40 protein-coding genes and 1 tRNA gene (1 of these 41 only partly in view) are annotated in these 45,682 nt (G+C 55.1%); 25 read left to right on the forward strand and 16 right to left on the reverse strand.

Features of this window, described 5'->3' with window-relative positions:
• Positions 1–529, forward strand: the final stretch of a protein-coding gene (locus ABLU67_RS00265; RefSeq protein WP_348852098.1) for a DHA2 family efflux MFS transporter permease subunit. It extends 908 nt beyond the left edge of the window; 529 of the gene's 1,437 nt are visible here — the last part of the coding sequence; its start codon lies beyond the left edge, outside the window; its stop codon occupies positions 527–529.
• A 163-nt stretch (positions 530–692) separates the two neighbouring features.
• Here the strand turns inward: ABLU67_RS00265 and ABLU67_RS00270 are convergent, their stop codons facing one another.
• Together ABLU67_RS00270 and ABLU67_RS00275 are read right to left on the reverse strand one after the other, a co-directional pair.
• Positions 693–1,478, reverse strand: coding sequence for an SDR family oxidoreductase (locus ABLU67_RS00270; protein ID WP_014838005.1), 786 nt, complete (start codon positions 1,476–1,478; stop codon positions 693–695).
• Positions 1,479–1,529: 51 nt separating this feature from the next.
• Complete coding sequence (locus tag ABLU67_RS00275; RefSeq protein ID WP_014838004.1) at positions 1,530–2,426, reverse strand: GntR family transcriptional regulator; 897 nt, start codon at positions 2,424–2,426, stop codon at positions 1,530–1,532.
• Positions 2,427–2,617: 191 nt separating this feature from the next.
• Here ABLU67_RS00275 and ABLU67_RS00280 point away from each other — a divergent pair, with 191 nt between their 5' ends.
• Genes ABLU67_RS00280 through ABLU67_RS00310 form a run of 7 tightly spaced genes read left to right on the forward strand, consistent with a single transcriptional unit; the run spans position 2,618 to position 9,297 of the window.
• Entirely contained in the window at positions 2,618–3,430 is an 813-nt protein-coding gene (locus ABLU67_RS00280) for an ABC transporter substrate-binding protein (RefSeq protein WP_009651954.1), read from the forward strand.
• 28 nt (positions 3,431–3,458) lie between these two features.
• Complete coding sequence (locus ABLU67_RS00285) at positions 3,459–4,184, forward strand: amino acid ABC transporter permease (protein WP_025106181.1); 726 nt, start codon at positions 3,459–3,461, stop codon at positions 4,182–4,184.
• Positions 4,181–4,921, forward strand: a complete 741-nt coding sequence (locus ABLU67_RS00290; RefSeq protein WP_004849580.1) for an amino acid ABC transporter ATP-binding protein — start codon at positions 4,181–4,183, stop codon at positions 4,919–4,921. Before ABLU67_RS00285 ends, ABLU67_RS00290 begins: the two co-directional genes overlap by 4 nt.
• Before the next feature lie 13 nt (positions 4,922–4,934).
• Positions 4,935–6,110 carry a M20 family metallopeptidase gene (locus tag ABLU67_RS00295; protein ID WP_032749719.1) on the forward strand — a complete coding sequence of 392 codons (1,176 nt, stop codon included), beginning with the start codon at positions 4,935–4,937 and terminating at the stop codon, positions 6,108–6,110.
• On the forward strand, positions 6,107–7,207 hold the full coding sequence (locus ABLU67_RS00300) for a mandelate racemase/muconate lactonizing enzyme family protein (protein ID WP_109240755.1): 1,101 nt from the start codon (positions 6,107–6,109) through the stop codon (positions 7,205–7,207). The genes ABLU67_RS00295 and ABLU67_RS00300 overlap by 4 nt, the downstream gene beginning before the upstream one ends.
• Positions 7,194–8,363 carry a Xaa-Pro peptidase family protein gene (locus tag ABLU67_RS00305; protein ID WP_143439684.1) on the forward strand — a complete coding sequence of 390 codons (1,170 nt, stop codon included), beginning with the start codon at positions 7,194–7,196 and terminating at the stop codon, positions 8,361–8,363. Before ABLU67_RS00300 ends, ABLU67_RS00305 begins: the two co-directional genes overlap by 14 nt.
• Positions 8,364–8,373: 10 nt before the next feature.
• Positions 8,374–9,297 (forward strand): dihydrodipicolinate synthase family protein, encoded by a 924-nt coding sequence (locus tag ABLU67_RS00310; protein WP_004849574.1) that lies wholly within the window; start codon positions 8,374–8,376, stop codon positions 9,295–9,297.
• Here the strand turns inward: ABLU67_RS00310 and ABLU67_RS00315 are convergent.
• Positions 9,281–10,378, reverse strand: a complete 1,098-nt coding sequence (locus tag ABLU67_RS00315) for a hypothetical protein (RefSeq protein ID WP_014228691.1) — start codon at positions 10,376–10,378, stop codon at positions 9,281–9,283. The two genes, ABLU67_RS00310 and ABLU67_RS00315, sit on opposite strands and share 17 nt — an antisense overlap.
• Positions 10,379–10,446: 68 nt before the next feature.
• On the opposite strand from ABLU67_RS00315, the gene ABLU67_RS00320 reads away from it, so the two are divergent.
• From ABLU67_RS00320 to ABLU67_RS00370, 11 genes are all read left to right on the forward strand, one after another.
• Positions 10,447–11,655, forward strand: a complete 1,209-nt coding sequence (locus ABLU67_RS00320; protein WP_014837999.1) for a pyridoxal phosphate-dependent aminotransferase — start codon at positions 10,447–10,449, stop codon at positions 11,653–11,655.
• Between the two features lie 324 nt (positions 11,656–11,979).
• On the forward strand, positions 11,980–12,711 hold the full coding sequence (locus ABLU67_RS00325) for a GntR family transcriptional regulator (protein ID WP_014837997.1): 732 nt from the start codon (positions 11,980–11,982) through the stop codon (positions 12,709–12,711).
• Entirely contained in the window at positions 12,708–13,145 is a 438-nt protein-coding gene (locus ABLU67_RS00330; RefSeq protein WP_014228688.1) for a PTS fructose transporter subunit IIA, read from the forward strand. Before ABLU67_RS00325 ends, ABLU67_RS00330 begins: the two co-directional genes overlap by 4 nt.
• A gap of 3 nt (positions 13,146–13,148) precedes the next feature.
• Positions 13,149–13,931, forward strand: a complete 783-nt coding sequence (locus ABLU67_RS00335; protein WP_032749726.1) for a PTS sugar transporter subunit IIC — start codon at positions 13,149–13,151, stop codon at positions 13,929–13,931.
• The gene (locus ABLU67_RS00340; RefSeq protein ID WP_014228686.1) at positions 13,924–14,703 is read left to right on the forward strand and encodes a PTS system mannose/fructose/sorbose family transporter subunit IID; all 780 of its coding nucleotides are present in this window, start codon (positions 13,924–13,926) and stop codon (positions 14,701–14,703) included. Before ABLU67_RS00335 ends, ABLU67_RS00340 begins: the two co-directional genes overlap by 8 nt.
• A gap of 27 nt (positions 14,704–14,730) precedes the next feature.
• On the forward strand, positions 14,731–15,222 hold the full coding sequence (locus ABLU67_RS00345; RefSeq protein WP_014837995.1) for a PTS sugar transporter subunit IIB: 492 nt from the start codon (positions 14,731–14,733) through the stop codon (positions 15,220–15,222).
• Between the two features lie 3 nt (positions 15,223–15,225).
• Positions 15,226–15,930: a sugar isomerase domain-containing protein gene (locus ABLU67_RS00350; RefSeq protein ID WP_024359662.1), complete on the forward strand. Its 705-nt coding sequence runs from the start codon at positions 15,226–15,228 to the stop codon at positions 15,928–15,930.
• A gap of 9 nt (positions 15,931–15,939) precedes the next feature.
• Entirely contained in the window at positions 15,940–17,106 is a 1,167-nt protein-coding gene (locus ABLU67_RS00355) for a glycoside hydrolase family 88 protein (protein WP_064405583.1), read from the forward strand.
• The gene (locus ABLU67_RS00360) at positions 17,103–17,861 is read left to right on the forward strand and encodes an SIS domain-containing protein (RefSeq protein WP_348852099.1); all 759 of its coding nucleotides are present in this window, start codon (positions 17,103–17,105) and stop codon (positions 17,859–17,861) included. The genes ABLU67_RS00355 and ABLU67_RS00360 overlap by 4 nt, the downstream gene beginning before the upstream one ends.
• Before the next feature lie 50 nt (positions 17,862–17,911).
• Positions 17,912–19,324, forward strand: coding sequence for an OprD family outer membrane porin (locus tag ABLU67_RS00365; protein WP_064358350.1), 1,413 nt, complete (start codon positions 17,912–17,914; stop codon positions 19,322–19,324).
• Between the two features lie 441 nt (positions 19,325–19,765).
• The gene (locus ABLU67_RS00370; protein ID WP_348852100.1) at positions 19,766–21,058 is read left to right on the forward strand and encodes a haloacid dehalogenase-like hydrolase; all 1,293 of its coding nucleotides are present in this window, start codon (positions 19,766–19,768) and stop codon (positions 21,056–21,058) included.
• Positions 21,059–21,303: 245 nt separating this feature from the next.
• Here ABLU67_RS00370 and ABLU67_RS00375 read toward each other — a convergent pair whose 3' ends face one another.
• From ABLU67_RS00375 to ABLU67_RS00390, 4 genes are all read right to left on the reverse strand, one after another.
• Entirely contained in the window at positions 21,304–21,762 is a 459-nt protein-coding gene (locus ABLU67_RS00375) for a hypothetical protein (RefSeq protein ID WP_148851919.1), read from the reverse strand.
• A 53-nt stretch (positions 21,763–21,815) separates the two neighbouring features.
• Complete coding sequence (locus tag ABLU67_RS00380; RefSeq protein WP_148851918.1) at positions 21,816–22,607, reverse strand: ATP-grasp domain-containing protein; 792 nt, start codon at positions 22,605–22,607, stop codon at positions 21,816–21,818.
• Positions 22,608–22,933: 326 nt separating this feature from the next.
• Positions 22,934–23,021, reverse strand: a tRNA-Ser gene (locus ABLU67_RS00385).
• A gap of 141 nt (positions 23,022–23,162) precedes the next feature.
• Complete coding sequence (locus ABLU67_RS00390; RefSeq protein WP_148851917.1) at positions 23,163–24,791, reverse strand: ABC transporter substrate-binding protein; 1,629 nt, start codon at positions 24,789–24,791, stop codon at positions 23,163–23,165.
• A gap of 267 nt (positions 24,792–25,058) precedes the next feature.
• On the opposite strand from ABLU67_RS00390, the gene yccA reads away from it, so the two are divergent.
• Both yccA and tusE read left to right on the forward strand, forming a co-directional pair.
• Positions 25,059–25,718, forward strand: coding sequence for an FtsH protease modulator YccA (gene yccA, locus ABLU67_RS00395; protein WP_004100829.1), 660 nt, complete (start codon positions 25,059–25,061; stop codon positions 25,716–25,718).
• Positions 25,719–25,806: 88 nt separating this feature from the next.
• Positions 25,807–26,136, forward strand: a complete 330-nt coding sequence (gene tusE, locus ABLU67_RS00400; protein ID WP_004849563.1) for a sulfurtransferase TusE — start codon at positions 25,807–25,809, stop codon at positions 26,134–26,136.
• Here the strand turns inward: tusE and yccX are convergent.
• The 3 genes from yccX to ABLU67_RS00415 are packed head-to-tail and all read right to left on the reverse strand — an operon-like array spanning position 26,133 to position 27,823.
• On the reverse strand, positions 26,133–26,414 hold the full coding sequence (yccX, locus tag ABLU67_RS00405) for an acylphosphatase (RefSeq protein WP_004849561.1): 282 nt from the start codon (positions 26,412–26,414) through the stop codon (positions 26,133–26,135). The two genes, tusE and yccX, sit on opposite strands and share 4 nt — an antisense overlap.
• Before the next feature lie 49 nt (positions 26,415–26,463).
• Entirely contained in the window at positions 26,464–27,252 is a 789-nt protein-coding gene (locus ABLU67_RS00410; RefSeq protein ID WP_014837988.1) for a helix-turn-helix domain-containing protein, read from the reverse strand.
• 16 nt (positions 27,253–27,268) lie between these two features.
• Positions 27,269–27,823: a YbhB/YbcL family Raf kinase inhibitor-like protein gene (locus ABLU67_RS00415; RefSeq protein ID WP_014228676.1), complete on the reverse strand. Its 555-nt coding sequence runs from the start codon at positions 27,821–27,823 to the stop codon at positions 27,269–27,271.
• A 191-nt stretch (positions 27,824–28,014) separates the two neighbouring features.
• Between ABLU67_RS00415 and rlmI the strand changes: the two genes are divergently transcribed.
• From rlmI to ABLU67_RS00430, 3 genes are all read left to right on the forward strand, one after another.
• Complete coding sequence (gene rlmI, locus ABLU67_RS00420; protein ID WP_064358353.1) at positions 28,015–29,217, forward strand: 23S rRNA (cytosine(1962)-C(5))-methyltransferase RlmI; 1,203 nt, start codon at positions 28,015–28,017, stop codon at positions 29,215–29,217.
• A gap of 60 nt (positions 29,218–29,277) precedes the next feature.
• Positions 29,278–29,595: a heat shock protein HspQ gene (gene hspQ / locus ABLU67_RS00425; protein ID WP_009651933.1), complete on the forward strand. Its 318-nt coding sequence runs from the start codon at positions 29,278–29,280 to the stop codon at positions 29,593–29,595.
• Between the two features lie 458 nt (positions 29,596–30,053).
• Entirely contained in the window at positions 30,054–30,755 is a 702-nt protein-coding gene (locus ABLU67_RS00430; RefSeq protein WP_032749730.1) for a helix-turn-helix domain-containing protein, read from the forward strand.
• Positions 30,756–30,768: 13 nt separating this feature from the next.
• On the opposite strand, the gene ABLU67_RS00435 is transcribed toward ABLU67_RS00430, so the two are convergent.
• The 6 genes from ABLU67_RS00435 to ABLU67_RS00460 form a co-directional block, all read right to left on the reverse strand.
• Entirely contained in the window at positions 30,769–31,707 is a 939-nt protein-coding gene (locus tag ABLU67_RS00435; protein WP_148849929.1) for a peptidase, read from the reverse strand.
• A 42-nt stretch (positions 31,708–31,749) separates the two neighbouring features.
• On the reverse strand, positions 31,750–34,893 hold the full coding sequence (locus ABLU67_RS00440) for a glycosyltransferase (protein WP_148849928.1): 3,144 nt from the start codon (positions 34,891–34,893) through the stop codon (positions 31,750–31,752).
• 197 nt (positions 34,894–35,090) lie between these two features.
• Entirely contained in the window at positions 35,091–36,296 is a 1,206-nt protein-coding gene (locus ABLU67_RS00445) for an HlyD family efflux transporter periplasmic adaptor subunit (RefSeq protein ID WP_048263201.1), read from the reverse strand.
• Positions 36,293–38,440: a type I secretion system permease/ATPase gene (locus ABLU67_RS00450; RefSeq protein WP_046877472.1), complete on the reverse strand. Its 2,148-nt coding sequence runs from the start codon at positions 38,438–38,440 to the stop codon at positions 36,293–36,295. The genes ABLU67_RS00445 and ABLU67_RS00450 overlap by 4 nt, the downstream gene beginning before the upstream one ends.
• Positions 38,437–39,873, reverse strand: coding sequence for a TolC family outer membrane protein (locus ABLU67_RS00455; protein ID WP_025106164.1), 1,437 nt, complete (start codon positions 39,871–39,873; stop codon positions 38,437–38,439). Before ABLU67_RS00455 ends, ABLU67_RS00450 begins: the two co-directional genes overlap by 4 nt.
• A gap of 167 nt (positions 39,874–40,040) precedes the next feature.
• A complete protein-coding gene (locus ABLU67_RS00460) occupies positions 40,041–44,330 on the reverse strand; it encodes a type I secretion C-terminal target domain-containing protein (RefSeq protein ID WP_348852101.1) in 4,290 nt (1,429 codons plus the stop codon).
• A gap of 40 nt (positions 44,331–44,370) precedes the next feature.
• Between ABLU67_RS00460 and ABLU67_RS00465 the strand changes: the two genes are divergently transcribed.
• Positions 44,371–45,682, forward strand: a 1,312-nt coding sequence (locus ABLU67_RS00465; RefSeq protein WP_348852102.1) for a hypothetical protein, incomplete at its 3' end; no start/stop codon positions are given.

A 45,682-nucleotide genomic window follows, 5' to 3' on the forward strand; every position in this document is an offset into this window, starting at 1 on the left:
GCTTCCTTTATATTTCCGCGACGTTTGCCATGTAACGCTTGCTGAAGTGGGCCTGCTTCTCACCCCTCAGTTAATCGGCTCGGCGATAGGATTTCCGGTGGCCGGCTACTTCGCTGATAAGCTGGGGCCACGAACGGTGCTTATCATTGGCGGTTTGCTCGCGGCATTTGCCACATTGCCACTGACAATGATTGATGCGGGAAGTCGCTATACGCTTGTGGGGGGCGCAATAGCGGTCAGAGGGTTCGGTTTAGCCCTGGCAACTGTGCCCGCGATGGCTGCGGGCCTGGCTATGGCTGGCAGCCGTCACGTCGCTGATGCCGCACCTGTTCTGAATATCCTCCAGCGCGTTGGGGCGATGGCGGGCGCGGCGCTGGTGACCGCCTGCTACGTCAGATTTGCCCATACCCGGGGGAGCTTAGCCGCGTTTCACCACGCCGGGTGGCTACTTACCGGCGGGGCCTTACTGCTCGCGCTTTGCGCATTATTTATGGTGAACCATTCCACTTTAACAACGCCGGAAGAATAAACCCGTTATACAGAAAATGAATCGCTGTCAGAGCCGATCCCGATGCCGCGGGTTAAATTTGCAGTAATGGATTTCGTTGCCTGCAAAATAAACAATTCGGAGCGGCTGATAGGCAGTCATGCCAGCCCGTTGCGAACCGGCTGGCATGGCGCACTCTCGCTGGCTAAATCGCGCCGATCAATCCCCCATCAACCCGAATCACCGCGCCGGTAATGTAGCTGGCAGGCTGGCTTGCCAGAAACGCAGCGACGGCGCCGTACTCCTGCGGTTCGCCATAGCGCCCGGCCGGAATGCTCTGACGACTCTTTTCGGCGACCGCTTCCGCACTGCTGTTTTCCCGTTGCGCCTTGAGAGCATCCAGCTGACTGACGCGGTCGGTCGCGATGCGCCCTGGCACCATCACATTCACCGTCACGCCGTCGCCAGCCACTTCGCTGGCGAGGGTTTTCGACCAGCCGAGCAGGCTCATGCGCAGCGCGTTCGACAGGGCGAGTCCGGGAATGGGGGTTATCACGCCGGATGAAGTGGTGGTAATAATGCGTCCCCAGCCGCGGCTGCGCATGGCGGGCAGGAGTTTATCGGTGAGCTGAATCAACGAGGCGACCATGACTGAAAACTGCTGTTGCCAGACTGCGCCATCCGTCCCCTGCGCCGGTGCGGGCGGCGGACCACCGGAGTTGTTAACCAGAATATCGATATCGCCCCACCGCTCGCGGATATCGGCAATCACTCGATCAAACTGCTCCGGGGCGGCGAGATCCAACCGCCAGGCGCGGGCAGTACCGCCCAATAAGGTGATACGTTCCACCGTTTGCGCCAGTTTTTCCGCGCTGCGGCCGGTGACCGCCACCTTCACCCCTTCCTGCGCCAGGGACAGGGCAATAGCCTGTCCCAGACCACTGCCGGCACCGCAGACCAGCGCCACACGTTGTTGTATCTGAAAATCCATAAGTGCTCCTGATTGTATTTTCAGAAGCAATATGTGCAAGAGCGATGCCAGTTATGCGCGGGCGTTTTTAACATTGACCTGGTCAAAGGCGTATTGCAGATGCGTTCTCATCAACTCTGCCGCCAGTTCCGGCTTGTTCTCTCGCAGAGCATCGATGATGGCAACATGCTCTTCACACCACGCTTTTACGCGGCGCTTATTGTGATAGCTGCCAAACTCCAGCAGACGGCGCAGCCGGTTTTGTTGCTGAATGGCCTGTAACACGAACAGGTTGCCGCTGGCTTCTGCCAGCAGCTCGTGAAACTCAGCGTCGGTTTCGAAAATCTCTTTTGCCGGCACCTGCGTAATATCCGGGTGGGTGATAAGCCGCAGATGCCGGGCGCGCAGGCGTTTAAGCATCTGCCTGTCCACATGCAGGCCGGGCGTCAGCAGCGCCGTCGGTTCAATCATCAGGCGAAAACCGTAGCTGTTGCGCAGGGCGACATCGGAGTTGAGGGTTTGCAGGAAGCGCCAGCCGTGCCCCGCGTTACGGGCAATCAGGCCGTCCTCCGATAGCTTGACCAGCGTACGGGTCAGCACGCCGCGATCGACATCATAGCGCTGGCTGATTTCGGTCTGGGTAAACGATTCCGGCAGCGCACCCGCAATACGATCGTGTACCAGCTGCTCGTACAGCTTCTGATCATTGCTCTTGGACTGCTCAATCTCCAGCAGCTCCAGCTCATTGCTGCGTTTAAGCAGGAAAAAGCCCTGATTCGGACGCGCTTCAACCGCCCCCATTCGGGTCAACTCTTTTAGCCCGGCGCGCACCGGCGTACGCGACACGCCCAGCGCATCGGCAAGATGTTGCTCCCGTAAATGATGACCTGGATCGAATTTTGCTTCGGATATCAGGTCGAGTATTTGCCGGGCGATCCGGCGACTGCTCGCAGTGGAGTCAGGCTGCATGGAGAACGGTTCCCTGAAATGCATTGTTGTGATCGATATATACAATATCACGGGCAACAAAACGCAGCAAAACAAAGCAAGGACTGCACGATTAGCGTGCAATACGCACCAGGATGAGACATTTTTTTCACACGCTTGATTGTATTTATTGACTCAATAAATTCAATTTAAATCTTAACCAGGAGACGACTATGTCCAGCAATTCTTTACTGTTTCGCCGCGTGCGTACCTTGATGTTCGCGCTGACCGCACTTCCGCTGGTAAGCCATGCTGCGGTGGAAACCATCGCCCCGGGCAAGCTGACCTACGGCACGGCGGCGACGTTTATGCCTTTTGAGTTCGTGAAAGAGGGCAAGCTCACCGGCTTCGATATCGACCTGATTAACGCGCTAAGCAAAGAGATCCAGCTGACGCCTGCGCCGATGCCGATGGAGTTCAAAGGGCTTATCCCAGCGCTGCAGGGGAAACGTCTCGATATCATCAACTCCGCCATGTACGTCAACCCGACCCGTGCCGCGCAGGTCGACTTCGTGCCCTATCTGAAAATCGGCAGCCGCGTGGTGGTGAGCAAAGGTAACCCGGCAAAAATCACCGGACGCGACCTGAGCCTCTGCGGCAAAAACATCGCCGTGACGCTCGGCGGGATCGAAGAGAGCCAGGCCCGGGCAGACAACCAGCGCTGCCTGGACGCCAAAAAACCGGCCATTAACGTCATGACGTTCCCCGCCGCCACCGACTCCGCCGTCGCCGTCGCCCAGGGCCGCGCCGATGCCGAGTTCCTCTCCACGCCGGGGACCGTCGCCCTGTTAACCGAAAAAGCGGGCATGTTTGCCGCGGTTGGTGACGAATTCGAAGCGGATACCCATATCGCGTTTGCCGTGCGTAAAGGCGACACCGAAACCCGGGCCCTGCTGGAGAAAGGTCTCCAGGGTCTTGTCAAAAATGGCACCTATAAGCAATTGATTGAGAAGTGGAACTTCCCTGACTCCGTTGCCCTTTTCTAAACCGTTTTGCCATTAACCGGAGAAAGCTATGTCGATCGAACTAATGTGGCAGTACTTCCTCTCACCCGAGTTTGTTCAGGGTGCGTGGATGACGCTACTGATTACCCTCTGCTCACTGTTGTGTGGCGTGGTGCTGGGCCTGGTGTTGGCGCTGTTGCAGGAAGCGCCGTTTCGCGCCGGGAGAGGGCTGGCCTTTTTCTACCTGTGGCTGTTTCGCGGGACGCCAGTGCTGTTCCAGATAATCTTTGTCTACAACGTGCTGCCAGGCTTCGGCTTACGCTTCTCCGCGTTTACCTGTGCAGTGCTGGCGCTATCGCTTAATGAAGGCGCCTACATGGCGGAAATTCTGCGCTCTGGCCTGCAGGCCGTTAAAAGCGGCCAGCGCACCGCCGGCATGGCGCTCGGGATGACCCACGGGCAGATCATGCGAAAAATCGTGCTGCCTCAGGCCGCACGCATCGTTCTGCCGCCGATGGGTAACCAGATGATCAGCATGCTGAAATCGAGCGCGCTGGTGTCGGTTATCGCCGTTCAGGAGCTGCTGCTGGTCGCCAACCAGACCGCCAGCGCCAGCTTCCGCTACTTCGAAGCGCTTTGCGCCGCCGGTCTCTATTACCTGCTGCTCACCAGCCTGTTCATGATCTTCCAGTCGTGGCTTGAAAGCGTACTGGATCCCAAACAGCGGCGCAGCAAGAGCCAGAAGCGACTGACCCGCCTGTTTAAATTACCGAAAATCGCCCGGGAGGAACCATGAGCGAGAAACCGCTGCTGGAGATGATCGGCATTGATAAGACTTTTGGTCGCCAGACCGTGCTCAAGAACTGCTCACTTGAGGTGCAGCGCGGGGAAACCGTGGTGCTGATTGGGCCATCGGGCTCGGGAAAATCCACCCTGCTACGCTGCGTCAACATGCTCTCACCTGCCGACAGCGGCGACGTCTTTTTCGCCAGCCAGCACATCAGCCGGGGCGAAGTGCCGGTGCACAAACTGCGTCAGCGTATTGGCATGGTGTTCCAGAACTACGAGCTGTTCTCGCACCTGACGGCGGCGGAAAACATCATGCTGGCCCCAATGACGGTGCTGGGGATGAACCGCATTGATGCCCGCACGCTGGCGGACAACCTGCTGGCGAAGGTGCGCATCAACGAACGCGCGGACCACTTTCCGGACGAGCTCTCCGGCGGCCAGCAGCAGCGCGTGGCGATTGCCCGTGCCCTGGCGATGAAGCCCGAGCTGATGCTCTACGACGAACCCACCTCAGCTCTCGACCCGGAGATGATCCGCGAAGTGCTGGAAGTGATGGCAGAGCTCAGCGCGGAAGGGATGACCAGCATGGTGGTGACCCACGAGATGGGCTTCGCCCGGCGGGCCGCCAACAACATTCTTTTTATGGAAGACGGCGAAATTATCGATCGCGCCAGCACCGGTGATTTCTTCGCCGGCCACGTCAGCGAGCGCGCGCAGCGCTTCCTGACGCAAATATTACATTAATCACGGAGTTCCTATGTCCAGTTACCAGGTTGACAGCGCACGAATGAAAAAGGATTTAGCGACGCTGGTTGCCATCAATACGGAAAATCCACCGGGCCATGAGCGTGAAGCCGCCGAATGTCTGGAAGGCTGGCTGCTGACCGCCGGGTTCGATCTCTCCTTTAGCGAATACGCGCCGGGGCGGACCAACGTTATCGCCGTCCTGCACAATGGACCGGGACCGTGCTTCGCCTTCAACACCCATATCGACACCGTTCCGGCGAGCAGCGGCTGGGCGAGCGATCCCTTCACCCTCAGCGAACGCGATGGCCGCCTGTACGGGCGCGGCGCCTGCGATGCCAAAGGCCCGCTGGTGGCGATGGTTGAAGCCCTGCGTCTGCTGGCCGCCAACCGTCAGCGCTGGTCCGGCACCTTGATGGGCGTGTTCACCGCCGATGAAGAGATCGCCAGCGAAGGGGCGAAATTCTACGTACGCGACACTCCGCCAGCGATTGATTTCGCGGTGATTGGCGAGCCGACATCGAATGCGACCTTCTCGGCTCACAAAGGCAGCTTGCGTCCTCGCGTGCGGGTAAAAGGCGTCACCGCGCACTCCGGCACGCCGGAGCTGGGGGTTAACGCCATTTACCAGTCCGCGCGCCTTTTAGGGCTGATCGAAGAGGCCCACCACCAGCAGGTGCGTTGCCGCTGCCACGATCTGGTCGGCAATGCCAGCCTGACGGTGACCCGCATCCACGGCGGCCATGCGGACAACGTGGTGCCAGACAGCTGTGAGCTGCTGCTCGATCGCCGCATGGTACCGGGGGAAGACGAAGAGGTTGTTAAAGCTGAACTGCAACAGCTGCTCGACCACGCGTACGCGCAGGCAAACGTGGAAGCGGAAATTATCGCCTGGCAGCCCACCACCGGCGGCGCGACGCAAACCGACAGCAGCGAAGCCATTGTCGAGCAAAGCCTTGCCGCCTGCCGCCGTCACGGACAGAGCGAGCCCGGCCCGTTTGGTTTTCAGGGCGGCTGCGACCTGGTGCATTTCCGTTCGCTGGGCGCAAAGGGCGTGGTGATTGGCCCCGGCTCGCTGGCCGTGGCCCACAAGCCCGATGAATTCGTCCCCGTCGATGAATTTATCGCCGCGGCAGATATCTATCTCGATATTGCGCTCGCCATGCTGCCGCCGGCGTCCGATTTATGAAAGCGCAGCTCTTTCGGGGAGACCTGCATTACGCCGGCGTGACGCTGCATACCGCCGCCTCCGGCCCGGTGACGGCGCTCGACACCCTCTGGTTGCGCCTGGAAGACCGTGGCGTGACGGGGATTGGCGAAGTGCGTCTCAACATTCGCTACCTGCACGGCTACCGCGAAGAGCAGGTGCTGAACAACCTGCTTCAGCGCCTCAACGGTTGGGACTGGCGCCAGGAGCCCGCGGCGCAACTTGCCGCGCTGCACGAGGAGGACCGCACGCTGCTGCCGCCGTCGCGCATGGCGCTGGATATGGCGTTGCACGATTTAATGGCGCGTCAGAACGGGGTCAGCGTCGCCGCCTGGCTGGGGGCGCCAGCTGGCCTGCCCGCCTGGCACACCAATCAGACGCTGTTCTGGGGCAGCGAAGCAGAGATGCTGGCGCAGGCGCAGCGCTATGTCGATCGCGGTTTTACCCAGCTGAAGTTACGCACGGGGATAGCGGATTTCGCCACCGACCTGGCCCGCCTGCAAAAGCTGAGGCTGCGGTTTGGTCAGCAGATTTCGCTGGCGATTGACGTGAACGGCCAGTGGTCGCTGGCGCAGGCCCACGCGGCGTTCCCTTATCTGCGCGAGCTGAATCTCAGCTATATCGAACAGCCGTTAAGCCCGGCAAACGATAGCCAGCTTGCTGAACTGTACGGCTACGGCATCCCGATCATGCTCGATGAAAGCCTCAACAGCGAGGCGGCCATCACCCGGCTTATCGCCGCCAAAGGTGCGCTGTGGGGGCATCTCAAGCTGGTGAAACTGGGGGGGCTTGCTCCGACGCTTGCCGCCGCCGTCCGTCTGCGACTCGCCGACGTGCCGTTCATGATTGGCCAGATGAATGAAGGCCATGCCGCCACCGCCGCCGCGCTCCAGCTGTGCCGCGTGGTGCAACCGGCATTCGCCGAACTGTATGGCGCCGATGGATTAACCGACGATCCCGTCAGCGGGCTGGAATACCGCAATGGCATGGTCGCCGTTAACGACTCTCCCGGTCTGGGCGTGCAGTTCGATGCCGCGCGGGCCAACTTACTCCAGGAGTTTAATGATGCAAGATGTTAACAATGTGATTCAGGGCAGCGAGTCCGCCTTTCGCGCCGACGAATATGCGCAGCGCATTCAGCGTACCCGCGAACGCTTAAGCCGCGCGGGCGTGGACGTGATGATCGTGACCGGCCCGGAAAACATTTTCTGGCTTACCGGTCAGCAAACGCCGGGCTATTACACCTTTCAGGCGCTGCTGCTGCCGGTAGAAGGGGATCCGGTCTTTGTGATTCGCCAGCTCGAATACTTTAACTTTATCGCCAACACCTTTATTTCAGACGCCGCCATCTACCAGGATGGCGATAACCCGGTGGATTTCCTGGTAGGCATGCTGCAACAGCGCGGCTGGCTCAACAAACGCATTGGGCTGGACAAACGCGGCTGGTTCCTGCCGATTGCCGTCTATGAAGCCCTGCAGGCGAAGCTCGGCACCATCGCCGATACCGCGGGCGTCATCGAACCGCTGCGCGCGGTGAAATCGGCGGCGGAGGTGGAAAAAATCGCCCTCGCGGCGCGCTATGTGGATGCGGGCATGCGCGCCGGGATGGCGGCGATTGGCAGCGGCGCGGACGAAAACGCGCTGGTCTCCGCGATGATGGGGGCCGCTATTGCCGCCGGTTCCGAGTATGTCGGCATGGAACCGCTGGTTTCTACTGGCCCACGCAGCGGCGTGCCGCACGGCACCTGGCGACGTCGGATGATGCAGAATAACGACCCGGTCTTTCTGGAGATGTCCGCCGCCCACGATCGCTACCACGCCGCGATGATGCGCTCCGCCTGGCTGGGCCGTCCGCCCGCTATCGCCATCGAAATGGAAAAAGTTTGTCAGGAAGCCCTGCAGGCCGCCCTCGACGCCATTCGTCCGGGCGCCACCTGCGAAGCGCCGCACCTGGCCTGCCAGAAGGTGATCGACCGCGCCGGATTCACCGAAAACTTCAAAAAACGCACCGGTTACTCCATCGGTATCGCCTTCGCGCCGGACTGGGGCGAAGGCGGCATTCTCAGTCTGTACAGCGGCGTCACCACCGAGCTGCAGCCTGGCATGACCTTCCACATCCCGCCGGCCCTGCGTATCTACGGTCAATTCACCGTCGGCGTCAGCGAAACCGTGGTGGTGACTGAAACCGGATATCGCCAGCTGGGTTCCCTGGCTCGCCCATTAACGCTGCTGTAAGGAAAGAAAGATGAAAGATATCAACGAGTGCCGTGAACGCCTGCGCGGCATTTTCAACATCACCGTCACCCCGTTCACCGCCAGCGGCGCGATCGACTTCCCGGCGCTGCGTGAAAATATCGAACGCGTGATTGATCTGGGCTATGACGGCCTGCTGATTGGCGGCACCTACGGTGAGTTTCCGGTAATGACCGTCGAAGAACGCCGAGAGCTGTTTCATGAAGTGATGGGCTGCGTGGACGACCGCGTGGCGGTGATGCTGTGCAGCGCCAGTTCCGACCCGCGCGACGCCCGCGAGCTGACCCTGCTGGCAAGCGAGCTGGGCGGGCTGCCGATGGTCACCGCCCCCTTTGTTAGCGAAATCACTGACGAACAGATCGTCAGCTACTTCAATGAGATGGCGCCGTTATCCAAAACCGGCATTCTGGTATACAACGCGCCGGGCATCGGCATCACCCTCTCCCCGGCGCTGCTGGAACGGCTGGCAGAGATCCCGAACGTGGTCGGCATCAAACAGGGCGATCTCAACCCTACCGCCATCGATCAGATTGCCAACCGCCTGCGCGGGCGGCTGCGTTTGTTCTGTGCCTCCGATCTGGCTTTCCTCGGGCCGATGATGGCCGGGTTTGACGGCATCAGCACGACCAACAGCGGCGCGCTGCCGGAGCTGATCGTCAATACCTTCCGCGCCGTAGAACGGGGCGACGCCGCCACCGCCCGCGATTTGCATCAGCTGTGGTACGCGTATCGGGCGCTGGCGCGCAAACACGGTCAGCCGCAGCTGGTGAAAGCGGCGATGGCGCTGCGCGGCTTTAACGGCGGCACCGTACGCGCACCGTTAAAACCGATCGGCGACGCGGCGCTGGCAGAGCTGACCCGCGTAATGCAGGAGCTTGCCAGCGACCATCGCAGCGGGGTTACGCTGGCGCGTTAAGCGCCGCCTGTAGGAACGCAACGAACAGCGGATGGGGCGCATCCGGGCGGGACATCAGTTCCGGATGCCCCTGAACCCCGTGCCAGAACGGCAGCTCAGGCTGGGAAACGGCTTCCACGATACCGTCGCTTTGCGCGCTCACGCTGACCCCGCCGGGAGACAGCGCCGGCAATAACTCGGGGTTAAAGCAGTAGCGATGGTTGTAGTGCATTTCGCGGATATCGCCGGGGATAAGCCCGGAGGAAAAAGGGAATACGCCGCAGCGATGACGGCCATCGGCAAAGGGAACAAAGCTGTGCAGGGCTTCATCGGGGGCGACTTCCGCGGGAATGGCCGATTCAAAACCCGGGCTACGGCGCACGGCTGCGGTCATCATGCTCTGCATTCCCAGGCACAGCCCCAGCGTTGGCTGCCCGCGGGCCAGGGTCTCTTCCGCCACGCGGATTTGTCCGTTGACCGCCGCCATCGAGGAACCGCCTGGCAGCACCACGCCCTGGAAGGCCTGAAGCTCGTGTAATCCCGTGGACAGGCTGACCGGCGCAAAGAAATGGACCTCCAGGTTCAGCCCCAGCGACGCCGCGGCATCGCCCAGCGAGCCGAGCGTGGCGGGATAGACCAGACGGTGGTCCGCCTCGCGGCCAATCAGCGCGATGCGCAAGGACCCGCCGGCAGACGACGACACGCCGCTATCCCAGCGGCCATAGCGGTCGGCGGTGAGATCTAACAGCGTGTGTTGCCCATCGCTGAGCGTCAGACGGTGGCGGCTTTCGTCGCTGTAAAGCCGCTGGCCCGGCAGGTCGGCGATAAGCGGCGCCTGCGAGGACGCCAGCACAATGACGGCGTCTGATGACGGCAGGCGGGCGATATCGCGCACCTCTTCACGCAGCGTATCGCTGCGCCAGAGGCCGCTGGTCACGCAGTACCCTGCACGAATGACGTGCTGGTGGCTATCGGGTACATCCCCGGCGAAGTCGGGGCGAAGGCTCCAGAGGGGCAACCCAAGACGATTGGCCCACAGGCTGGCGGTGATACCGTAGCGGGCGGGCGCGGAGCTGTTATCGAGAATAAAGATCGGTGACACGGCGAGTTTCCTGCTGATGTTGGGTACCTAATTGTATTAATTGAATCATTAGATACAAAAGAGGATTTATGAATAACAGTCAAATCGCCCGTCGTATGCAATCCGTACGGCCTTCTCCGACCGCGGCCATTTCTGACCAGGTACGGGTACTGGAAGCCGCAGGCAAGCAGGTTATCAACCTGGGCGAAGGGGAACTGGATTTTGCTACCCCACCCCATATTAGCTATGCGGGCATTGAAGCTATCGTGCATCACCAGACTAAGTATACCGCCGTTTCCGGCACCGCAGCGCTCAAGGCGGCCATTGCCGCCAAGTTCGCTCGCGACAATCAGCTGCGCTACCGTCCGGAAGAGATCATCGCCGGGAGCGGCGCCAAACAGCTTATTTTCAACGCCTTTCTGGCAACCCTGGACGCCGGGCAGCAGGTGATTATTCCCGCGCCCTACTGGGTCTCTTACCCGGATATGGTCTCTCTGGCCGACGGCGAACCGGTGATTGTGCCCTGCGATGAACAACACGGCTGGAAGCTGACGCCGGAACAACTGGCCGCCGCCCTCACCCCGTCAACGCGCTGGTTGATCCTCAATTCGCCGGGCAACCCGACCGGGGCGATTTACAGCGAGCGGGAGCTACGCGCGCTGGCAGACGTGCTGGCGGACTACCCGCAGGTGCTGGTGATGGCCGACGACATTTATGAGCCGCTGCGTTACGACAATACCCCGTTCACCACGTTTGCTCAGGCCGCGCCGCAGCTGGTTTCGCGCACGCTGACGGTGAACGGCGTGTCCAAAAGCCACGCCATGACCGGCTGGCGTCTGGGCTATGCGGGCGGGCCGCAGTGGCTCATTGCCGCCATGCAGATCCTGCAATCACAAAGCACCTCCAACCCCAGCGCGATTTCGCAGGCTGCGGCGGTCGCTGCCCTTAACCATTCGGCGGACTTCTTAGACGGCTGGCTGCACACGCTGGATAAGCGCCGTCAGCAGGTGCTGGGGATGATTGCCGCCACCGAGGGCCTGAGCGCTGGCATTCCCCAGGGCGCATTCTATGTGTTTGCCAACTGCCAGCGGCTCATTGGGCGAGTGACGCCCACCGGCGAAACTCTCCGCGACGACAGCGGACTGGCGAACTGGCTGTTAGAACACACTCAGGTGGCCGTGTTACACGGGTCCGCGTTCGGCATGCCGGGGTATTTACGTATTGCCTACGCGGTGGAAGATGGGCTGCTGACGCAGGCCTGTCAGCGGATTGCCGAAGCCTGCGCGCAGCTGCGTTAGGGCACGCAAGCACCACTTTGGCGCCCTGTAAAAAGAAAACCCCGCGCGATGTACTGGCCGGGGTTGTTGAATGCGGGCGCTCCGTTTTCTCAGCTCGCCAGCGCAATAGCGCGGCAATCAGTTTGCGTTCACGCCCGGCCGCTGCGGCAAAAATTCCTCGCCCCTGCCCCCTCCGTCGGGGCGAAATTGCGAAATGCATCACAGTCCAGGAAATAACTTAACAGGTTAACCGGTTAAGTTGAGTTGAGAGGTTGATCGGACAATCGGGTACGGGTATCGTAAGCCTACGAAATAAAATAAATGTAAACAGAAACTGGCGAAACAATGAAAGCAACGGCACAGTCAACGAAATACCAGGTGATAAAGGCAGCACTGTTAGATGAAATAAGAAACGGTACTTTTAAACCCGGGGAAAAATTCTACAGTGAGTCGGAATTAAAAGAGCGTTACTCCGTCAGTTCCGCCACGGTTATTCGCGCTATTCACGAAATGGTGAATGAAGGCTACCTGATTCGCTATCAGGGTAAAGGCACTTTTGTTTCGAAAGCCAAACGAAATGAGAACATTATTTTCTCAGAATCAGATAACGATTTAAAAGGCATGCAGTCGGTTAAAGTTATCGCCTGTGAACTGGAAAACGATCCGTGTATTAAAGAAAAACTCGGGTTAAATGATGATGAAAGATATTATCGTATTGCGCGCTTAAAGTTTGATAATAACAAACCTTATGCATTACAGATTTCGCATATTCCGGCCCGCTACTTCGCCAGTCAATTGACGATTAAGAATTCGGCACTCAGCTCTATTTATGAGGCTTTTAAGGTTAACAATGGTCTTGATATGTACACCATGCCCTATCGGCAGACCATCTGCGCCCTGACCGATGCTGCGCCAGAAGTCCTGCAGCACCTTGAGCTCACGGCTCACCAGCCCGTTATCATGATGAAACGCTACACCCACGACGAGCAAGGTCAGGTGATTGAATATATTGAGACCTGGAAACGGTTAGAATCATTTTATATTGAAATAAGAACGCCAGATAAGGGGGCAGGATGAACCAATTATTATTAATCTCACATGGGGGTTTCGCCAGCGGTGCCAGACAGGCCACAGAATTAATACTCGGAGCGCAGCCAAACCTTCATGTAGTTGAACTGGATGGTGAGAAAGGGATAGCAGTATTTAAACAGGAACTTCTCGATAAAATCACCATCCTTAGCGCAGCAAAATCCAAAATTATTATCCTCTCTGATTTAAAAAGTGGTTCGCCGTATAACTCCGCAATGGAGATTATTGTCACTAACAACCTATGGAATAATATCACCCTGCTCTCTGGGATGAATTTAAATTTAATTCTGGAAATGGCCATGGCAATTGATGAAAGTCACTCGCCAGCCTCGCTGAATGAAATAATAACTACGGCGCGTGATGGTATTTACCATTTACAGCAGGCAGCGCTTGCCGCCCACACAGACGACGGAGACGAGTAAAAAATGGAGCACATTGCGGTCTGGCAGATAGCGTTACTGACGCTTTATTCAGGGCTGGCGATATACGACGGCAACAACACGACGCTTGGGTTAGTGAAACCGAGCATGGCGGGCTTCTTTGCCGGTCTCATTATGGGCGATATGACCACCGGGCTTATCGTCGGCGGCACCCTGAACCTGCTGGTACTGGGCGTGGGTAACTTCGGCGGCGCGTCGATCCCGGACTACATGACCGGTGCGGTGCTGGGTACCACTTTCGCGATCATCAGCGGCCAGGGCGCGGCGTTTGGCGCCACCATTGCGGTGCCGATTGGTCTCTTAATGGTACAGCTGGATATCCTCGCCCGCTTCAGCAACACCTTTATCCATCATAAGGCCGACAGGCTGATTGAAGAGGGTCAAGTGAAGGCGGCGGCCAGGATGAACCTGCTGGGCCAGGTGCCTATTTCGCTCTCGCGTATGCTGCCGGTGCTGTTGGCGCTGATCCTCGGGGCAACCTTTGTTAATGACTTCGTGACCTGGATCCCCGCGTCCATCATGAACGGTCTTAAAGTCGCCGGTGGCCTACTGCCTGCGCTGGGTATCTCCATCCTGCTGCGCTATTTACCGATTAAGAAGAACATCTCGTTTCTGATTCTGGGCTTTTTCCTGGCGGCCTATCTGAAAGTGCCGGTGCTGGGCGCCGCGCTGCTGGGTCTGGCAATTGCGCTTTACGTCTTCAACTCAGAAAAACAGGTAACGCAAACTACCGAATCCCCGGCAAATGGAGCAATGGGCGATGAATAAAGTACTAAAACGCGTGTTCTGGCGCTGGTTCCTGTTCGGTCAGTCTGGCTGGAACTACGAAAAAATGCAGGGTCTGGGCTATCTGTACAGCATCTATCCGTTCCTTGAGAAAAAGTACGCAAAACCCGAAGAGCAGAAGGACGCGGCGAAGGTACACAGCCAGTTCTTTAACACCAACAACACCATGGCGCCGGGGATCCTCGGGGTGAACATCGCCCTGGAAGAGCAGACCGGGCTTGCGGGCAAAGATGCGGTTGCCGGGATCAAAACCGGTCTGATGGGGCCGCTGGCGGGCATCGGAGATACGCTGTTCTTTGTTATTCCGACCACCATTATCGGTTCTGTCGCGTCGTACCTCGCGCTGCAGGGCAACCCGGTGGGGCTTGTCCTCTGGCTACTGTTCGCCCTGGTTCGCATGCTGTTTATGCGCTTTAGCATCAGCAAAGGGTATCAGGAAGGGGTCAACCTGCTGGGGTCTTTGACCAATAGCCTCAACAAAATTACCCGCGCAGCCAATATTCTCGGGCTGACGGTTATCGGGGCGCTTATCCCCTCGGTGGTGAAGGCGAATCTTAATTTCGAATTCAGCTACGGCGAGGTGTCGCTCAAGCTGCAGAGCATTGCCGACCAGATTATGCCCGGGCTTATTCCGCTGCTGGTTGTGGGGTTCACCTGGTGGCTGCTGGGGCTCAAAAAGATGAACTCGACTCGGGTCATTTTTGTCCTGATTGCTTTAGGTATTATCGGCTACAACCTGAATATTCTCGGTTAAGTAACACATTGATTTAAGGAACTTATCATGAAAGGTATTGTGCATATTCGTGTCGATGACCGGCTGATCCACGGCCAGGTGGCCACCCGCTGGGTAAGCCACTTCAACGCCAACCGTATTATGGTGATTGACGACGCCGTAGCTGCAAACGATGTAGAGAAAATGCTGCTGCGCAGTGCAGCCCCGGAAGGCTGCAACACCTCTATTCTCTCTTTTGAGAAAGCCAGCGCCAATATCCTCGCCGGCAACTACGACGGTCAGCGCGTACTGATCCTGCTGAAGACCCCGGAGCTGGCGCTGAAGCTGATGAACGCCGGAATTGCCCTCCCCCAGCTCAATATCGGCAATATGTCCAACAAAGACGATCGCCGCCAGATCAAACGCTCGGTCAGCGTCAACGATGCTGAGATCGCGGCCATCAACGCGCTGCTGGAAAAAGGCGTGGCGGTGACGGCGCAGATGACGCCGGAAGAGCCGAACGCCTGTATCACCACGTTTTTAAAAGCCGATAAGGGATAAGGGATGTCACCACATCAGCAGCAGTATTATCAGCATGTTTTAGCGACGCTGAATCAGGTGTTTCTTACTCAGAGCGCTGAAGTTGAGCAGGCGGCGGCGCTGTTTGCCGAGTGCGTCAAAGCCAACGGCATTATTCACGGCTTTGGATCCGGCCACTCGTTTGCCGCCGCGGTTGAGCTGGCCGGTCGTGCGGGCGGCCTGGTCAATACCAAAGCCATTGACCAGTTCTATGGGCCAACCGGCTGGTTTGATTCGCTGAAAGGGATTGGCGACATCTTCTCCGGGCTGCTCGATCTGCGCGAGTCAGACTGCTTTGTGATTATCTCCAACTCCGGCACTAAACCGCTGCACGTTGAGCTAGCACGCAAGGTCAAAGAGAGGGGGCTGAAGCTGGTGGTTATCACCCGCTACGCCGGTGAGTCGACGCCAACGAGCGAGAGCATTCGCGACTATGCCGATGTCATTCTCGATAACGGCTGCCCGTCCGGTGACTGCACGCTAAGTATGGATAACGGCAACATCATGACCGGTCCGGTGTCCTCGCTGTCTGCGGCCTTCATCATCAATAACGTGGTGATCCGCTGCATCGAGATGCTGCTGGAACAAGGTATCGCGCCGCCGGTGATGCGCAGCATCAATCTGCCCGGCGGTAAAGAATACAACGACATGCTGATGAGTCAGTACAAAGAGCGCGTATTCACGCTGTAGGGAAAAATCATGAAAGAGAGTCTGTCGAATCGCCTCACACCGCTGCCCTTTCCTGCCCTCACGCCCGACGCCTGTCGGGATGAGCTGACGGCGTGCGCGCGACGCATCGCGCGTAACATGGGTCTGTACGGCGAGAAATTCCCCTCAGCCTGCACGATCCATAATCGCTACGTTCTGAAAGAGAATAACGACTGGACCAACGGATTCTGGACCGGGATGCAGGCAATGGCCTGGGAGTTCAGCGGCGATCGCGCCTACCTGGACGGCGTTGAACGCAATGTGGCGAGTTTTAAAGCCCGCCTGGCGGCGCACCACGTCCTCGATCACCACGATATCGGCTTCCTTTATAGCCTGTCGGCAGTCGCGTACTGGAAACTGACGGAGCGCGAAGCGCTAACCCCGCTTATTCTGGCGGCGGCCGATCTGCTGGTAAACCGTTTTCACCCCAGCGCCGGTTTTATCCAGGCCTGGGGGACGCTTAACGACCCGCAGGAGTACCGGCTTATTATCGATTCATTGATTAACCTTCCCCTGCTCCACGTGGCGGCAAAGATCAGCGGTGAATCACGTTATCGGGAAGTGGCTGAACGCCACTATGCGGCGGTCATCAACAACATTTTTCGCGAAGACGGCTCCACTTTCCATACCTTCTATTTTGACCAGACAAGCGGTGCGCCTTCGCACGGGAAAACCTTTCAGGGCTACAGCGATAACTCCTGCTGGGCCCGCGGCCAGGCGTGGGCCATTCTCGGCATCCCGCTTCACTGGTCGGCTACCGGCGAAACCGACCACTACGAACGGTGGCAGCAGGCCTGCGAGTATTTCTTCCGCTACCTGCCGGAGGACGGCGTTCCCGCCTGGGATCTGCTGCTGGCTGCAGATCCGGACGCCCCGAAAGACAGCTCCGCGCTGGCGATTGCGGTCTGCGGCCTGCTGGAAGCGCATAAGCACTTTCCGGATGCCGGTTACCAGAAACTGGCGCGTCAATGTCTGCTGGCATTAATGCGCGGCGCGTCTGCCCGCGATGATGATGTCTGCGAAGGCTTACTTAAACACGGTGTTTACGCCTATGCCCTCGGTAAAGGCATCGATGAATGTAATCTCTGGGGAGATTACTTCTATATGGAAGCGTTATACCGAGTCTACCAACCACAATGGTCAGGATACTGGTTATGACAATAATTCAGAGCTATTTAGATATCGTCCAGAAAAAACTTAACGACATTACTCAACAGCAAAGCCATAAAATCACTTCCACCGCCGTGGAACTGGCAAAAATCATTAACCAGGGAGGTGTAATTTATATTTTCGGCTGCGGCCACTCACATATTTTCGCTGAAGATGTATTTTATCGTGCCGGAGGAATCGCCCCGGTTCGGCCAATATTTATCGAACCTTTAATGTTACATCAGGGGGCGGCGGCCTCATCATATTATGAAAAACAGAATGACTATATTGCTGAGCACCTGGAGAGATTCTCGATCACCAGTAAAGATGCGCTGATTGTTATCTCAACTTCCGGGATTAACCCCGCTCCGGTCGATGCAGCGCTCTGGGCAAAACAGCACGGGGCATTTACCCTGGCGCTGACCAGCTTTCTGTATGCCGAGACCCAACCGTCGAAGCACAAGGCTGGCCTTAAGCTGCGGGACTGCGTGGATGTCGCCATTGATAACCAGGTGCCAATCGGTGATGCGGTGCTTTCCCTTACGGAGCATGCAACGCCGTTCGCGCCGGTTTCCTCAATGACCGGGCTGTTTATTATGCACACCCTGTTCGCGGAAATCATAGCGAACCTGGGGAGTGAAAATAAATCTCTGCCGGTATTTTTGAGCGGTAACATTGCGAATTCCTCAAAACATAATGAATATCTTCTCGAAAAATATGGTGCGCAAATCCCGGAGCTCATAAATAACACGAGTTTTAAATAAGCAGTACATCCCCTCGCCCTATAATACATGGTTTTATAAGGTATATAATAATGACAAGTCATAGACTCAGAGTTTCTCTGTGTACACCGCTGTTTCTTTTTATTGCCGCAGATGCCTTTGCGGAAGAAGAAACGGATTATGAAGCGCCTTCTCAGTTTGAGAAAGCGTTTTATGATGAAGGAAAATTAAATCTCAATACCTCACTATATATTCGTCATCGTGCTGTAAAAGACCCCGCGACCGGTAAATACGGACTGGGTCCAGCCGGGATCCAGAACCAGACCGGTAACGTGGCAATTAGCTATATTTCAGGCTATTACCAGGACGTTATTGGCTTTGATTTCTGGGGCAACGCCAACATTAAGCTCGGGCATACCGTCGGTCAGTCGGAGATCCTTTACTACGACTACGATTGCGGCGAGCCGGGCAAGTTCAGCCCGTGCGAGAAGTCCTACATGAGCGTGTCGGTTGCCGCACTCAAGCTCAACCTTGGCGATGCAGGCACCAACTTCAAGCTGGCCGCGGGCTATACCCCCATTAACTCCGGTACCGTAAAAAGCAGCTGGGGCCTCAACCCTCACGCTTTTCGCGGGTTTGACAGTGCCCTGACCCTCGACAAACTGAGGCTGACCTACGCCTGGGCCGACCGCTTCAAGAACGACTGGAGCCGTGATTTTAAACCGATGACTACGGCCTGGCACCAGAACAACGCCGCCGGACTCGATGACAACGGCAAAACCATTAAAGCCGGTGCAATCATCGATTACATTCACACGGTGGGCGCAGTCTATAACTTTGGCAGTACCGTGCTTGACGTGGGCTATGGCGAAGGTAAAGGCTACCGTCGCAACTGGCAGGCACAGGTAGAGCGTCACGATACGTTGACAAAGGATGTCTCCCTGCAGAGTAAGCTCTTCTACCAGGGTGCGCGCTACATTGAAGATCTGTCGAAAATTAAAGATCCTGCAACGGAATATTATGTGGGGGTTGGTTTTAACCTGAGCCACGACAACACCGTGTGGTCCCTTGGCTATAGTCAGAACTACGCCCCGAACACCGGAGATTACAACTTCCGCTTAACCCCGTGGGCGAACTCCGATAAGCGTGATTATCAGCCGACGCTGTCGCAGCTGGAAGACTTTAACGTTTCCGGCGCCCGCGCGGTTCGTTTTGGCGTGAGTTATAACTTTGCCGATCTTAATCTACCGGAGTTAACCCTGGGCGGTGCCGGAACCTACGGCTGGCACGTGGTTAGCGATGTCAGTAAAACCGGTTCGGCGAGAAAGTACGACGGGAACATGGTGTCGTTCGATCTTTCCGCTCGCTATCTGGTGGCGGACGGCATGGCGAAAGGCCTCTCCTTTACCCTGCTCCCGGCGCTCTTCCGGGCGACAGACAGCAACTATAAAACCGATCGTAACGACGTGAAGTTTATCGTCGGCTACAGCATCAATATCTTCTGAGCCTGCCCCCCTCAACAGCGCATGAGGGGGACTTTGCGAGGGGAACCGCACCTGTCAGCTTCAAACGGCCAGAGCGGGTTACTCAACCGAATGGCATACAGAATAGCGGCACATAAGAAAAAACCCCGAGCGATTAAAGAGCTCGGGGTTTGTATGACCGGCTTGCACGATGCCGAAGAAAGCAAAAGAACCATCAGGACTAGCCGTAGATAGATAAGTGACATTAAAATAACACTCGGAGATAGTTCGAACTGTTTTGGGCCTGCTACCTTGTCATACTAAACATTTCTCTGTAGATAATTCTGGCTTACTCCCTCACCATTTTCATATATTCATAAAATATGATAACCATCACATTCATGATCAGGATGCCAATTTTTGATATAGCTAGCTTTTACTTTTTGCTACAGATGGTAATGCACCCTAAAAAAGGAATTAATCATGAAAATGACAATAATATATGCACTACTATCCGTATTTTTTGGAGTATATGGAACAACGGCCAGTGCCAGTAACACAAATCAAGTGTCACAAAATTTAGAAACTACAATTCCCCAACAAAAGCAAATAGTTACCGGCAATTGGGACGAGTTCAACTCAAGAAAAATTGACAGGCTCATTCAAGAAGCAAAGCAGAAGCCTGCGCATTCTTTATATGCTGTTTTTGATTTTGACAACACAACAGCTTTTCTGGATATCGAAGAGGCAACGCTTATCTATCAACTAGAAAACCTTAAATTTTCGATGAAACCTGAGATATTGAAACAGATAATTTACAAAGATATACCGCCTTCAAACTTTAACTCGGATTATAATAATAAAAATCATCAACCGGTTAATATAAACCTCATTGGTCAAGACATTATTGATAGCTACACATGGCTATACAATAATTACAGCGGATTTGCGGGTAATAAAACGCTTGATGAAATTAAAAAAAATTCCAATTATATGAATTTTATAGTGAAAATGAGATATTTATATGATGCAATAGGTGGGTCATTCGACCATGAGGTATCTTATCCATGGGTGACGTATCTTTTTTCTGGCATGTCCAAAAAAGAAGTAGCTGATTTAGTGCACGATACTATTGAGTGGCAAAATAACCAGCCTATCGGAAAGGTGACATGGGTAAGCCCGGCAGATATGGCAGGCCGAGCTGGTATCGTATCAGTAACATGGAAAAACGGATTCAGGCTGATCCCAGAAATGCAGACATTATATAAAAACCTACAGCAGGCAGGTGTTGATGTTTATGTCATTTCCGCTTCAGCTTTAGATGTGATAAAAAGCATCGTTACTACAGAAAAATATGCTTTTTCTGTTCCTGAGTCTCATGTCTATGCAATGCATCCCTTATATGATAAAGAAGGTAGATTGACTCACAGCCTCGATCCATACTATCCCCAGACGCAAGGTAAAGGTAAAACCGAAACCATAAAGAAATTTATACAACAACATTATAAAAATACAGGACCAATATTAGTTGCTGGCGATAGCGAAGGAGATCAAAACATGATGTCCGACTTTAATGACACAAACTGTGTTCTTATTATTAACCGGCTACGCTCATCTGACACAATTATCGGTGAGTTATCAGCTAAAGCCGTTCGTGACTATAATAAAGATGATGCAAAAATATTATTACAAGGAAGAGATGAAAATAAAGGGGAATTTTTACCATCACAAAGTAGCATATTGATGGGCACTAATAACAAAGTATCTTTACCATAGGTATCGACTTACAGCAATGCCTCTTACTTGAAACGGGGGCATTGCTAGTGAAATGATATTAATTACTTTAAATATAACATCATGACCTTGTCATAGTACATTATTTATAATAACGCCTGACGTTGATATTTTTAAAGGATTAAAAATCATAATACTACGCAGTATAATCAAACATTCCTTTTTAAGCATGAACATATTAAATCCAGCGACTTTAATAACAACATTCAATTTATGACATAAGTCCTCTATACAACATCCATTGTTTTTTCATAAAAACCTGAGGTCAAAGAATAACCATTTTCATCCAGATTATTAAACACATCCAAAATTCCGTTAGTTGTATAAACCAACAAATGTGTAAATACTTCTATTTTATTATTTTCAATAACCAAATAATCCACACCAAGTTTTACCGATGATATCCTGTTATTTAGACATCCCCTGATTTCTTTTGGACTATTTGTCACCCAGCGAACTTGATTATACTCAATCGAAAACGGAAGTGTTAGATCATTACTTAACCATAGTTCATCAAATTTAGACCAGGCAATAGAGATTACCTCACCTCCATCAAAGTAGATTCTTATGGGTAAATCATTCCAGGGTTCCCAGTCATCAAAATAAATCTCGGCCGTTTCATACTTGATAATTTTTTTACCAAGCAATTTAAAAAAACAAGTATATATATTGTTAACTTTATTCATACCTTGAGCCTCATATCCTGAAGACTTAAAACCAGGCTGATATTAAAACATACTCATCCAGACACGCTGGTCTTTACAATCATCTTAACGAATTTTTGGACGTCCCATTCTTTGATATCTGAAACTTGCCCATCGCCGATTTCGATCAAACGAAGATTGGATGAAGCTGTCTCAACCATATCTATTGAGAAAAAAGGGGAGCCTATATGCTTCGCTATTTCATGAACAATAGCAGGGATAACATCATCAGCAGAGTAGACATTTCCATAGAATGAAAAATATCTACGTTCTGTTTCGGGTTTTAGGTCCTCAACCTTTCTAAGCACGACACCACCCTCTATTTCTCCGCGATATTGTTTAATATGGGCTAAAATCCCCTGTATTTCCTCGGCATTTTTCGCTATCGAACCACGCGATGTCGTAAGTGATTTAACATAGTCTTTAACAAAATATGAAGGCCATTTTAATCGTGATGTGATTTTTTCGAAATCATCATTCTCAGTAAGTAAAATAGTTTCAGGTGTATAATCACTACATGATCCGTACCAGCCCGTAATATAGTGGCAAGAAGCGTAATCATCAGGAGAAACTAACATTTCCGCACTATGACTTTTAACAGTATTGTATAATGTTTTATATTCTTTCTGTTTAAGCATCCAGCCTCGCCAAATAACTGGTGCATGCGCCTCAAGGTTTCCTGAAAGTTTAATTTTGCTATCTAATAAATGCTGTGATGATAGCAAAACACATTTTACTCCGTTGTCACTTGCACAGTTGAATTCATCCTCATAATTTTCATCAACTCTATTCAGATTAAAATAATCACTTGGGTAAATTATTTGCATGAAACCTATCCTTTTCTTAATATTTGTCTATATTATGGGTAACGTAACACTCTATTGGCAGTGATGTATAATTTATATACTCGCCTGTTTATCTGCTCGGAGTGTGTTAAATGACTTAACGCCGGGGGGATTATTCACTGACGTCTTTACAGAGCCCGCTTCGAAATGCATTAGCCCTCACCTGAATGATGAGTATTTGAAAGGATATTTATTGAGCAAAGGACGGACTTTAGATGTAAAAAAGCCCGTATAAACGGGCTTTTTGTACTACTTTATGCACTATAAAATCAAAACCATTCTTTAAGTTATTGATTTTATTTAGAATTTGGCGGAAGCGTAGAGATTCGAACTCTAGAACCCTTTCGGGTCGCCGGTTTTCAAGACCGGTGCCTTCAACCGCTCGGCCACGCTTCCAATGAGGCGCACTATAAACACCTCTGTTCAGGCTGTAAAGCACCAATTTATTCAACTGCCTTAAAATTAAACAAAAACGCGTTATTCGTCTGAAATTCAGGCAGTTTGCGCAGATTTTCAGCGCAAACCGCCCTCTTCGCGTTAATGTTTTTTGATGTACATATCTTTGGTGTAGTAATACCCCAGCTTATCCGGCGTAAATCCCCCTACCCATGGCTTGACCAGATGGGTGCGCACGTAGTGATAGACCGGAATGGCCGGGACATCCTGACCTAACAGATCCTCCGCCTGCTGGTAGAACTTGCCCCGTGCCGTCGTGTCAGAGGCTTTTGCCGCATTGCGCAGCGCCTCATCGTAGGCCGGGTTGCTGTACTGGCTGGTATTTTCACTGTCGCCGGTGCGGAAGTTATTGAGAAACGTCGCGGCGTCGTCATAGTCGGCTATCCACGCGTAGCGCACGGCGTCAAAATTATGCGTATGCATGGCGTCGAGCATGGTCTTCCACTCCTGGTTTTGCAGCTTCGCCTCAACGCCAAGGTTCTTTTTCCACATTGAGCTGGCGGCGATGGCAATTCGCTGGTGAGATTCGGACGTGTTATAGAGCAGATTAAAGACCAGCGGATGGGTCTCATTATACCCGGCTTCGCTTAATAGCTTTTTCGCCTCGGCGATACGCTTATCGCGTGGCCAGCTGGCGTACTCTGGATTGTGCAGCTTTACCCCGCCGATGTCAGGCTGGCTGATAAGCCAGGCCGGACGCTGCCCCTGCCCCAGCACCTTCTCCGCGATAATGTCTTTATCGAGGGCCATATTCAGCGCCCGCCGTACGCGCGGGTCGTTAAACGGCGGCCGGGTAGTGTTGAATTCGTAATAATAGGTGGCCAGCTGCGGCGAAACATCCAGCTGATCGCCCATGGTTTTTTTGAGCTGGGCAAACTGATTAATCGGTACCGTATACACAATATCGATCTCTCCCGCCTTATAGCGGTTGACGTCGGCGGTTTCAGAGCTTATCGGCAGGTACGTCACCTTATTGATGACCGTATGCGCGTTATCCCAGTAGCGCGGATTGCGCTCGGCCACAATGCGCTCATTCACCACCCACTGCGACAGCTTATAGGGCCCGCTGGTTACGATATGCTCCGGTTTGGTCCATTTGTCGCCGTAGCGCGATATCAGCACTTTATCGAGCGGAACCAAAGATGGGTGCGCCAGCATCGCCAAAAACGCCGCATTCGGCTGAGTTAAGGTGACCTCAAGGGTGACATCATCTATCGCTTTGACACCCAGCGTCTCGGGCGCTTTTTGCCCCTGCGCGATCTCCGCCCCGTTGACGATATGCATATTGCCGGGATAGCTCGCGTAAGGCGACGCCGTTAGCGGCGACACCAGACGCTGCCAGCTCCAGACAATATCCTGCGCCGTGATCGCCGTACCGTCGGACCAGGTCACACCGGGACGCAGGTGGAACGTCCAGACGGTGTTGTCCTTATTCTCCCACTTCTCCGCCAGCCGGGGCTCAATCTCTCCTGTTGGCGATACGCTGACCAGCCCTTCAAAAAGATCGCTGATAATGTTGTTTTCAACGTCGCTTTCCACTTTATGCGGATCCAGCGACGACGGTTCGCTGCCGTTATTTCTGACCAGTTCTTGCTTTTCGGCCAACGCCGTTCCCGGCGGTACCTGAGCGGCCAGCGCCGGGATGACCATGGAGAACAGACCGACGGCCACCAGTACGCGTGTGATGTGATTATATTTTTGTATTTTCATATCCCTTGCCTTTGTTACGCTTCGTGAGTACCCTCTCCAGAGTTAGTCGCAGAATGGCTATAACGCAATATTTTTCAGTGAGTTATCAGATTTCGATCTGACTCCGGAAGGCGAACAAATAAAAATGCCACTTATTCTTTTTTTCCTGGAATAATGTGCTGCATTCAGCCCGCTGACTTTGAGTAAAGATGGGTAAAAGCATTAGGGCTTAGGCCCTGTTTTTTTTATGCTTCGTTATTAATTACATCTGTCATAAGAGAGTGACTCATGGATCGTATAATTACATCGTCGCGAGACCGTTCATCGCTACTTAGCACGCACAAAGTTCTGCGGAACACCTATTTCCTGCTTAGCCTGACGCTGGCATTTTCCGCTATTACGGCGACGGCCAGCACGGTGCTGATGCTGCCTTCTCCGGGTCTGATTCTGACGCTGGTCGGTATGTACGGCCTGATGTTCCTGACCTATAAAACCGCGAATAAGCCAACGGGTATCATTTCCGCGTTCGCCTTTACCGGTTTTCTGGGCTACATCCTGGGGCCAATGCTTAACGCCTACCTGTCTGCGGGTATGGGCGATCTGATTGGCCTGGCGCTGGGCGGTACCGCGCTGGTGTTCTTCTGCTGCTCGGCCTACGTGCTGACCACCCGTAAAGATATGTCCTTCCTCGGCGGAATGCTGATGGCGGGCGTGGTGGTCGTGCTTATCGGTATGGTTGCCAACATTTTCCTGCAGCTGCCGGCTCTGCATCTGGCGATTAGCGCGGTGTTTATCCTGATCTCTTCAGGCGCCATTCTGTTTGAGACCAGCAACATCATCCGCGGCGGTGAAACCAACTACATCCGCGCGACCGTTAGCCTGTACGTCTCGCTGTACAACATCTTCGTCAGCCTGCTGAGCATCCTTGGCTTCGCCAGCAGAGACTAATCCTCTCCCCGTCTGTACTCAGGCCCCGCTTATGCGGGGCCTTATTTTTTGCTACACTGCCGCCATTTTCAGCGGTATGTGAAGAATCATGTTTATCTTTGAAGGCAATGAAATAGAGACCGATAGCGAAGGCTATCTGAAGGACACAACCCTGTGGAACGAAGCGATGGCGGCCGTTATCGCTGAACAGGAGGGCATCAGCCTGTCCGTTGAGCATTGGGAAGTGGTGCGCTTTGTGCGCGACTTTTATCTGGAATTTAACACCTCACCGGCGATTCGTATGCTGGTGAAGGCCATGGCGAACAAGTTTGGCGAAGAGAAAGGCAACAGCCGCTATCTCTACCGCCTGTTCCCGAAAGGCCCGGCTAAGCAGGCGACAAAAATCGCCGGACTGCCTAAACCGGTTAAATGCATCTAATACAAAATGGCGAATTTCTGCCACTCTCTGGTGGGCTGATGGGGCTCGGTCAGAACCCTGTCCACCCGCGCGCTGCGCGGCCCACCGGCCTTCAGCCAGGCAATAAGTTTCTCCACCTGGTCCGGTTCTCCGCAGGCCAGAACCTCCACGCCGCCGTCGTCGAGATTGCGCGCGTATCCCGTTAATCCCAGCTGCAGCGCCTCGCGCTGGGTCGAATAGCGAAACCCGACGCCCTGAACGGAGCCGTATACCCACGCCATCGTGCAAACCGTTGCCATGTTCCCCCCTTTTCGGCCAATGACTCAATACAGAGGATAGCAAATTCCGTCAACGTACATGCTTAGGTAATAATCCATAGTGCTGACGAAAACGGGCGCTAAAGCGCGAGCCTGACAGGTAGCCGCTGCTTTGCGCAATGTCGCCAATGGGTCGCGACGTCGACTGTAATTGCCCCAGCGCGTAGGCCATACGGACCTCTTCCACGATCTGGCGGAAGCTCCGGGACTCCTGCTGCAAACGACGGCGCAGCGTCGATTCGCCAAGAAAGAGCATTTTAGCCACTTTCGCCACGCTCCACGCTTCGGCAGGCGACAGCATAATAATTTGCCTGACCTGACCGGTTATGTCCTCGCGCCGCTCGTTGAGCAGCGGCCCGGCGTAGCCAGCCTGATACAGCGCCAGCAGCAATCCCATCGCCTGATGGTGCTGCAGCTCGGCGCTGAGCCCCTCCCGTACCGCCCGCAGGACGCTTTGCCACATAAACGACATTTCCGGCGCCAGCGGCGCGCAAAGCGACGTCAGACGACCGGTCTGCGGCTCGCTCATATAGCGGTGCTTAAAATCCGCCAGCAGTTCCGGCGTGAGAGAGAGCAGGTCGGAGCAAAACAGCCCGTTTTCCGGCTGATTAATCACCTCGAGCTCAACCTCGGCGGGCAAAATAATCAGTTGCTGCGGCGTTGCCAGCATCTCGCTGGCGCCCTGCACAATGACCTTACTGCCGCGGTTTACCCGGCAGATCGCGGGCGAGAACAGCGTGACGCGGTGCAGTTTGCATAAACGACGGGTAGTGATTTCCGCCGCCGTTAACGCGTTATGGTGAAAATGGATGTTCCGCATCATGCCGCCCTTTTTATTATCTTCCGGCCAGCGCCGTTAACTGCGCGCTGGCGATAGCGTGGCTGTGTAACATAAATCCGACTAACGCCCCGCTGGCCTCGCCATCAATGGGCAACGTCGGGGTATCAAGCGCCCATACCGTAAAGCGGTAGCGATGCGGTTTATCTCCGGCGGGCGGACACGCGCCGCCAAAACCCGCATAGCCAAAGTCATTGCGCCCCTGTATCGCCCCGGCGGGCAGTTTAGCGTTATTTTTGTCTCCGGCGCCAGCGGCTAAGCCAGTCACCTGTTGGGCAATATTCACCACCGTCCAGTGCCACCAGCCGCTCCCGGTCGGCGCATCCGGATCGTAAGCGGTCACCGCGAAACTGCGGGTACCCGCCGGTGCATTTTTCCAGGCGATCTGCGGTGAGATATTGCCGCCGGTGCAGCCGAAACCGCCAAACCAGTGCGTCTGCGCCAGCGTCTGGCCGTCGCGCATATCCGCGCTGCTGACGCTAAACGGCGCGGCAATCACCGTCCCGCTCATAATAACCATCATCGCGGCTGCGACCTTCAATCCTGTTTTCATCGTATTTTCCTCCGTAAGGTGAGGAAATACTGTAAGATCCCGGCATGTTTTTTATTGTGCCAAAGCGCCTGCGTTTTGTGCCGAAACGCTCACTTGTCGATACCGGTGGAATGGTGCTTGCCTCAGCCACTTGTGCTAACCTACGCGCCATTTTTTCGGTGCCGACATTCCCGTTGCTTAAAGGTAGCCCCATGACAGACTCCATTTTCCCCCGCTTAGTGTTAACCAAAGGACGCGAGAAATCCCTGCTGCGTCGCCATCCGTGGATCTTCTCCGGCGCCGTCGCCCGGATGGAAGGTAAAGCCCGTTCAGGTGAGACCATCGATATCGTTGATTCGCAGGGAAAATGGCTGGCCCGCGGCGCCTATTCGCCGTCTTCACAGATCCGCGCCCGCGTCTGGAGCTTCGATCGCAATGAAGCCATTGATAACGCCTTTTTCGAACGTCGCCTGCAGCAGGCGCACACCTGGCGCGAGTGGCTGGCGGCCCGCGACGGGCTCGATAGCTATCGCCTGATAGCCGGTGAGTCCGACGGCCTGCCGGGCGTGACCATCGATCGTTTTGGCGACTTTTTTGTACTGCAGCTGCTGAGCGCCGGTGCCGAATACCAGCGGGCGTCGATTGTCAGCGCGCTGCAAACGCTGTTTCCGAACTGCGCTATCTACGATCGTAGCGACGTCGCGGTGCGTAAAAAAGAGGGGCTGGAGCTGGCGCAGGGGCCGGTTGTTGGCGAACTGCCGCCTGCTCTGCTGCCGATTACCGAGCACGGTATGCAGCTGCTGGTAGATATTCAGGGCGGCCACAAAACCGGCTATTACCTTGACCAGCGCGACAGCCGCCTGGCGACCCGTCGCTACGTCGCCGATAAACGCGTGCTGAACTGCTTCTCCTATACCGGCGGTTTTGCCATCTCCGCGCTGATGGGCGGCTGCCGTCAGGTTGTCAGCGTTGACACCTCGCAGGAGGCGCTGGACGTCGCAAAGCAGAACGTTGAGCTGAACAAGCTGGATCTGTCTAAAGCGGAGTTCATCCGCGACGACGTCTTCAAGCTGCTGCGGAAATATCGCGACGCCGGCGAAAAGTTTGACGTGATTGTGATGGATCCACCGAAGTTTGTTGAAAACAAAAGCCAGCTGATGGGCGCCTGCCGCGGCTATAAGGACATCAACATGCTGGCGATTCAGCTCCTGAATCCCGGCGGCGTCCTGCTGACCTTCTCCTGCTCCGGCCTGATGACCACCGATTTATTTCAGAAAATCATTGCCGATGCCGCCCTGGATGCCGGACGTGATGTACAATTTATAGAACAGTTCCGCCAGGCTGCCGACCACCCGGTGATAGCAACCTACCCCGAAGGACTGTATCTGAAAGGGTTTGCTTGCCGCATCATGTAACTTGAAAAGTGGAGAATCGGCCCGCATATAGCAGGTAATCATGTCTCCCAGGAGGTGCTTATGATAGCCAGCAAATTCGGTATCGGCCAACAAGTTCGCCACACGCTTTTGGGCTACCTGGGCGTGATCGTCGATGTCGATCCCGAGTACTCGCTCACGGAGCCGGAAGAGGATGAAATCGCCGCTAACGACGAACTGCGCCTTGCGCCCTGGTATCATGTGGTGATGGAAGACGATGATGGCCAGCCGATTCACACTTATCTCGCAGAAGCGCAGCTGAGCAGCGAGCCCAGCGACGAACATCCTGAACAGCCGTCGCTGGACGAACTGGCCAGAACCATTCGCCAGCAGCTGCAGGCGCCTCGATTGCGCAACTAGTCATTTGTGGGTTTTACGCCTGGATTCCGCCAGGTTTAAAACCCCGTTGGCTATTTTCATCTCCTCCTTGCCGCCGCGTATGCGGCAAATAGGATAAAAAATAAACGCCGCGCTTTTTTATTTAATAAACACATATACCTATCTGACTCACTCCGCTTATCGCCGCGTTAAAAAATCAAAAACGAAGCGAGAAATTCCTCACGCGCAATAACATGACTTTTTGCGCAAAAAGACCAGCCGCAAAAAAAGATCTACCTGGCTTAAAAAAACAATAAAAAAAATCAATTTATATTGACTAATATGAATTACAGGTTTTAGATTACAAATCGTAATTTATAGCAGGAAAATAATCCTGGCAATGTTCGATAAGTTGCCAACAGAAAGCATATTATTGATTATTAGACGCGTACAACATCCATTCAATAATATTTTCAACTCATTGTTTTAAAAGGGTAACAATGAAGAGGAATAATCACTCGCTGCTCCGCGATGAAATTTTAAGCAAAGTCGTGAAGCCCACCGATCATATTGAAAAATTGATTGAGATAATCGCTAAAGAGCATACGCCCTGCACCATTAGCAAAAAACGCAACATCAGCCTGACGCGGAATGGTGAAAGACAGTGCCTCATTTTATTCGACGGGAGCGTGGCGTTAAACCGCATAAGCGATGGGATGATCCTTAATGCTGAAAGCGCGCCGTTTATTTTTGGCGCCAGCTGCCAGCTGGCATATACCCGCCATCTGTATGTTAAAACGAAAGAAACATCGCGCTTGCTTTTGATTCCACAACGTTTTTTTCATGAGCAGGTCGTCAAATATCATCTCTGGCAATCGCTGGCGATGCTGCAGGATTATAGTTCGGCCAAAGTCTATGCCCATTGCATGACGATATCACAACTCTCCGCATACGAAATTATACGTACCCATCTGCTCGAACTTATTGATGAACCAAATGCAATTAAGAATAACATCACTGCTGTGAATTATATTATGGACCACTCTTTTTTGTCCCGCAGCGGCATCATGCGGGTATTATCGAAGCTGAAGAGTGACGGCTATATCCATTTATCGCGCGGCATCCTGACGGATATTATTGATCTGCCGGAAAAGATGAACAGGCTTTATTCAAAATCCGGGCCCGCGCAGCCAGCAGAATGAGTATGCATACCGCTTATTTTTTATTCTGCGCCGTCGCGGCTAACGCCTGGCAAATCAGGCGACTGTACCGCCCGTCACGCTGCTGCTGTTCACTCCAGCGGATATTGGGCAGCTTCATTTCACCAGAAATGCGCCGGCTGCTGAGCGCAAGCTGCTGAAAAAAAGGCGCCAGCATCGCGCCGCCGGGTACCGTCCGGGTTTGAAACACCGGGCTGCCATCGACATAGCGATACGCCAGCGCGTTATCCGGCACTAGCGTGGCGGCAAACGCCTGCTGCGCATAGCTGGCCCAAAAGGTGGCCGCGCTATAGCCGCGAGAAACGTTGCTCTCGCAGGCAACCTCCCCGGATGAAGGCACAACTCTTTCCTGCGCGGGTCTGAAGGTATTTTCCATCCAGCGCGCCATACCTTCCAGGTACCATTTCTGTTTAAAAACCCCGTAGCCGTATTGATACAAATGGAATAATTCATGCGCTGGCGTAATGTTGCGCGCCGGCCGCAGCGCGGCGTTAAGGACAATTTTTAAGCCGCAGGGCAGCGCCGTTCCGTCACCCATGGTTTCTGCCGCCACCCGATCGAAGGCCAGGCCGTGACCTTTGGGGAGCGTCAGCAGGTAGATGTTGATCTGTCGGGCCTGGCGATAAATTTTCTGCTGCAGCGGCGAGCGCAGGCCCAGCAGCGAGGTGTAGAGATATTTCGCAGCCTGGAGCTGGCTCGCAATGTCTTTCACGACATCCGGCACGCCGTCGCCGGTACTATCCTGCGGATATTGCAGGGCGTCCCTACCCTGCAGGCTGTAGTAAATATGAAAGTCATCCGCGACGTGCGCTTTTTCCAGGCGATGCGCATGAAGCAAAGAGCCGGGAACGCAGCGGGAAACCTGCACAACATCGCGCGCCAGCAGCGGCGAACAGCAGCAGGATGCCAGCAGGAGCGCGATGACTCGCCTCATCGCCACGCCTGAGGGCTGCGGGAATAAAAAAGGCGCTGACGGTTAGCCAACGTTAACCGCCCGAGGACGCTTTTTTTCCAGCCCGTTTCCGCGCTCCGCGCCGGCATCCAGCTGACGCTCGCTTGTCTGCAGCCATACCGCCCAGCGTCCGGCGATAGCGCTGCCGTAGTAGCGCTGGGCGTTGCGCAGCGCGGCCTGCTGCATACTTTGCTGCAGCGACTTGTCGGAAATAACGGCGATCAGCGCCGCCGCCAGGGCCTCCTCATCGCCGCAGGGCACCAGAATCCCCGCCTCCCTGTCCTGCAGGATGTCGCGCGGACCGTACTTAATGGCAAAGCTAATCAGCGGCGTACCGTAGGCCATCGCCTCCACGGCGGAGAGAGACTGCCCCTCCTGAGTCGAACAAAGTACCGTGCAGCAGGCCGTTTTATGCGCCTGCGCGATGTCGGAGGTGAAGCCGTTGATATGGATCGCCTTCTCCAGCCCCCACTCCGCCACCCGCGCGCTTAAGCTGCGCCGCAGCGGCCCGACCCCGTAGGTGTGCAGCTGCGCATCGGGGATCGCCGTCAGCACTTTACGAAAGGCGTTCAGCAGCAAAGCATGCTGCTTCTCTTCTGAGTAGCGCGCCAGATAAATGACCGTCTGCGACGGCGCTTTCTGCGGGTTCGCCGGAATATTGCCGTTATCGAGATGATTGGGGATCACCGCCATCCGCGCGGCCGGGAAGCCCTCCAGCTGCAGGTCCTGCCACTGCTCATCGGTGAGGACAATCAGCCGATCGACAAGCTCCGGCTGTTCGAGGATATGCCGGTAGGAGCTTTTCAGCGCGCCGTTAGACAGCTGATGATGGGAGTGAATAATCGCGCTCAGCGTACACGCCATGCGCTGTGCGGGCCGCGAGCAGACGAAGCTTTTCCACGTTTTATTTTTATCGACGATAAAATGCCAGCGCCCTTTTTCCGCCAGCCGGGTTTCCAGCATCCACGCATAAAACGCCTCTTCCTGAGCAAAGCGTTTGACTTCGCCGCCCGCCAGGGCAATTTCAAGATGGCTTAGCTGCACGTTGCCCTTTTTCTCGTCAAAGCTTTTGCGCAGCAGAATATTACCGGCGCTATCAATGTAGTCTTCGATGATTCTCCCCTGCGGACGCAGCAAGAAGTTGTGTTTACCCACCGCGACATCCGCGCCGGGATTGACGGCATGCCTGAGCTCGATATTGCCCACCAGCGGCGCCAGCGCAGCGATCGCGTTCATCTCAAAGCAATCGCTGAGCCACTCATAGAGGTTATAAACCGGCACCTCTTCGGGCAGCGCGCCGCGTGCTTTCAGCGCCCGCACCGCTCTGGACAATTCGGGATTCCACGTCGCGGTAACTATCCAGGGCACGGTGCGCAAATGTTCGGTAAAGAGCTTCGCCCGCCGCATGGCCGCCACCTCAATACCGTTGCCGACGTCGCGCAGCGTCTCCAGCAGAAAAACGGGGATCGCGTTATTCGAAGGCGGCGCGTCGTCCTGCGGGAGCAGCGGCTTTTTTGCCGCTAAATGGTATTTCTGATAGGCGATAAAGCCGGAAAGGTAGTGCTCGACGTCATCGATACGCACGCGGTAGCTGTGGTGGCGAATAAAGAAGCTGTTGACGATCCGTGCGGGATTTTTAAAAAACATCGCCAGCTCAGGCCAGAAGAAGCCGTTCAGCAAATAGCGCGCCCGAACTTCCAGCGCCTGCCAGAACTTCTGCTGGTCAAAATCCGCCAGCAGATGGCGATGCTCGGGCGAAGCGTCCAGACGGGTCACCATCTCAGACGCCGCCATCATTAATTCCAGCAGAGTGGGATAGGTGGTGACGCGATGCAGCACAAAATCAAGATGATCGCGCACGTTGTTCAGGCCAAAGCGAAAGTACTTCTCTTCCGGGCGAAAGCGGGTTAACTCATTAACGCAGTAGCTCAGCCAGTGGTCATGGTGCTGCCAGTGCTTATTTTTAATGAAATAGGCGAAGGCTTTTTCCACCATCTCCAGCCACTGCGGCGCTTTGGTCAGGCCGTACAGGCGCATAAGAGCAAAAGCCGCTTCGCCATCGTAATAAATGATGCGGAATTTGGCTTTCAGCGACAGATCGTGGCTATTCAATACGTGAACAAACTGGCCGCTGAGCGGATCCTGCATAAAGGCAATGCCGGTCGCCAGCTGCGCCATCAGCGGCAGATATTGCCGGTCTCCGGTCGTTTCGGTGTATTTCACCAGCGCCAGGATACTTACCGCGTTACCGCCGAGCTTGATCTCATCGCCCACGTCGCAGAGAAACGCCGCCTCGCGGCCATCGTCCAGCGTCCGTACTTCAATCAGCGTGTTAACCAGGTACGCAATCGCGCGGTCTATCGCCTGACGAACCGACGGCTGACGGGTCGCTTCCCAGCCCTCAATCAGCGAATAGGTGGAGCTGGCGTGGCGCAGCGCGTTATAGGATCGGACCGGGCGGTCGAAACAGGGAAACCAGCCGTAATGGTAGAGGCCGTCTTGCTTTACCTGACGGGCAAGATAATCGGTGCCTTTTTTAATCACCTCGGCGAGGCACTCGTCCTGCCAGTTTTCCCCGATAACGCGATAGCCGGAACCTCGCCCGCTCTGCTCCATCACTTTTGTCCCAAAACGATCGCAGAAGATCCCCTGCGTTTTAAAGCGCCAGAGCGGCTGCTGCGGATCCTGCGGCCAGCTAAGCGTCTGTTTAAACCGCCGCCGGGCGTAGTTTTCCAGATTGACGCTATTCGGCGCCACGACGCCGTTATCGCCATCGTAGAGCAGCGCGTTGCCGGCAATTTCCTGCTCGAGCATTGCGCAATTAAACTGCGGGTCAAACGCGAGGCCAAAGCGAAAATAGTTACGCTTGGTGACCATGAATTTTTCATTGAGGGATTGCCAGCTGAGCTTTTCCACGCTGTCCACGACGTCAACCCGCAGCCACTGCGGTTCGCTGTCCTGTTTTTTACGCCACTCCTGCAGCGCTCTGGCCCCCGCCAGCCACGCGAGATCGAAGCTGGTACCGCGAGAAATATGCATATGCGCGCGTGATTGGCCATCGCTGACGCTAAAGAAGATTACCCATGCCGGATAGTCAGAGGGCAATACGGTGGATTTTAATTTTTTCGCCTGAAAGCAGGCTTGTTGCAGTAAATCACTTAGCGCCATCTTCCCCTCTCCGTTTATTCAAGAATGCGTTGAATGTTTAAAAATTATTATCAGAGACTGCAAACAAACCCATTTTAGATATTGCGCCGATGGCTCGGCCCGGCACACTCCCCGGAGGCGGCGCTCAACGCGCCTTGTCCGGGCTAGCGGACCGCAAACGGCGATGACCCGTAGCCGATAAGAAGCTCGCCCGTTGATTAACGTTCCCTTAAGGCTTCTTTTGCCCGATTAAACGGTTTGACCAGATAATCCATGACCGTTTTTTCGCCGGTCTTAATATCAACGGTGGCAATCATTCCCGGGCCAATTAAAAAACGCTTGCCGCTTTTATTTTCCAGGTAATCATAGTCAGTGCGAATAAACACCCGATAGTAGTAAACATCCGGTTTAGCTTCATCCTGAGTGGTATCCGGCGATATGGTTTCCACCACGCCGTTCAGCGCGCCATAGATGGCATAATCATAGGCGGTAATTTTCACCAGCGCCTGCTGGTCAGGATGAATAAAAGCGATATCACGAGGTGAAATCCGCGCTTCGATTAATAACCGGCCATCGACCGGAACAATTTCCATCAGCTCGCCGTTGGGCGCAATAACCCCACCAATCGTATTGACCTTAATATTTTTAACGATCCCCTGCACCGGCGAACGGACGGTTAAGCGCGTGACCGAATCGGCGCGCCCCTTTATCACTTCCGCCAGGCTGGCCACGTCGGCATTGGCTTTTGACAGCTGTTCACGCGCGTCAACAAAATAGCGGGTATTGAGATCGATCTTTTTAAAACTAATATCCGCGACCTGCTGGCGAAGACGCAGCACTTCGACATTGCTCGCCGCCCCGGTTTTCGCCAGCCTTTCGGTGATGGCCAGTTCGCTATTCACCAGTTTTAACGACTCGTCGAGCTGGCGCGTCGATTTGCTCAGCTGCTCTTTGCGGCTATGGTACAGACGCGTCTCCTCCGCCAGCAGCGCGGGCCAGGCTTTCAGGGAGTCGGGAAACGCCAGCGGCTGATTGTTCACCTCGGCGGTTAAGCGAATGCTCGCCGCCAGCGAGGCGCGATATTTCGCCTGGCTTTCGCCGACGTTAGATTCGCTGCGGGTGGGATCGAGGCGCGCCACAACCTGTCCGGCTTGTACCTTGCTGCCTTCCCGTACGTTCAGCTCGGTTAAAATACCGCCGTCGAGGGTTTGTATCACCTGCTCCCGCGAGCTGGGGATCACTTTTCCGGTACCGGTTGAGACTTCGTCCAGTACCGCGAACCATGCCCAGACGCAGCCCACCAGCAGCATAACGGCCAGCAGGAGAATCAGCCGCCGCGATTTAACAATTTTCGCCTCGTCTTCTTCGCTATCCGGCAGCAGCGCCACCGGGTCGTGATCGGCCATCAGGGGGATTTTATTCATATATTCACCACCTGGCCGCGGGCTTTCTCTTGCTCAAAAACCGTTGCTTTGGGTTTATCCAGCGCCAGCTGCCCGTCCTGGATAACCAGGATCCGGTCGACGATATTAAGCACCGCCGCTTTATGCGTGGCGATGATCATCGTTCGATCGCCGGCCCACTGCGCCAGCTGTTCCACAAAGGCCTTTTCCGTTCGCTCGTCGAAAAACGAGGTCGGTTCATCGAGCAGGATAATGTTCGGATCGCGCAGCAGCGTCCTGGCCAGCAGCAGCGACTGCCGCTGGCCGCCTGAAAGCCCCAGCCCGCCTTCCATAATGACGTGTTCAAGACCGAGGGGCAGTTTGCGCACAAACTCCAGCGCGCCGCACAGGGTAAGCACCGAGAAGATTTCATCATCCGTCGCCGCCGGTCGCCCGAGGATCAGGTTCTCGCGCAGGGTGCCGTGGAACAGCCGCGCCTCCTGGGTCAGCAAGGTGGCGTTGCGGCGAATATCCGCGAGGTCGATCTGCGGCAGGCTTAAATCATCCAGCCGCAGCTCGCCCGAAACCAGCTCGACGTTGCCCATCATCGCCTGCAGCAGGGTCGATTTACCGGCGCCGATTCGCCCAAGGATGGCGATTCTCTCGCCGGCTTTAATGGATAACTGGTTGATACGCAGCGGGATCGCGGCATCGTTAAGGCCGTAGCGGAATTCCGCCTGCCGGAACTCGTAGTTGCCGTGCAGCACGGCGCGGTGAACCCGGGTTTCGTCCTGCCCCCCTTCGACCGGCAGCGCCATCAGGTTATCAAGGCTGGCCTTCGCCGTTTTCACCTGCTGCCAGCGAGCGAGTACGCCGCACAGCGCGGTCATCGGCGCCACCATGCGGGTCGAGAGCATTGATGCCGCCACCATCGCCCCGGTGGTGATGTCGCCATTAATCACCAGCGGCGCGCCGACCACCACCACCGTGGCATAGAGCAGGTTTTGCACCGACATTCCCCAGCTGACCAGGCCGTGGGTGAGCCTGCGCGTTTTGACCCCCGACTCGGCGGTAATGGCAATATAACTATTCCACTGATGCAAAAAGCGGCTTTCCGCCTGCATCATTTTGATGTCCTGCAACCCCTGAATGCTTTCCACCAGAATGGCGTTACGCAAGGTATTTTCATGCTGGTTTTTATTGGCCAGCGCCGCGAGCTTGCGCTGCAGCAGCAGGCCGGGCAGGATCATCAGAATCGTCGCCACCGGCGCAATCCAGCTTAGCCACGGCGAGACGATAAACAGCACCACCTGAAACAGCAAAAAGAACGGTAAATCCGCCACGATGGTCATCATCGTTGAGGTCATCATTTCGCGCACCTGCTCCAGCTCGCGGATTTGCGAAATAAAGCTCCCCGTCGAGCGCGGTACCGCGCTGTTTTTCAGGCGCAGCGCGTGGCCGAAGACCCGGTCAGAAACGCGAATATCCCCGCGTTTGCCGAGCAGATCCGTGACGTGCCCGCGCATAATTTTCAGCACAAAAGCAAATACTGCCGCCAGCAATACGCCGCTGAACAGGACATAAAGAGTGGGATAAGACTGCGCCGGGATCACCCGATCGTAAACCTGCATCGAAAACAGAATACCGCTCAGCGCAAGAACGTTTATGGCAAAAGACGCCAGCATCACGTGCAGATAGGGGCGAATATCTTTCAGCACAATTTTGCGCAGCCAGTCCGGCTGAAAGCGGGCCAGGTAGCTCTCGGTGCGAATATCCCTTTCCGGCGCTGACGGGCGAAACGCAATGGTCTTTTCAATTTCCGGCAGCAGGGTTTCCAGCGGGCAGTAGCTGAGCAGCGCGAGCTCCTTCACAAACCGCACCCCGACGGCGTTATTAACGTCAAAGCTTTCGAGCACGGCGACTTGCCCGTCGCGCAGCTGGACGACCAGCGGTAGCCGCCAGGCCGACATTTTCTCATCGCCCGGAGATAAAAACTGGCAGTTTAGCCCGGCGTGGCGCGCCAGGTGCCGGAGCGCCTCCGGCAGGGTTTTCTGCGTCGCCCACTCGGCGGCGGCATGCAGCGTGCCGGGAGAAAAGCTTTGTCGATAGTGGTTGGCAATAAAAGCAATCGCATTAGACCAATCGAGCAAATGCGGTATCCCGGCGCGTTCGTTTTGTGAGGTCATGGGCGGATCTCCACGCCCTGGATATTTTGCTTTTCCAGCGCGAACACCGAGCGCATCTTGCCGGTGCTGAACAGGCAGTCCAGCTCCAGCGAACGCAGTTGTGATTCCGTCAGGACCTGGCTAAATCTGGCCTGGTAAATTTCCTGATCGACGTTGAGCAGATCCAGCAGCGGCCGCGAGCCGAGCTGAAGATACTGATCCTGATACAGCGCCCGGGTTTGCTCACCCAGCTGCTGCTGACGTTTCTGAATCCCCAGCGACTGGGCAAGATTAACCGCTTCATCGCGAGAGGCGTTCAGCTTCTGGCTGGCGTCCAGCTGGGCGGTTTTGATCGCCGCATTCGCCGCCGCCAGACTTTGCTGGGCGGCGTCGCGGGAGGCGGTCATCGCACCGCCCTGATAGATGGGCATTTGCACTTTCACCCAGGCGGAGTATTGCGTTTTATTCAGTACCGCGCTGTTGGCGTAGTTATCGTTGAGGTAATGGGTGACTTCCGGCTCAAGGGAAATCGTCGGCAGCATTTGCGCGTTGGCGTTATCCAGCTGAGCCTGAGCCTGGCCGGCCTGGGCCAGCGCCGCTAATACCGCCGGAACAGAGCGGTAATCGATTTTGGATACCGCGCAGGCGGCGTCCATCCCCTGCGGAAGGTCATCCGTCACCGTGGCAATGCCGCCGATGCCGATATAGGTCGCGAGCGTGGCTTTCCAGCGCTGAAGGGCCGCCTGATATTGCAGGAGCGTAGATTGCGCGCCCTCCACGCGGGTATCGGTCTGCACAACGTCCGATAACGATGACGCCCCCGCATCGTTGCGCTGGCGAATAAGATCGCCAATCTGTTTAAGCGAATTGACCTGCGCTTTAGCGATGTCGACCAGCTTTTGATAGCCCTGCACCTGCACTACCGCCGCGGCGGTGTCGTGAGCGACCTGGTCGATATTCAGCATGACGGTGGCCTGCTGCTGGGCCACGCCGGAGTCGGCGGCCCTGACCGAACTGGACACTTTGCCGAAGTCGTAAAGCATTTGCGATACCGAGACGACCAGCGATGGCGTATATCCGGCATCAGAATAAGTATTACTATAACCATTATTCATACCCGCACTAATTTGCGGGTAATATTTGGCTTTCGCCACGTCAACTTTCTGCGCCATTTCCTGGAGTTTGCTGACCTCCTGGGTAATCGCCGGATGCCAGTTGACCGCATTTTTTACCGCTTTTTTAATATCCAGCGGGCCGGATATTCGGGTCTGGCTATTAATAATCTCTTCATTGTACCCCGCGACCTGTTGGCTATCGGTTAAACGCTGGCTGCTAATATCATTCGGCATTAAGTATGAATTTTCCGCATGACCTGAAAACGGCGGATTCAAAGCAATAAAGAGAGCGGTATAGCCGCAGGTTATGACATTCCTTTTTTGTTTAAATAGACGCATCAAATTTACCCTTCAGAATTCACGCACTGAAAAAACGGATATAATAATTTCCGCATCATTATTTTTATTAAATAACGGTCTGCTATCTCCCGGATCGCTGCCCGATTCATTCCTCCGCAATAAATAATCTGGACGGCACTTCCGTGTGCCGTTCGCTATAACGCCGATTAATTGGAGTTATTTGTATCAAGCAGCTCGTTGAGCGAATTGATATGCACCCCTTCCAGCGTAATTAAGGTTGTTGATTGATGATCACCGGCCCCGCCGTCGCGGTCGATGGATACCACCGTGTTATTGCCAACGTAGCTCAGGGTCACATAGTTGCCCAGACTGCTGCTGTTCCCATCCCAGTCAACCAGTAGCGCCGACACATCGATATGATCCCCTTGCGCAACCGAGAAATCCTTCCAGGTATCGCTGCCGTTGCCGCCGGTATTGTCATCGGCCAGCAGGTTGTAAACCACCGTGTCGGCCCCGATACCCAGGGTGAAGGTATCGTCATAAGCGGTGCTGTGGATATCGTCGCCGTTCACGCTGCCGGTAATCTGCGGATGCAGATCGATGGTCAGCGTCGCCGCGGAAGAAACGCCATTGCTGTCGTTTACCGTGTAGGCGAAGACCTCCTTGTGCGTGATTGTCGACACATCCATCCCTGCCTTCAGACTGTAGGTATAAGAACCATTATTCGCCATCGTCAGGGTGCCATAGTCACCGTAAATTGTGACGCTGCTTCCGGTTACTGCGCTACCGTTGCTGGTGGTGATACTGCCATTACTGTTGAAGGTCCAGGATTCGGCACTGCCAGAGGAAGTATGTCCGGCGACGGTGTATGAGGCATACAGCACGCCATGGAAATCTTCCGTACCGCCCGAGTTGTTTCCGTTCTGGATATTCCCGCTGACGTTGGTTCCTGCCACCGTATAATGCGTTGCGGTATCGAACGTTGTACCGGTGATAGAAGCTCCAACCGTATAATTCGGCGCTGGCGTTAAGAAAGAATCCAGAGTGGCGGTGGCTTTCGAAGCCAGGACCATCTCGTAATTTCCTTCGCTCAATGCCACACCCGTTAGCGTTAGCGTATCCGTAGCGCTAGCTGTTGCGCCGATAATCGTGGTCAGATTTTCTGTCGGTACCCCCTGCCACACCAGAACCTTACTGCCGTCGCCGAGCACATGATAAATACTGACCGTGCTGTCAATCCTGACGGTATTGACCACCGAGCCACTTGCGGTGTAGTTCACATTCACCGAGAGGGTATCCATTTCGCGATCGGCCCCCACGCTAAAGCTAATCGACTTACTCGCTGATACTCCGCCCGTTGTCGACTTACCGCTTGTGTTCAGCCCCGCGGTGTCAATCGCCGGAACATTCACCGTTGCCAGCGCCGTTGCCACGTTCAGCGCAACGACATCATTCACCGCCAGCGAAGCCGGGCTGTCGATATCGATCGTCAGCGTCGTGCTCGCCGTGTGGCCCAGACTGTCGGTTATGGTGTAGGTAAAGACCTCCGATTGGCCGACGCTATTCACTCCGCCGTACGGCTGATAGGTATAGCTACCGTCGCTATGGATGGTCAGCGATCCCCAGGCACCGGCTATCGTCGTTCCGCTGCTGGTGACCGATACCGGATCGGCGTCGGTCACCGAGGTGGCGGTGACGCTCGTCACCTTAATATTTACCCCGGTGTCCGCCACATCGCCGTCGCCATCGCTTTGCAGGACGTTCCCCGTCAGGCTGTCGGTGTGATAGCCCTCAGAGTCGGTGACCGACACGTTGACAAAGGTGCCCAGGTTCAGGTCCAGCAGCGCGCCCAACAGACCGCCGGTATTCGGTGAAGAGACCACCGCCGTGTACGACCCTGAAGGTAACATTGAGGACCAGCCGCCGCCGCTATAGCCCAGGCTGAGACCCAGTCCATTAACATTAATGTTGACGGCGTTGGTCAGAACCTGCACCACTTCGCCGGTCGCCTTATCGACGATAGAGAGATCCGCCGTAAAGGACGATGCGCCACCCAGCAGGCTCAGCAACGTGCTCAGGGCCGCGCCCAGGCTCAGGCCGGTGGTCCCAGAGACAGCGAGCAGCACTTTTTCGTTTGCCCCCGCGGCGACGTCAAAGTCAAAACTATTGCCGTTGAGTAAGCCAACGTTGACGGAACCAAGTAACGAGACGCCGACAAGTTGGCCAACGGTACCGCTTTCTCCGTTGAGGGTATCGAACGTCGCGGTCAGATCCGTTTCCTGAGCATCCGGATTGGCCTGCGCCGGTTCGATGTTGCCGCCGATATTAATCGTCAGGTTAGTCGTCGAGGTATTGCCCGCTTCATCGGTAATGGTATAGCTAAAGACATCCGATTGACCGATAGCGGCCCCGCCTTTGGTCAACTGGTAGCTATAGCTGCCATCAGAGTGAATCGTCAGTACCCCATAAGCCCCGGTGATATTGACGCCAGCGCTGGTCACGTTAACCGGGGTCGATCCGTCGACGGAGTCCGATACCGCGCTGGTGACCGAGATGCCCTGACCGCTATCCTGCATATCGCCGCTGGCTGTGGTATCCAGCACGTTACCTTCAATGGCGCCGACGCTGTAGCCAACGGAATCCGTCACGTCCACGTTGACGAAGCTTGCCACCTGGGCCGCCGCCAGCGCGTTGATCAACGATACCAGGGGGCCGTTACTTTCCGGCGCAGAGATAACCATGGTGTAGTCGCCCGCCGGCAGATTGGCGAAGGAGACCGTGCCGTTATAGGAGAGCCCGCCAAGCAGGCTCGCCGAGATAGAGACGCTGTTTTCCGCAATCGCCACGACTTCGCCGGTGGCCGTATTCACCACCGACAGATCGGCCGTCAGGGTATTTCCTGCTCCCAGCAGGTTGACGATAGTGGTCAGCAATCCGCTCGCCGTCAGCAGCGAGTTGCCGTTCACCGATACCGTCATATCCTCAACGGTTCCGGAACCCACGCTAAAGCGCAGATTATTGCCCGACAGCAGCGAGACATCGACGGTGCTGAGTAACGTCAGGCCAACCAGTTGACCGCTGGTACCGCTGACGTTGTTCAGGTTACCTTCCAGCGCGACAACGTCCGGGCTGTTGCTATCGGGGATGGCCTCGATATCGCTGTCGGAATCCGAGTCGCTGTCGGAGTCGGAATCACTATCAGAATCCGAGTCGCTGTCAGAGTCGGAGTCGCTGTCGGAATCACTATCAGAATCCGAGTCGCTGTCAGAGTCCGAGTCGCTGTCCGAATCCGAGTCGCTGTCTGAGTCCGAGTCACTGTCAGAATCGGAATCGCTGTCGGAATCAGAATCGCTGTCAGAATCCGAGTCGCTGTCAGAATCCGAGTCGCTGTCGGAATCGGAGTCGCTGTCAGAGTCCGAATCGCTGTCGGAATCCGAGTCGCTGTCAGAATCTGAGTCACTGTCGGAGTCAGAGTCACTGTCAGAATCTGAGTCACTGTCGGAGTCAGAGTCGCTATCGGAATCCGAATCACTGTCGGAGTCGGAATCACTGTCAGAATCCGAATCGCTGTCGGAATCCGAATCGCTGTCGGAATCCGAGTCACTGTCAGAATCCGAGTCACTGTCAGAATCCGAGTCACTGTCAGAATCCGAATCACTGTCGGAGTCAGAGTCGCTGTCCGAATCGGAATCACTGTCGGAGTCGGAGTCGGAGTCGGAGTCGGAATCAGCATCGCTATCCGTATCATCGGCCAGGCCAATATTAATGGTCAGCGTCGTCGTTGCCGTATCGCCATCCGCATCCGTAATGGTGTAGGTAAAGACCTCCGTTTGACCGACAGAGTCAGCGTCTCCGGTCGCGTGATAGGTGTAAGAACCATCGGCATAGATCACCAGCGTACCGTAGGCGCCCTCAACGATCGTCCCCCCCGAGCTAACCGGTTCCGCCGTTGCCCCCGGAACCGAGGTCGCAATGATGCTGGTCACAGTAATATCCGTACCGGTATCGCCAACGTCCCCACCCGCGTCCGTCTGCAGTACGTTACCGCTGATAATCGCGGACTCGTATCCTACGGAGTCGGTTACCGCCACATCCACCGCGGTCGCTACGCTGAGATTCGCCAGGAAATTCACCAGCGTCGGCAGCAGTCCGGTATTCGTTGGCGACGAAATCACTACCGTATAGTTCCCCTCCGGCAGGTCGCTGAAGCTGGCGCTACCGCTGTAATCCAGGCTGACGCCTCCCGCCGTAATAGTCACCGCATTCGACGCCAGCGCAACCACTTCTCCGGTCACCGTATTCACCACCGCGAGATCGGCCTGGAAGGTATTCGTTCCACCCAGCAGCAGCAGTAGCGTATTAATCAGCGCCGCCGAGCTCAGCGTGGTGCCGCCGGAAATATCCAGTGCCACATCCTGAGTCGTTCCACTCGCGACAGTAAAGTCAAAGTTATTACCGCTAAGCAGCGAAACATCGACCACGCCAAGCAGGTTCACGCCTGTCAGCTGGGTAATCGTACCGTTTACCCCGTCGAGATTGTCATGGTTCTCAGAGATCAGCGCGGTATTGGTATCCGCATTGGCCTGCGGGATATCCGAGTCGCTATCAGAGTCGGCATCGCTGTCCGAATCCGAGTCACTGTCGGAGTCCGAGTCAGAATCGCTGTCGGAATCCGAATCGCTGTCAGAGTCAGAGTCGGCGTCGCTGTCTGAATCCGAATCACTGTCAGAATCCGAATCGCTGTCGGAGTCAGAATCGCTGTCAGAGTCCGAGTCGCTGTCAGAATCCGAGTCGCTGTCGGAATCGGAGTCGCTGTCGGAGTCCGAGTCGCTGTCGGAGTCCGAGTCGCTGTCAGAGTCCGAATCGCTGTCGGAGTCCGAGTCACTGTCCGAATCGGAATCGCTGTCAGACTCCGAATCGCTGTCAGAATCCGAGTCGCTGTCAGAATCGGAATCGCTGTCAGAATCGGAATCGCTGTCAGAGTCGGAATCGCTGTCAGAGTCGGAATCGCTGTCGGAATCGGAGTCGCTGTCTGAATCCGAGTCACTGTCCGAGTCGGAATCACTGTCGGAGTCCGAATCACTGTCGGAGTCCGAATCGCTGTCGGAATCGGAGTCGCTGTCGGAGTCAGCATCGCTGTCCGAGTCGGAATCGCTGTCGGAGTCCGAATCACTGTCGGAATCGGAGTCGCTGTCAGAGTCCGAGTCGCTGTCAGAGTCCGAATCGCTGTCAGAATCCGAATCGCTGTCAGAATCCGAATCACTGTCGGAATCGGCATCGCTGTCAGAGTCGGAATCGCTGTCGGAATCCGAGTCGCTGTCGGAGTCGGAGTCGCTGTCGGAATCCGAATCACTGTCACTATCCGAATCACTGTCGGAGTCCGAATCGCTGTCAGAGTCGGAGTCACTATCGGAGTCCGAATCGCTGTCCGAATCCGAGTCACTATCCGAGTCCGAGTCGCTGTCAGAATCGGAGTCGCTGTCAGAGTCCGAATCGCTGTCTGAATCCGAGTCACTGTCGGAGTCAGAATCGCTGTCCGAATCAGAATCGCTGTCGGAGTCACTATCAGAGTCAGAGTCGCTGTCGGAGTCCGAATCGCTGTCGGAATCCGAGTCACTGTCGGAGTCCGAGTCGCTGTCCGAATCGGAATCACTGTCAGAATCAGAATCACTGTCAGAGTCCGAATCGCTGTCCGAATCCGAGTCGCTGTCAGAGTCGGAATCACTGTCGGAGTCCGAGTCACTGTCGGAGTCCGAGTCACTGTCGGAATCCGAATCGCTGTCGGAGTCAGAGTCGCTGTCAGAGTCGGAATCACTGTCGGAGTCCGAGTCGCTGTCCGAATCCGAAT

This window comes from Klebsiella sp. GN_Kp190 (assembly GCF_040061795.1).
Taxonomy (GTDB): domain Bacteria; phylum Pseudomonadota; class Gammaproteobacteria; order Enterobacterales; family Enterobacteriaceae; genus Klebsiella; species Klebsiella michiganensis.

Coding starts and splice junctions, on each gene's coding strand:
- ABLU67_RS00270 (WP_014838005.1), bottom strand. CDS start 1,478: ATGGATTTTCAGATACAACAACGTGTGGCGCTGGTCTGCGGTGCCGGC.
- ABLU67_RS00280 (WP_009651954.1), top strand. CDS start 2,618: ATGTCCAGCAATTCTTTACTGTTTCGCCGCGTGCGTACCTTGATGTTC.
- ABLU67_RS00440 (WP_148849928.1), bottom strand. CDS start 34,893: ATGGCGCTAAGTGATTTACTGCAACAAGCCTGCTTTCAGGCGAAAAAA.
- ABLU67_RS00430 (WP_032749730.1), top strand. CDS start 30,054: ATGAAGAGGAATAATCACTCGCTGCTCCGCGATGAAATTTTAAGCAAA.
- ABLU67_RS00330 (WP_014228688.1), top strand. CDS start 12,708: ATGAACCAATTATTATTAATCTCACATGGGGGTTTCGCCAGCGGTGCC.
- ABLU67_RS00365 (WP_064358350.1), top strand. CDS start 17,912: ATGACAAGTCATAGACTCAGAGTTTCTCTGTGTACACCGCTGTTTCTT.
- ABLU67_RS00445 (WP_048263201.1), bottom strand. CDS start 36,296: ATGAATAAAATCCCCCTGATGGCCGATCACGACCCGGTGGCGCTGCTG.
- ABLU67_RS00295 (WP_032749719.1), top strand. CDS start 4,935: ATGTCCAGTTACCAGGTTGACAGCGCACGAATGAAAAAGGATTTAGCG.
- ABLU67_RS00375 (WP_148851919.1), bottom strand. CDS start 21,762: ATGAATAAAGTTAACAATATATATACTTGTTTTTTTAAATTGCTTGGT.
- ABLU67_RS00275 (WP_014838004.1), bottom strand. CDS start 2,426: ATGCAGCCTGACTCCACTGCGAGCAGTCGCCGGATCGCCCGGCAAATA.
- ABLU67_RS00290 (WP_004849580.1), top strand. CDS start 4,181: ATGAGCGAGAAACCGCTGCTGGAGATGATCGGCATTGATAAGACTTTT.
- ABLU67_RS00455 (WP_025106164.1), bottom strand. CDS start 39,873: ATGCGTCTATTTAAACAAAAAAGGAATGTCATAACCTGCGGCTATACC.
- ABLU67_RS00370 (WP_348852100.1), top strand. CDS start 19,766: ATGAAAATGACAATAATATATGCACTACTATCCGTATTTTTTGGAGTA.
- ABLU67_RS00300 (WP_109240755.1), top strand. CDS start 6,107: ATGAAAGCGCAGCTCTTTCGGGGAGACCTGCATTACGCCGGCGTGACG.
- hspQ (WP_009651933.1), top strand. CDS start 29,278: ATGATAGCCAGCAAATTCGGTATCGGCCAACAAGTTCGCCACACGCTT.
- ABLU67_RS00410 (WP_014837988.1), bottom strand. CDS start 27,252: ATGCGGAACATCCATTTTCACCATAACGCGTTAACGGCGGCGGAAATC.
- ABLU67_RS00450 (WP_046877472.1), bottom strand. CDS start 38,440: ATGACCTCACAAAACGAACGCGCCGGGATACCGCATTTGCTCGATTGG.
- ABLU67_RS00390 (WP_148851917.1), bottom strand. CDS start 24,791: ATGAAAATACAAAAATATAATCACATCACACGCGTACTGGTGGCCGTC.
- ABLU67_RS00415 (WP_014228676.1), bottom strand. CDS start 27,823: ATGAAAACAGGATTGAAGGTCGCAGCCGCGATGATGGTTATTATGAGC.
- ABLU67_RS00350 (WP_024359662.1), top strand. CDS start 15,226: ATGTCACCACATCAGCAGCAGTATTATCAGCATGTTTTAGCGACGCTG.
- tusE (WP_004849563.1), top strand. CDS start 25,807: ATGTTTATCTTTGAAGGCAATGAAATAGAGACCGATAGCGAAGGCTAT.
- ABLU67_RS00325 (WP_014837997.1), top strand. CDS start 11,980: ATGAAAGCAACGGCACAGTCAACGAAATACCAGGTGATAAAGGCAGCA.
- ABLU67_RS00285 (WP_025106181.1), top strand. CDS start 3,459: ATGTCGATCGAACTAATGTGGCAGTACTTCCTCTCACCCGAGTTTGTT.
- ABLU67_RS00345 (WP_014837995.1), top strand. CDS start 14,731: ATGAAAGGTATTGTGCATATTCGTGTCGATGACCGGCTGATCCACGGC.
- ABLU67_RS00305 (WP_143439684.1), top strand. CDS start 7,194: ATGCAAGATGTTAACAATGTGATTCAGGGCAGCGAGTCCGCCTTTCGC.
- ABLU67_RS00360 (WP_348852099.1), top strand. CDS start 17,103: ATGACAATAATTCAGAGCTATTTAGATATCGTCCAGAAAAAACTTAAC.
- yccA (WP_004100829.1), top strand. CDS start 25,059: ATGGATCGTATAATTACATCGTCGCGAGACCGTTCATCGCTACTTAGC.
- ABLU67_RS00320 (WP_014837999.1), top strand. CDS start 10,447: ATGAATAACAGTCAAATCGCCCGTCGTATGCAATCCGTACGGCCTTCT.
- yccX (WP_004849561.1), bottom strand. CDS start 26,414: ATGGCAACGGTTTGCACGATGGCGTGGGTATACGGCTCCGTTCAGGGC.
- rlmI (WP_064358353.1), top strand. CDS start 28,015: ATGACAGACTCCATTTTCCCCCGCTTAGTGTTAACCAAAGGACGCGAG.
- ABLU67_RS00380 (WP_148851918.1), bottom strand. CDS start 22,607: ATGCAAATAATTTACCCAAGTGATTATTTTAATCTGAATAGAGTTGAT.
- ABLU67_RS00435 (WP_148849929.1), bottom strand. CDS start 31,707: ATGAGGCGAGTCATCGCGCTCCTGCTGGCATCCTGCTGCTGTTCGCCG.
- ABLU67_RS00355 (WP_064405583.1), top strand. CDS start 15,940: ATGAAAGAGAGTCTGTCGAATCGCCTCACACCGCTGCCCTTTCCTGCC.
- ABLU67_RS00340 (WP_014228686.1), top strand. CDS start 13,924: ATGAATAAAGTACTAAAACGCGTGTTCTGGCGCTGGTTCCTGTTCGGT.
- ABLU67_RS00310 (WP_004849574.1), top strand. CDS start 8,374: ATGAAAGATATCAACGAGTGCCGTGAACGCCTGCGCGGCATTTTCAAC.
- ABLU67_RS00335 (WP_032749726.1), top strand. CDS start 13,149: ATGGAGCACATTGCGGTCTGGCAGATAGCGTTACTGACGCTTTATTCA.